52 protein-coding genes (1 of these 52 running past the window's edge) are annotated in these 56,084 nt (G+C 65.9%); 27 read left to right on the top strand and 25 right to left on the bottom strand.

Features of this window, described 5'->3' with window-relative positions; translation table 11 throughout:
* Position 1 precedes the first annotated feature (1 nt).
* From P8X75_03665 to P8X75_03695, 7 genes are all read left to right on the top strand, one after another.
* Complete coding sequence (locus P8X75_03665) at positions 2–1,009, top strand: branched-chain amino acid ABC transporter permease (GenBank protein MEJ1994297.1); 1,008 nt, start codon at positions 2–4, stop codon at positions 1,007–1,009.
* Positions 1,010–1,012: 3 nt separating this feature from the next.
* Entirely contained in the window at positions 1,013–2,197 is a 1,185-nt protein-coding gene (locus P8X75_03670; GenBank protein MEJ1994298.1) for a branched-chain amino acid ABC transporter permease, read from the top strand.
* A gap of 12 nt (positions 2,198–2,209) precedes the next feature.
* On the top strand, positions 2,210–2,965 hold the full coding sequence (locus tag P8X75_03675; GenBank protein MEJ1994299.1) for an ABC transporter ATP-binding protein: 756 nt from the start codon (positions 2,210–2,212) through the stop codon (positions 2,963–2,965).
* On the top strand, positions 2,962–3,747 hold the full coding sequence (locus P8X75_03680; protein MEJ1994300.1) for an ABC transporter ATP-binding protein: 786 nt from the start codon (positions 2,962–2,964) through the stop codon (positions 3,745–3,747). Before P8X75_03675 ends, P8X75_03680 begins: the two co-directional genes overlap by 4 nt.
* 79 nt (positions 3,748–3,826) lie before the next feature.
* A complete protein-coding gene (locus P8X75_03685; protein ID MEJ1994301.1) occupies positions 3,827–5,086 on the top strand; it encodes a glycosyltransferase in 1,260 nt (419 codons plus the stop codon).
* A gap of 63 nt (positions 5,087–5,149) precedes the next feature.
* The gene (locus tag P8X75_03690; protein MEJ1994302.1) at positions 5,150–5,731 is read left to right on the top strand and encodes a carboxymuconolactone decarboxylase family protein; all 582 of its coding nucleotides are present in this window, start codon (positions 5,150–5,152) and stop codon (positions 5,729–5,731) included.
* A 73-nt stretch (positions 5,732–5,804) separates the two neighbouring features.
* Positions 5,805–6,437: a glutathione S-transferase family protein gene (locus P8X75_03695; protein ID MEJ1994303.1), complete on the top strand. Its 633-nt coding sequence runs from the start codon at positions 5,805–5,807 to the stop codon at positions 6,435–6,437.
* 54 nt (positions 6,438–6,491) lie between these two features.
* On the opposite strand, the gene P8X75_03700 is transcribed toward P8X75_03695, so the two are convergent.
* Together P8X75_03700 and P8X75_03705 are read right to left on the bottom strand one after the other, a co-directional pair.
* Positions 6,492–7,133 carry a cation transporter gene (locus P8X75_03700; GenBank protein ID MEJ1994304.1) on the bottom strand — a complete coding sequence of 214 codons (642 nt, stop codon included), beginning with the start codon at positions 7,131–7,133 and terminating at the stop codon, positions 6,492–6,494.
* A 309-nt stretch (positions 7,134–7,442) separates the two neighbouring features.
* Positions 7,443–8,603, bottom strand: coding sequence for a helix-turn-helix transcriptional regulator (locus tag P8X75_03705; GenBank protein ID MEJ1994305.1), 1,161 nt, complete (start codon positions 8,601–8,603; stop codon positions 7,443–7,445).
* Between the two features lie 514 nt (positions 8,604–9,117).
* On the opposite strand from P8X75_03705, the gene P8X75_03710 reads away from it, so the two are divergent.
* The gene (locus P8X75_03710) at positions 9,118–10,326 is read left to right on the top strand and encodes a TauD/TfdA family dioxygenase (protein ID MEJ1994306.1); all 1,209 of its coding nucleotides are present in this window, start codon (positions 9,118–9,120) and stop codon (positions 10,324–10,326) included.
* 2 nt (positions 10,327–10,328) lie between these two features.
* Here the strand turns inward: P8X75_03710 and P8X75_03715 are convergent, their stop codons facing one another.
* Positions 10,329–11,078: a DUF1194 domain-containing protein gene (locus tag P8X75_03715; protein MEJ1994307.1), complete on the bottom strand. Its 750-nt coding sequence runs from the start codon at positions 11,076–11,078 to the stop codon at positions 10,329–10,331.
* Positions 11,079–11,252: 174 nt separating this feature from the next.
* On the opposite strand from P8X75_03715, the gene P8X75_03720 reads away from it, so the two are divergent.
* Positions 11,253–11,723 carry a VOC family protein gene (locus P8X75_03720; GenBank protein ID MEJ1994308.1) on the top strand — a complete coding sequence of 157 codons (471 nt, stop codon included), beginning with the start codon at positions 11,253–11,255 and terminating at the stop codon, positions 11,721–11,723.
* Here P8X75_03720 and P8X75_03725 read toward each other — a convergent pair.
* The 3 genes from P8X75_03725 to P8X75_03735 form a co-directional block, all read right to left on the bottom strand.
* Positions 11,720–12,154 (bottom strand): thermonuclease family protein, encoded by a 435-nt coding sequence (locus P8X75_03725; protein ID MEJ1994309.1) that lies wholly within the window; start codon positions 12,152–12,154, stop codon positions 11,720–11,722. The two genes, P8X75_03720 and P8X75_03725, sit on opposite strands and share 4 nt — an antisense overlap.
* Positions 12,155–12,238: 84 nt before the next feature.
* Complete coding sequence (locus P8X75_03730; protein MEJ1994310.1) at positions 12,239–12,946, bottom strand: ribonuclease activity regulator RraA; 708 nt, start codon at positions 12,944–12,946, stop codon at positions 12,239–12,241.
* 383 nt (positions 12,947–13,329) lie between these two features.
* A complete protein-coding gene (locus P8X75_03735) occupies positions 13,330–14,271 on the bottom strand; it encodes a DMT family transporter (GenBank protein MEJ1994311.1) in 942 nt (313 codons plus the stop codon).
* A 186-nt stretch (positions 14,272–14,457) separates the two neighbouring features.
* Here P8X75_03735 and P8X75_03740 point away from each other — a divergent pair, with 186 nt between their 5' ends.
* A complete protein-coding gene (locus P8X75_03740) occupies positions 14,458–14,634 on the top strand; it encodes a hypothetical protein (GenBank protein ID MEJ1994312.1) in 177 nt (58 codons plus the stop codon).
* A 23-nt stretch (positions 14,635–14,657) separates the two neighbouring features.
* Here P8X75_03740 and P8X75_03745 read toward each other — a convergent pair whose 3' ends face one another.
* From P8X75_03745 to P8X75_03765, 5 genes are all read right to left on the bottom strand, one after another.
* A complete protein-coding gene (locus P8X75_03745; GenBank protein ID MEJ1994313.1) occupies positions 14,658–15,182 on the bottom strand; it encodes a hypothetical protein in 525 nt (174 codons plus the stop codon).
* Positions 15,183–15,286: 104 nt separating this feature from the next.
* Entirely contained in the window at positions 15,287–15,511 is a 225-nt protein-coding gene (locus tag P8X75_03750) for a hypothetical protein (protein ID MEJ1994314.1), read from the bottom strand.
* Between the two features lie 139 nt (positions 15,512–15,650).
* Positions 15,651–16,217: a peptidoglycan-binding domain-containing protein gene (locus P8X75_03755; GenBank protein MEJ1994315.1), complete on the bottom strand. Its 567-nt coding sequence runs from the start codon at positions 16,215–16,217 to the stop codon at positions 15,651–15,653.
* 97 nt (positions 16,218–16,314) lie between these two features.
* Complete coding sequence (locus P8X75_03760; GenBank protein MEJ1994316.1) at positions 16,315–16,941, bottom strand: flavin reductase family protein; 627 nt, start codon at positions 16,939–16,941, stop codon at positions 16,315–16,317.
* A 43-nt stretch (positions 16,942–16,984) separates the two neighbouring features.
* Positions 16,985–17,314: a hypothetical protein gene (locus tag P8X75_03765; GenBank protein MEJ1994317.1), complete on the bottom strand. Its 330-nt coding sequence runs from the start codon at positions 17,312–17,314 to the stop codon at positions 16,985–16,987.
* 159 nt (positions 17,315–17,473) lie between these two features.
* On the opposite strand from P8X75_03765, the gene P8X75_03770 reads away from it, so the two are divergent.
* Both P8X75_03770 and ftsZ read left to right on the top strand, forming a co-directional pair.
* Complete coding sequence (locus tag P8X75_03770) at positions 17,474–21,811, top strand: hypothetical protein (GenBank protein MEJ1994318.1); 4,338 nt, start codon at positions 17,474–17,476, stop codon at positions 21,809–21,811.
* A gap of 160 nt (positions 21,812–21,971) precedes the next feature.
* Positions 21,972–23,990 carry a cell division protein FtsZ gene (ftsZ, locus tag P8X75_03775; GenBank protein ID MEJ1994319.1) on the top strand — a complete coding sequence of 673 codons (2,019 nt, stop codon included), beginning with the start codon at positions 21,972–21,974 and terminating at the stop codon, positions 23,988–23,990.
* A 97-nt stretch (positions 23,991–24,087) separates the two neighbouring features.
* Here ftsZ and P8X75_03780 read toward each other — a convergent pair whose 3' ends face one another.
* From P8X75_03780 to P8X75_03790, 3 genes are all read right to left on the bottom strand, one after another.
* Positions 24,088–24,567, bottom strand: coding sequence for a response regulator (locus tag P8X75_03780; GenBank protein MEJ1994320.1), 480 nt, complete (start codon positions 24,565–24,567; stop codon positions 24,088–24,090).
* 437 nt (positions 24,568–25,004) lie between these two features.
* On the bottom strand, positions 25,005–25,454 hold the full coding sequence (locus P8X75_03785) for a CBS domain-containing protein (protein MEJ1994321.1): 450 nt from the start codon (positions 25,452–25,454) through the stop codon (positions 25,005–25,007).
* 108 nt (positions 25,455–25,562) lie between these two features.
* A complete protein-coding gene (locus P8X75_03790; protein MEJ1994322.1) occupies positions 25,563–26,258 on the bottom strand; it encodes a rhomboid family intramembrane serine protease in 696 nt (231 codons plus the stop codon).
* 190 nt (positions 26,259–26,448) lie between these two features.
* Between P8X75_03790 and ppa the strand changes: the two genes are divergently transcribed.
* The gene (gene ppa / locus P8X75_03795; protein ID MEJ1994323.1) at positions 26,449–26,991 is read left to right on the top strand and encodes an inorganic diphosphatase; all 543 of its coding nucleotides are present in this window, start codon (positions 26,449–26,451) and stop codon (positions 26,989–26,991) included.
* On the opposite strand, the gene znuB is transcribed toward ppa, so the two are convergent.
* Genes znuB through P8X75_03810 form a run of 3 tightly spaced genes read right to left on the bottom strand, consistent with a single transcriptional unit; the run spans position 26,980 to position 29,097 of the window.
* On the bottom strand, positions 26,980–27,780 hold the full coding sequence (gene znuB / locus P8X75_03800) for a zinc ABC transporter permease subunit ZnuB (protein MEJ1994324.1): 801 nt from the start codon (positions 27,778–27,780) through the stop codon (positions 26,980–26,982). The two genes, ppa and znuB, sit on opposite strands and share 12 nt — an antisense overlap.
* On the bottom strand, positions 27,780–28,589 hold the full coding sequence (znuC, locus tag P8X75_03805; GenBank protein MEJ1994325.1) for a zinc ABC transporter ATP-binding protein ZnuC: 810 nt from the start codon (positions 28,587–28,589) through the stop codon (positions 27,780–27,782). Before znuC ends, znuB begins: the two co-directional genes overlap by 1 nt.
* Positions 28,590–28,599: 10 nt before the next feature.
* A complete protein-coding gene (locus P8X75_03810; GenBank protein MEJ1994326.1) occupies positions 28,600–29,097 on the bottom strand; it encodes a Fur family transcriptional regulator in 498 nt (165 codons plus the stop codon).
* Between the two features lie 98 nt (positions 29,098–29,195).
* Here P8X75_03810 and P8X75_03815 point away from each other — a divergent pair, with 98 nt between their 5' ends.
* Entirely contained in the window at positions 29,196–30,182 is a 987-nt protein-coding gene (locus tag P8X75_03815; GenBank protein MEJ1994327.1) for a zinc ABC transporter substrate-binding protein, read from the top strand.
* A gap of 71 nt (positions 30,183–30,253) precedes the next feature.
* On the opposite strand, the gene P8X75_03820 is transcribed toward P8X75_03815, so the two are convergent.
* Together P8X75_03820 and P8X75_03825 are read right to left on the bottom strand one after the other, a co-directional pair.
* On the bottom strand, positions 30,254–32,239 hold the full coding sequence (locus tag P8X75_03820; protein MEJ1994328.1) for a PhoX family phosphatase: 1,986 nt from the start codon (positions 32,237–32,239) through the stop codon (positions 30,254–30,256).
* Between the two features lie 152 nt (positions 32,240–32,391).
* Positions 32,392–33,840 carry a deoxyribodipyrimidine photo-lyase gene (locus P8X75_03825; GenBank protein MEJ1994329.1) on the bottom strand — a complete coding sequence of 483 codons (1,449 nt, stop codon included), beginning with the start codon at positions 33,838–33,840 and terminating at the stop codon, positions 32,392–32,394.
* Between the two features lie 220 nt (positions 33,841–34,060).
* Between P8X75_03825 and P8X75_03830 the strand changes: the two genes are divergently transcribed.
* Entirely contained in the window at positions 34,061–34,573 is a 513-nt protein-coding gene (locus tag P8X75_03830) for a fasciclin domain-containing protein (GenBank protein ID MEJ1994330.1), read from the top strand.
* 63 nt (positions 34,574–34,636) lie between these two features.
* Here P8X75_03830 and pdeM read toward each other — a convergent pair whose 3' ends face one another.
* The 3 genes from pdeM to P8X75_03845 are packed head-to-tail and all read right to left on the bottom strand — an operon-like array spanning position 34,637 to position 38,242.
* Positions 34,637–35,311, bottom strand: a complete 675-nt coding sequence (pdeM, locus tag P8X75_03835; GenBank protein MEJ1994331.1) for a ligase-associated DNA damage response endonuclease PdeM — start codon at positions 35,309–35,311, stop codon at positions 34,637–34,639.
* 11 nt (positions 35,312–35,322) lie between these two features.
* Positions 35,323–37,803, bottom strand: coding sequence for a ligase-associated DNA damage response DEXH box helicase (locus P8X75_03840; protein ID MEJ1994332.1), 2,481 nt, complete (start codon positions 37,801–37,803; stop codon positions 35,323–35,325).
* A gap of 16 nt (positions 37,804–37,819) precedes the next feature.
* Positions 37,820–38,242 carry an HIT family protein gene (locus P8X75_03845; protein ID MEJ1994333.1) on the bottom strand — a complete coding sequence of 141 codons (423 nt, stop codon included), beginning with the start codon at positions 38,240–38,242 and terminating at the stop codon, positions 37,820–37,822.
* A 49-nt stretch (positions 38,243–38,291) separates the two neighbouring features.
* Between P8X75_03845 and P8X75_03850 the strand changes: the two genes are divergently transcribed.
* The 6 genes from P8X75_03850 (at position 38,292) to choV (ending at position 45,567) form a co-directional block, all read left to right on the top strand.
* A complete protein-coding gene (locus tag P8X75_03850; protein MEJ1994334.1) occupies positions 38,292–39,320 on the top strand; it encodes a ligase-associated DNA damage response exonuclease in 1,029 nt (342 codons plus the stop codon).
* Positions 39,317–40,894 carry a cisplatin damage response ATP-dependent DNA ligase gene (locus P8X75_03855; GenBank protein MEJ1994335.1) on the top strand — a complete coding sequence of 526 codons (1,578 nt, stop codon included), beginning with the start codon at positions 39,317–39,319 and terminating at the stop codon, positions 40,892–40,894. The genes P8X75_03850 and P8X75_03855 overlap by 4 nt, the downstream gene beginning before the upstream one ends.
* A gap of 107 nt (positions 40,895–41,001) precedes the next feature.
* Entirely contained in the window at positions 41,002–42,333 is a 1,332-nt protein-coding gene (locus P8X75_03860) for an MFS transporter (protein MEJ1994336.1), read from the top strand.
* Positions 42,334–42,488: 155 nt separating this feature from the next.
* Positions 42,489–43,421 (top strand): choline ABC transporter substrate-binding protein, encoded by a 933-nt coding sequence (choX, locus tag P8X75_03865; GenBank protein ID MEJ1994337.1) that lies wholly within the window; start codon positions 42,489–42,491, stop codon positions 43,419–43,421.
* A gap of 87 nt (positions 43,422–43,508) precedes the next feature.
* A complete protein-coding gene (choW, locus tag P8X75_03870; protein MEJ1994338.1) occupies positions 43,509–44,375 on the top strand; it encodes a choline ABC transporter permease subunit in 867 nt (288 codons plus the stop codon).
* 1 nt (position 44,376) lies between these two features.
* Entirely contained in the window at positions 44,377–45,567 is a 1,191-nt protein-coding gene (gene choV, locus P8X75_03875; GenBank protein ID MEJ1994339.1) for a choline ABC transporter ATP-binding protein, read from the top strand.
* A gap of 22 nt (positions 45,568–45,589) precedes the next feature.
* On the opposite strand, the gene bmt is transcribed toward choV, so the two are convergent.
* Positions 45,590–46,633, bottom strand: a complete 1,044-nt coding sequence (bmt, locus tag P8X75_03880) for a betaine--homocysteine S-methyltransferase (GenBank protein ID MEJ1994340.1) — start codon at positions 46,631–46,633, stop codon at positions 45,590–45,592.
* Between the two features lie 33 nt (positions 46,634–46,666).
* On the bottom strand, positions 46,667–49,087 hold the full coding sequence (locus P8X75_03885; protein ID MEJ1994341.1) for an FAD-dependent oxidoreductase: 2,421 nt from the start codon (positions 49,085–49,087) through the stop codon (positions 46,667–46,669).
* Between the two features lie 180 nt (positions 49,088–49,267).
* Between P8X75_03885 and P8X75_03890 the strand changes: the two genes are divergently transcribed.
* Together P8X75_03890 and P8X75_03895 are read left to right on the top strand one after the other, a co-directional pair.
* Entirely contained in the window at positions 49,268–49,885 is a 618-nt protein-coding gene (locus tag P8X75_03890) for a LysE family translocator (protein ID MEJ1994342.1), read from the top strand.
* 98 nt (positions 49,886–49,983) lie between these two features.
* Positions 49,984–51,531 carry a trimethylamine methyltransferase family protein gene (locus tag P8X75_03895; protein MEJ1994343.1) on the top strand — a complete coding sequence of 516 codons (1,548 nt, stop codon included), beginning with the start codon at positions 49,984–49,986 and terminating at the stop codon, positions 51,529–51,531.
* A gap of 43 nt (positions 51,532–51,574) precedes the next feature.
* Here P8X75_03895 and P8X75_03900 read toward each other — a convergent pair whose 3' ends face one another.
* Entirely contained in the window at positions 51,575–52,540 is a 966-nt protein-coding gene (locus tag P8X75_03900; protein ID MEJ1994344.1) for a fatty acid desaturase, read from the bottom strand.
* 149 nt (positions 52,541–52,689) lie between these two features.
* Between P8X75_03900 and P8X75_03905 the strand changes: the two genes are divergently transcribed.
* From P8X75_03905 to P8X75_03920, 4 genes are all read left to right on the top strand, one after another.
* On the top strand, positions 52,690–53,553 hold the full coding sequence (locus P8X75_03905; GenBank protein MEJ1994345.1) for a helix-turn-helix transcriptional regulator: 864 nt from the start codon (positions 52,690–52,692) through the stop codon (positions 53,551–53,553).
* Complete coding sequence (locus tag P8X75_03910) at positions 53,550–54,359, top strand: PhnD/SsuA/transferrin family substrate-binding protein (GenBank protein MEJ1994346.1); 810 nt, start codon at positions 53,550–53,552, stop codon at positions 54,357–54,359. The genes P8X75_03905 and P8X75_03910 overlap by 4 nt, the downstream gene beginning before the upstream one ends.
* A 97-nt stretch (positions 54,360–54,456) precedes the next feature.
* Complete coding sequence (locus P8X75_03915; protein ID MEJ1994347.1) at positions 54,457–55,818, top strand: amidase family protein; 1,362 nt, start codon at positions 54,457–54,459, stop codon at positions 55,816–55,818.
* A gap of 94 nt (positions 55,819–55,912) precedes the next feature.
* A protein-coding gene (locus P8X75_03920; protein MEJ1994348.1) for a TraR/DksA C4-type zinc finger protein crosses the window boundary here: on the top strand, positions 55,913–56,084 show its 5' portion. The gene runs 197 nt beyond the window's last position; 172 of the gene's 369 nt are visible here — the first part of the coding sequence; the start codon lies at positions 55,913–55,915; its stop codon lies off the right edge, out of view.

The following is a 56,084-nucleotide window of genomic DNA, read 5'->3' on the forward strand; positions in this document are numbered from 1 at the left end:
GATCCTCAATGGTCTGGACAAGGGCAGCGCCTACGCGTTGATCGCGCTTGGCCTGACCCTGATCTTCGGCACGCTGGGCGTGGTGAATTTCGCGCACGGCGCGCTCTTCATGCTGGGCGCGTTCTGCGCTGTTGCGCTCAACAAGCTCTTGTCCCTGCAAAAGGTCGTCCTCAGTGAAACCGAGACCACGGCATGGGGCACGCCGGTCGAGATCCGTACCCCCTACGTGGAAGCTTGGTTCGGTGACCTCGGCAGGCTGCTGGTCGACTACTCGGTCCCGGTCTCCATCCTGGTCGCCATTCCCTTCATGCTGATCGTGGGCGTGGTCATGGAGCGCGGCCTGATCAAGCATTTCTATAAGCGCCCGCACGCCGAACAGATCCTGGTGACCTTCGGGCTCGCCATCGTGCTGCAGGAGATCATCAAGGCCTGGTTCGGGGCCAATCCGATCCCGCAGCCGGCGCCCGAGGATCTTCGTGGAATGGTCGATTTCGGGGTCATCATCGGCATCGATGCAGGCAACGTGGTCTATCCGCTCTGGCGTCTCATCTACTTCCTGTTCGCCGCCGTGATCGTCGGCTCGGTCTTCGCATTCCTCCAGTTCACGACCTTCGGCATGGTGGTGCGCGCGGGCATGGCCGACCGGGAGACGGTCGGGCTCCTTGGCATAGACATCGACAAGCGCTTCACCCTGATGTTCGGATTGGCGGCCGTGGTCGCCGGTCTCGCAGGGGTGATGTACACGCCGATCCTCAGCCCCGATTACCACTTGGGCATGGACTTCCTGGTCTTGAGCTTCGTGGTCGTCGTGGTCGGCGGCATGGGCTCTCTGCCCGGCGCGGTCGCAGCGGGTTTCCTGCTCGGCATTCTGCAGTCCTTCGCCTCCATGAACGAGGTGAAGGAGATTTTCCCCGGCATCGACCAGATCATCATTTACCTGATCGCCGTCGTCATTCTTCTGGCAAGGCCGCGCGGTTTGATGGGCCGCAAGGGCGTGATGGAGACCTAAGTCATGATCGAAAAGTATTCAGCAACCAACGACCGGCTCCTATTGATCGCCTTCATCGTGCTTACGCTGGCCGGGCCGATCATCCTGGCGCCCTTCGGCGCGGGCTATCCCGATCTTCTGCAGAAGTTCGCCATCTACGGCATCTTCGCGATCGGCTTCAACATCCTCTTCGGCCTGACCGGATATCTCTCTTTCGGTCACGCGGCCTTTCTGGGTGTCGGCTCCTATGCGGCGGTCTGGTGTTTCAAGCTTCTGTCGATGAACGTGATCCCGGGCGTGATCTTCGCGGTGATCATGGGCGGGCTCTTCTCCGCCCTGATCGGCTTCATATCGCTGCGCCGTTCGGGCATCTACTTCTCGATCCTGACGCTGGCCTTCGCTCAGATGAGCTATAACCTGGCCTACTCGGTCCTGACACCGATCACCAACGGCGAGACCGGGCTGCAGATCACGCTCGACGACCCGCGCGTGCTCGACGGACAGCTGGGCCAGGGCGAATTGCCGCTTTCCAACATTTTCGGGCTGCCGATGCAGGAGACCTGGGAAACCAGCTTCTTGGGCATGACCTTCCACTTCAACGCGGGCTTCTACTTCTGCGCCCTGATCCTGATCGTCGCCTTCTACATCTCCATGCGGATTTTCCGCTCGCCCTTCGGCATGATGCTGCGCGCGGTCAAGTCCAACCAGAACAGGCTCAGCTACACCGGCTTCAACACGCGTCCCTACACGCTTGCGGCCTTCGTGATATCCGGCATGTACGCCGGTCTCGCCGGCGGCCTGCTGGCGGCGACGGATCCGCTCGCGGGCGCCGAGCGCATGCAGTGGACGGCCTCGGGCGAGGTCGTGCTCATGACCATCCTGGGCGGTGCCGGCACCTTGATCGGGCCGGTTCTGGGCGCGGGCCTCATCAAGTACTTCGAGAACATCTTCTCCTCCTTCAACGATCAGATGCTGGAGGCTTTCTTCGGCTTCCTGCCGGAGTCGGTGACCAGCGCCCTGGTCTGGGTCTCGAGCGCCTTCGTGGGCGAAGGCTGGCATCTGACGCTGGGCGTGATCTTCATGGCCATCGTGATCTTCCTGCCGGGCGGGCTGATGGAAGGAGTGATGAGGATCATGCGCTTGATCCGTTCCAAGGGTTCGGGCTCCGGAGGAGGTTCGTCCTCCACCGCTGAGCAACCGGCCGAGTAAGGGGAGGGGATCATGTCCATTCTCACGGTACGCAACGTCAACAAGAACTTCGGTGGCCTGAAAGCCCTGAACGAGGTCAACCTCGAGGTCCAGGAAGGCAGCGTTCACGCCATCATCGGGCCCAACGGCGCGGGCAAATCGACTCTGCTCAATTGCTTCATCGGGCGGCTCGATCCGGACACGGGCACCGTGGATTTCGACGGCACGTCGCTCCTGGGCTTGAAGCCGCACCAGATCAATCAGGCGGGCGTCAGCCGCGTCTTCCAGACGCCCGAGATCTTCGGCGACCTGACGCTGCTGGAAAACGTGATGATCCCGGCCTTCGCGCGGCGTGACGGTTCCTTCAAGCTCAACGGCTGGAACCCGGTGCGCGATGAAGACGATGTGCGCGACGACGCCATGAGCATGCTGAAGGAATTGGGGCTGGCCAACCTCGCCATGAATACCGCCGGGCAGCTCTCGCGCGGCGACAAGCGGCGTCTGGAATTGGCCATGTGCCTGGTGCAGAAGCCCAAGCTCCTGCTGCTCGACGAGCCGACGGCCGGCATGGCGCGCGCCGACACCAACCGCACCATCGATCTCTTGAAGACCATCGCGGGCCGTGGGATTACCATGGTGGTGATCGAACACGACATGCACGTGGTCTTCTCCCTGGCGGAGCGCATCTCCGTTCTTGCTCAGGGAACCATCATCGCCGAGGACGTGCCCGAGAAGATCAAGGGCAATCCGAAGGTGCAGGAAGCCTATCTGGGAGGAGCGCACCTATGAGCCAGGCAGAAAAGCAAGACAGCGAGGTTCAGCCGCATTCTTCCCGCGTGCCGCCGAAGCGCGCGCAGGGCGGCTCGACCGCCTACGTTTCGGTGTGGGACCTGCACGCCTATTACGGCGAGAGCTACATCGTCCAGGGCGTCTCCTTCGACGTCCGTGAGGGAGAGATCGTGGCGCTGCTGGGCCGTAACGGCGCCGGCAAGACCTCGACGCTGCGCGCGCTGGCGCGGGTCGACGATCCCGCCCTCAAGCACGGTGAGGTGTGGCTCGATCACAAGCCGCTCCATAACATGCGCGCCCATGAAGCGGCGCAGAACGGCATCGGGCTGGTGCCCGAAGACCGCCGCATCATCGCCGGCCTGACGGTCGAGGAGAACCTGCAACTCGCGCAGATCGCACCGCCCAAGGGCTGGTCGATCGATCGCATCTATGAGCTTTTCCCGCGTCTGGCCGAGCGCCGCCGGCAGGAGGGCACCACAATGTCGGGCGGCGAGCAGCAAATGCTGGCCATCGCCCGCGCCCTGGCCCGCGACGTCAAGCTGCTGCTGCTGGACGAGCCCTATGAGGGCCTCGCGCCCGTGATCGTGCAGGAGATCGAGAAGACCTTGGTCAAGATCAAGGAACTCGGCATGACCACCATCATCGTCGAACAGAATGCCATCGCCGCCCTCAACCTCGCCGACCGCGCGATTATTCTGGACATGGGGCAGGTGGTCTACGACGGCACGGCGCAAGAGGTGCTGGACGACGCCGAGCTGCGTCAGGAGTACCTGGCGATCTGATTCCCGGCGGCGGGCTCTCAAGAGGGGCGCAAGACCCTGAAGAGAACCGCCGTTTTCCGGCAAGGGGGTTCACGCCGGAATGCGCATTCTTCTGGCTTGTTGGGGTACCTTTGGCGAGGTGCGTCCGTACCTTTGGTTGTCCCGCGAGCTGATGCAGGCGGGGCACCGGGTCACCGTCGCCGGACCCGCTATCTTCTCAAGGACCTTCGATCAGGTCGCTGAAAACTACCTTCCCCTGCCGCCTGAGCTGGGCGCTCGGTCCCATGACCCTGCGTTCCTGGGCCGTCTCTTCGACGCCCGGCAAGGACTTGAGCAGTTGCTGTCCGAGCTTTTGGACCCGGCGGCCGCCGCGCAGCGCGAAGCCGTCGCCCGGCTGCTGGCCGGTGCGGAGTCCCAGGCGACCCCCTTTGAGCGCGCCTTCGTCAGCTGGACCGCCTGTGGCGCCTTCGTCGCCTGCCGGGAAGCGGGCCTGCCGACGGTTCAGTGCCATCTCTATCCCCAGTCCCTGTTTCCTGCAGAAGACCTGCCGGTCTTCATGCGCTGGCCGCGCCTTACCGGGCGGCTGCAAGGTGGGGGCGCCTCACGGGCATCGGCCTCTCAATTGCGAGCGGCGATCCACCGCTATGCCCAAGCGCTCATGCCCGCGCTGACGGCCCTCCAGGTTTCAGCAGGCTGGCCGCCGGAGAGCCGCGGCCCCTTGCCCTTGGCCGCGCCCTGGCCCCGTCTGGCGCTCTTCCCGGAGAGCTTCCTCAAGCGACCGGAGCCGGGCGTGAGCCATCTCGCCAACCATTGGGCAAGCCGAACCGGAACGCCGCCACCCGCGGTGTCCCGCTTTCTCGACGAGGGACCTCCGCCCGTCGTCGTCAGCCTGGGTTCGGTCTCCGCAGGCGCCCCCAAAGCGCTGCTGGCGGAGCTTGCTCAGGCGCTGGAGCATCTCGGGGAGCGCGCGGTGCTGCTCCTCGGACTGCTTCAGCAGGGGGTGGAGCGTCGTTCCGGATCGCTGTTGCTGGCCGGCGACGTCTGGCCCACCACGGTGCTGCCGCGCGCGAAGGCGGTGGTGCATCACGCTGGCATGGGCAGCCTGCAGGAAGCCTTGGCGCAGGGGCTTCCCGCCTTGGCCTTGCCGCGCGGCTTCGACCAGCTCGACAACGCGCAGCGGTTGGTGCGGCTGGGCCTCGGTCTGCATCTGCCGCCCGCGCTCCAGAGCGGCGCCGTCCTGCGCGACAGCCTGGATGCCTTGCGGTCGGACGAGGCCTTGGCGAGCCGGGCCGAGACCTGGGCTCGCGAGCGTCGTCTGGAACAGGGTGTGACGCCGGAAGAGGCCCTGGCGCTCGTCTAGGCAGTCTGGTCGCCGCCGTGCGAAGCTGTCCGGGTGATTTGGCAAAGCAGGGAGGAAAGCGCCATGGCCCGCCACACCCCCGTCACCCCGGACAGGCTGAGCGAGGCGCAGGCCGCCTTCTGGCGCGAGGTCACCGAGGGCGACCGGAAGCGCGTCAAGAAGCCGGAGGACTTTCTGGACGAGAACGGGAGCCTCAGGGGGCCTTTCGGACCCTGGCTGCACCTGCCCGAAACGGCGCTCTCCGTCCTTCAGGTAAGCAGCGCGCTGCGCTTCAAGGGACGTTTGCCTGCCCGGCAGCGGGAGATCGCCATACTCTGCGTGGCGGCGCACTGGCGCGCCGATTACGTGTGGCGTTCGCACGAGGCCTTCTCGCTGAAAGAGGGGATCGGCCCGGACTCCATCGCAGCGATCAAGGAGGGCCGCCCGCCCGCAGAGCCCGACGAAAGGGTCATATTCGATGTGGCATGGCCGCTGCTCACCCGGGGCCGGGTGCCCGGCGAAGCCTTCGACGCTGCGAAGCAGGCGCTGGGAGAATCTCTTCTGGTGGAGTTGGTGCTGCTGGTCGGCCAGTACAGTCTCGTCGCCATGACTGTCGGGGCCTTCGAGGTTCCCGCCGCACCGGGCGCCGAACCGGTGTTTACTTGATAAACCCTGGAAGCCCGCGTCTATCGGGCTACACTCTTGGCCGGGAGAAACTCTTGAATTCAGGGAGACAGAAATGAGCAAACCCGTCCTTTACGGCTTCGATGGAAGCACCTACGTCCGCACGGTGCGCATGGTCCTGCACGACAAAGGCGCCGACTACGATCAGGTTCCGGTCAACGTGCTGGAGGGCGAGCCCAAGCAGCCCGAGCATCTGGAGCGCAATCCCTTCGGCAAGGTCCCGGTGCTGGATCATGACGGCATGCGGATCCTGGAGACCTGCGCCATCGCGCCCTATCTGGACGAGGTGCTGGAGGGGCCGTCCCTGACACCCGATAACGCCAGGGACCGCGCGCGGATGCGCAGCGCCATGGGCATCATCGATTCCTACGGCTACGGGGCCCTGGTCGGTGTCGCGGGCTATCACCTCTTCCCCGATTTCATCGGCGGCCAGAACGAGGAGATGCGCAAGGACTGCATCGCCAAGTCCAAGCTGGTGCTGACCGAGCTCATGAAGATCCGCGGCGACGATCCCTATATCGCCGGGGTCAATCCCTCGCTCGCCGACTACTACCTGGCCCCGATCTGCTTTTATGTGAGCCTCACGCCCGATGCGGAGGCCGTCTTCGGCGTGCCGGGCTTCGCGGACTGGTGGAACCGGGTGCAGGAGTTGGAGAGCTACAAGCGCACCGAACCCGATCTCGGCTGAGCGGTCCCTCGGTGTGAGCCTTGGAGCTTAGCGTAGAGTTGGGCGGCCGGCGGGTTACTCGCCTGCCGCCGCCTCGGGCTCCCGCAGGTGGCGCATCTCACCCCAGGCTTGGCGCAGGATATGGAAGGCCGACCAGGAAAAGAGCCCGGCCATCAGCCCCGCCACGATCAAGTCGGGCCAGGCCGTGCCGCTGATCCAGACGCCGAGCGCCGCCGCCATCACCGCAAGGTTGCCGATGGCGTCGTTGCGGCTGCAGAGCCAGACCGAGCGCACGTTCGCATCGCCGTCGCGGTGGGGCAGCAGCAGCCAGACGGACCCGAGATTCGCCGCCAAGGCCAGAAAGCCGATTGCACCCATGACCTCGGCGTGCGGCGTTTCCAGCACGAAGACGTCATAGGCTGTCGAGCCGAAGATCCAAAGCCCCATCACCGCCAGACTGACGCCCTTCAAAAGCGCAACCGAGGCGCGTAGGCGAAGGGACTTCCCGATGACAAAAAGGCTGAGGGCGTAGGTCGCCGTGTCTGCGAAAAAGTCCAGGGCGTCGGCCTGCAAGGCGCGCGATCCGGCGAGCGCACCAGCGGACATCTCCACGACGAACATGATGCCGTTGATCGCGATCACGGCGAGCAGTGCGCGACGGTAGGCCTTCGACAGTCCGTCGAAGTTCATCGTCTGTCCACAGCAGTCTCCGCTCATCCCTTTTCCTTTACTAGATCGTTGACGGGGCGATCATACCACTCATGACCTGAGGCCTGCCGGCGGCAGTTGCAAGGGCGAATGCTGCACTTAGCCGCATCCGCCGGCCCTCAGGTTTATCCAGACCATAACCCATCTGGGGAATGCGCCCGACGCCGGGACCTTGCATATTCGAGCATGTACGCTGTGGAGAGATTAGGGGGGCCTTCTTCTCTCCGGACTCCTTGGGGGCCAGGGTGTCAAAAAGCGTCTAGGGGCCGGCAGGCAGCCAAAGAGCGAGCCACCGGCCCCTTACCTTTCTTCAGCGGATCATTTAGCCAGCGGCAACCGTGTTGCCAGCGCCAGGCGGATTACGTCCGAGCGGCTGCGGCAATTGAGCTTGGACAGGACCGACTTGATCTGTCTGCGCACAGTCTCTTCGGCGACCTGCCGCCGCTCCGCGATCTCCTTGGTCGAGGCGCCGCGGACCAGCAGCTGGGTCACCTCGTTCTCTGCCTCCGTCAAAAGGCCCATGGCCGTGATTCCTTCGGCGGTCAGCCCGTCGCTGTCTTCCGGGTCCACAAGGAAGACGAGAGCGCTCCGGAAGTCGGGTTCCAATTCCGCGAGCGGGTCGGCCACCGCGCTTACCGTGACGAGGTAGGCCGGACCTCCACCGCGCCGTTCGACCGTCAGGACGCCCTGGGCGTGGATACCTTCACCCAAAGCGGTCGCGAGCGCGTCCGAGCAGGCTTTGCGCAGCGCCCGGTTGGCCGGCTCCTGGATCGCCGACAGATGATTGCGGCTATCGCGGAAGAGCGAATCCTTGGCCGCCAGGATCTTCGAGGCCTTTGCGTTGGAATGGATGATCTCTGCCTTGCGGTCGACCAGCAGCGCACCGATGCCCAGATGGTCCAGCGCACCCAAGGTGGCGTTGAAGCGTTCCCTCAGCCGGTCGAAGACCCTCATCATGCGGATCGATTGGCTGATGATGGGCGCGGTGAGCGTGATGAGCGCGGAGTCCGCTTCATTGATTTGCGGTTTTTCGTGGGAGGTGTAGAGGATCAGGACCTCGTGACCCGGACCGTAGTCGTTCAGTTTCATGCCGAGACGTTCGGCCATGTCGATCCGCTCTTTCAGAAAGCGCCGCATCCTGCTTTCAGGAAGCGCGCTGCCCCGTGGGATCTTCAGCATCTCCCACTCCGTGAGCAACGTGTGGGCGTTGCTGGCGAGGATCGCCTCGTCGTAGACCGCTTCTTGGTCCAGCACCCCGTCTTCCTGCATCAGCGCGAAGAGGTCCTGCCATTGATCCCGGATCGCGCGGCCCAGTCCAAGACCCTGAGGAACGCCAGTGATGAGGTCGCTGGCTCCGATCGCGGCGCTCTTCAGGCCGAACCCCTCGGTCATGAGGTCGCAGACCTCATGCCATCGCGTTGCATCGGCGGCGGCGTCGAGGGCGCGGGCTACGACTTTCAAGGCGGCGTCTTGAGACATGATTCCTTGGGGCCTCTCCCTTGCATTCGGCGACGCTGTACGGGCGTAACCGCTCTCCATTCGCGTATAACGTCTTGATTTTCTCAAGGTCATGAAACAAGGGCCCAGCGGTGGTTTGCAAGGCATTTGATGAATTCCATGGCAGTCAGCGCCTTGGGAAAGGGAAAGGCATGCTGTCTCAGTTCCTTTTGCCGCGGGGCGCGCTGAGTTCTATTATGGTGCTTAGCTCCTTCTTATTAGGGGAGCGAAAGCTGATCGGCGCCAGGGATGCGACCGAACGACATCAGCGACACTATGGCCTAGGCGGAAAGGAGGTTTAGATGCTTCCGCCCGACCAGAAATAGCCCCGCCAGGGAGGCCCCTTGGCGGGGCTTTTCTTTTTGGCGGCACAGGCGTGGGCCTGCGGCAGATTCCGCTTTACGCGGTTGGCGCGACAGGCGCAGCGTTTGTTTTGAGAAGAGAGTTGGTCCTCGCATGTTGCGTTATTGGACCCTCGGATCGGAGGTTAGGCGCAATGGCATCGTCCCATGAAACTTTGTCCGAGGGCGCGGACGCCGCCGCAACCCGTCCTGCAATGCTGGACCTCGCGGCTTACCCCCCGAATCAGCGCCTGCGGGGCCTTGATGCGACCGCCGATAACGTGACGCTGACCTGGGAGGATGCTGCGGAAGTCACGCTTCCCGCCATCTGGTTCCGGGACAACTGCCCCTGTCCCTCCTGCCGCCATGAACAAACGCTGGAGCGGCGCTACCTGTTTTTGGACGACCAGCCCCCGCGCGTGGAGAAGGCCGCTCTGATTGGGGAGGGGCACCTCCAGCTTCTCTACGCGGACGGTCACGCATCCGAGTTCGACGCCGGTTGGCTGCGCCACCATGCGCTTGATCTGCCGGGGTCTCATGAGAACGATCCGCCGCTCTGGGGCGCCGGGCATGAGATCGCGAGGCTTTCCCACGAGCAGGTGATGGACAGCGAGGCCGGCCTGTCCGAGTGGCTCGGCGTCATCCTGCGCGACGGTCTGGCGATCCTGGAGGGCATGCCGGCCGAACCCGGCGAGATGGTGAAGGTGGTGCGCCGGGTGCAGGAGCCGAAGCCGACCAACTTCGGGCCGACCTTCGAGGTCATGACGCATCCCAAGCCGGTCTCCAGCGCCTACACCGCCATGGGGCTGGAGCCGCATGCCGACCTGATCAACTATGCCGTCCCGCCGGACTTTCAGGTCCTGGCCTGCCTGAAGAACGACGCCAAGGGAGGCGGGTCGATCTTCGTCAACGCCCATGCTGTGGCAAAGGCCCTGAACGAGACCTCGCCCGGCGCTTTCGAGATCCTCTCGCAGACGCCGGTGGAGTTCCGCTTCCACGACGAGAGCTGCGATATCCGCCACCAGGCCCCGGTCATCGAGCTGGACCGGGGCGGGCAGGTGCGCCGCCTTCGCTTCAACAACTGGCTGCGCGGCACGCTGGTGGCGCCCGGTTGGCGGGCCGCAGCCTGGTATGCCGCCTACGCGGAACTCTGGTCGCTGGTGCGCGATCCGCGCTTCCGGGTTACGCCGAGGCTGAAAGCGGGCGAGATGGTGGTCTTCGACAACGTGCGGGTGCTTCATGGGCGCGAGGCCTACGACCCGGCGAGCGGTGGCCGGCATCTTCAGGGCTGCTACATGGACCGCGACTGGGTCCTCAGCCGGCTGCGGCTGTCGGAACGGACGACGGGACGCTCGACGGTCTGACCTCAGCCTTCCGGGCCAGGCGCTTCTTCACCCTGGGCGATCTCAAGGATCAGCTTTCGGACCAGGGCGCTGACGAACTCCTCCGGGCTGTCCACAGAGAGGGCGAAGGAGCCGGTCCCCACGATCACGTCGTTCTCGTAGTGGTCCAGGAGCGGACTGCCGCCGGGTCCCGTGAGCCCGCCGCTTCGGTAGTTGAGAGCGAGCGCGTTGACGACGACGCCGGCGTTCAGAGCCTCTTGCCGCACGGCCGAAAGGGAAAGCCCCCCGCGCTGGCCCGCATCGCCCGAAACGTCGATCACCAGGCGCTCGCCGAAGAACGCGTTCTCCTCCATCCACCTCTGGCAGAAGGCGATGGCGTTGCTGATCGAGTTCCAGCCCACCGCTTTTCGGGGCGCGGCCAGGACCTCCAGCGCAAAGGCCTCGGCGTCCTCGGCCGAGGCGATCCGGGTCCAGCCGACGATCGGGTTCATGGAGTCCGCGCCGCCCCATTCCATCAGCGCGATCGCAATGGAGCCGCGATAGCCCGAGCTTATCAACTCGACCACATCCGGATGGGTAATGGCGGTCGCGTACGCTTGTCTTTGGAAGACGAACTCATCCTCTTCGATCGAGCCCGATCCATCGACGGCGAGGCAAAGCTCGACATCGACCCGTGTAAGCCCGTCCTGAGCGGCGGCAGAGCGCGCCGCCGACAGGAAGACCACGAGCGCGAGGACCGCAAAAGGCCAGCATGGGAATCCGCGAACTGTCATGGCGAAGGGACCTTTCTTCGTCCTAGGCAAGGCGGGCGCCTTCTCGATTAGAAAATGGGTCACTTTTCCGCCGGGTCAAAAGAGAGGCGGGCGAATTCGGACGTCCTTTGCCTGAGCGGTGCGACGCTATAAACTCATGAGAGTATGGAAACCGGCAGGAAACAGGTTCAGACCATGATCAAAGGACTGCATCACGCGGCCTACCGCTGCCGCGACTCAGAGGAGACGCGGCGCTTCTATGAGGACTTCCTGGGTCTTCCCCTGGCGCGCGCCTTTGAGATACGGCAGACCAAGACCGGCCGGGAGACCAAGGTCCTGCATTCCTTCTACCGGATGGGTGACGGCTCCAACATCGCCTTCTTCGAAGCCCCGGGAAGTCCCTTCGACTTCAAGGAGCAGCACGACTTCGACCTGCACATCGCCCTGGAGGTCGACATGCAGACGCTGGAGGCCATGCGCGAGAAGGGTCTGGATGAGGGGCGCCACGTCCGCGGGCCCGCCGATCACGGCTTCATCCGGTCGATCTATTTCCGCGACCCGAATGGCTATGTCGTCGAGCTGACCGCTAAAACCGGCGAGGGCGAGGAAGCCGAAGAGGATGCGCGGGCGGCCCTGGACTCCTGGCAAGCCGATAAGAGCGCCTAGCGAATCCGGCAGTAGCCCGGCAGGGGAAGACGGCGGGAGGCGGCTGTCTCATCCGCTGCGTAGAGACCGCCGGAGTGGCGCGGGCAATCCCGCGCCAGGCCGATCTGGATCAAGCGGCGCGCCAAGTCCTCTTCTCCTGAAAAACACCGCGCAACCACGCGCCTGTGGGAGCGCTCGCCGCTGTCGATGCAGGTGATCTCGCGCCGCTCCGCCAGGGCGCGCAGGGCCGCCGTCGCCTCGGCGCCGCCCGGCTCGTCGCGCTCCGGCGCGCTGACGCCCATCAGCCGGATGCGGCGCCCGTCGGCCAGATCCAGCGTATCGCCGTCGATGACCTTCACGACCTCGCCTGAAAAGCGCGCTTGCTGGCCCCAACCCAGCCCGATGGGCAAAGCGAGCAAGAGAACCAGGACCAGGAGCAAGACGGCACGCATGCCGCCATCTTAAAGCAAGAGAGAAATTAAATAGAGCCCGTATTAAGGGAACTTCTTTCTTTTTCCCTCTGCCCACGCGATCCCCTATTCCTGACCGGCCTTCCAGGCTTCGTAGCGCTTGCGGGTCTCTTCGTTGGGCGGATAGAGGCCGGGCAGGGCGACACCGCGCTCGACCTCGGACAGAAGCCAGCCCTCCAGTCGCTCCTGCTCGACGCCGGCCTCGACCACCGGTCCGACCATCGCCTGGGGTATCACCACGGCACCGTCCGCGTCCGCCACGATCACATCGCCGGGGAAGACCGCGACGCCGCCACAGCCGATCGGCTCCTGCCAGCCGACGAAGGTGAGACCCGCAATGGAGGGCGGGGCGGAGACGCCGCGCGCCCAGACCGGCAGACCGGCCGCCAGCACGCCTTCGCCGTCGCGCATCACGCCGTCGGTGACGAGTCCCGCGACACCCCGTTTTGCCATGCGGCTGACCAGGATGTCGCCGAAGACTCCGGCCTCCTGATTGCCCATGCCGTCGATGACGGCGATGCAGCCCTCAGGCATCTCCTCGATCGCCGCCCGGGTGGAGCGGGGTGAACTCCAGCTTTCCGGCGTCGCCAGATCCTCGCGCATGGGCACGAACCTGAGGGTGAAGGCCTCCCCGACAAGGCGCGCGTCGCCGGCCCGGAGCGGCTTGGGGCCGCGCATCCAGCTGTTGCGCACACCCTTCTTCAAAAGCACCGTGGTGAGGGTCGCCGTGGTGATTTTCCGAAGGGACTCTTTCTGCTCGGCCGTAAGCGTCATAACCTCTCTCCTGCTGCTTGCAAGTTACTGAATAGCGGTCGTTTTCTGCCCTAAAGCGTCATGCCTTTTGTGCATTGCTGCCTTGCCGCGGGACAGCTTGTGCGGGCTGTTCGGCGAGATCATATTCCGGTCAGTCCTCACCGCCGGTGGGATCGGAACCAGCTTACTATGGAGACAAGCCATGCAGGCGCTCAGCAACAACGTGGGTCTCTCCTTCGTTCTGGCCATTGTTATCCTCTGCGCCATTTCTCTCGTGGCCTGAAGCGAAACGATGGATCGGACGATTTAGATGACTTATCGAAATCGCTGAAAGCCCCGCCGAAATGCGGGGCTTTCTTGCGTCTGGGCCTTGAGGTCCGGAATGAACCGCCCCGTCCCGCCTGTCACTTGGCCATGCCCCGCTTGCGCTCCCGCAGCGATATGTAGACACCGCTTCCCGTCACGACGGCAATCCCTATCCAGGTCCAGCTATCGGGGAAATCTCCGAAGAAGAAATAGCCGACAAGGGTCATGGTGACGATCTCGCTATAGCCGAAGGGTGCGAGCAGCGAGGCCTCTCCCCAGTCATAAGCCTTGATGACGCAGAGATGCCCGACCGCTGCGATCAGGCCCATGGAGGCCATCAAGGCCAGGTCCGTCAGGGTGGGCGTCTTCCAGAACCAGGGCAGAAGAAGGGTCATGAGCAGCGCGCCGAGCAATGCGGTGAAGGCGAGGGTGACCAGGGCCGGCGAGGTCCCCGAAAGCCGCCGGGTGGCGAGCAGGTAGAAGGCGAACGTCGTGCCCCCGGCAAGCGCCAGCAGCGCGCCGAGGTCGAAGACGCCCAGACCCGGCCGGATGATGATCAAGACACCCAGGAACCCGACGCCGACGGCGGAAAAGCGCCGCACGCCGACCTGCTCGCCGAGCAGCCAGGGCGAGAGCGCGGTCACGATGAGGGGCGCCACGAAGACCAAGGCAAGGGCGTCTGCCAGCGGCATGCGTGCGATGGCGGCGAAGAAGAGAGCCGTTGATCCTAGAAGCAACCCGCCGCGCACGATCTGCGCCGTCATTCTCGGCGGGGCCAGACCGCGCGGCCCGAAGCGGAGCAACACCAGCGGCGCGATCAGGAAGAAGTGAAAGAAGTAGCGGGCCCAGACGATCTGCACCAGATCGTAGCGCTCGCTGAGCGCCTTGGCGGTCGCGTCCATGAAGGGGACGATCATCATGGCGAGCAGCAGCAGGCCGATGGCGGCGAGGGGCCGGTCTGCCTGGCCGCGCCGTTGGGCCGCATCCGGGCCTGTGCCGGGTGTCGGCGCCAGGCGCGCGTTTGGGGGAGTGGAGGCCATGACGAAGGGGTTTCCTTTGCCGGAGGCGAAGAGGATCAGCGCTCGCGAAGGCGACCTTCATACGTCAGAAACCCCTCCTGGGCAAAGGGGTGTGACGGCTTGGCGTTTCGCGGCCTCGTTCACTCAATGCTAATAAAATACTGCTATCAGCCAAGGTGATACTGAAAGGAGTGGGCCGCAAACGTCATGCGAGACTTCCGTAGTGCCTATGCCGTTGTGTTCGGCATCTGTGTCTTTCTGCTGACAGCCGTCATGTTGCCGGTCCATGCCGGAGTCGATTGGCGTTTTGCTTTGCCGGGCGGCGCCGTCGCCGGTGTCTGCCTGACCGGCCTGTTCCTTCTGCTCGCGCCGAAGAACCGCTAGCCGGGTCTCGCCCCCTTCTTTTCCTAGTTGCTCTCGGCCACCTGCGCTGCGCGGGGCGCTTCCGGCTCGATGCCTTGGGCTTGCGCCTCGGCGTCGCTAATCAGCGGCTGGCCGCTCTTGTAGATCTGCAACATCACGGCATGGAGCGAGCTGGCCCAAGTGGCGACCACTTGACGCTCATCGAGCAGCCCTGTCTGCCCATCCCAGTAGCCGCTGTTGGCGAGCTTGATGAAGGGCTCGGTGAAGACGCCCCGGCGGTCATCGGCTGGGCTATAGATATAGAATGTCTTAAGGGTTTGCGTGACGGGCCCAGCGACCATGGGAAGCATGCCGTTCTGGCCGTTCTCGCGCCAGCCGATCACCGGGATCGCGGTCAGGTACTGGCGCCAGTTTTCACGCGTCCATTCCCGTACGTCCACGAAGTGCGGCTCTTCGTCCGGCCGGGTCTGGCCACTCAGCATCTCCCGTACGAATCCGGTGATCGCGTCCTTGACGCGCAGGGCGACCATCAAGGTATCCGGATTGGCTGGTACGACGATATCGGACATGGAATAGCGACCCCTGGTTTGTTCCTAGTGGGTCTCTTCTACTCCAATAAGATTAAAAAAGGCCATATCTTCTTCAAGTAAGGGATTTGGCGGCTTTTTATGGCCTAATCCGCGGGGCCTGCAGCGGGTTCGATGGAGAGGATATCCCGGAGCCCTTCTTCAGCCGCTATCAAGCTCTTGCTGTTTTCGATAAGGCCAACCGATAGGGCAGCGCCGCCCGCGGCGAGGACGATCACCAAGGCGATCAAGGTCCTGTTCACCGCAACCTCTGACCGCCTGAAACTGCGCCGCAGCGCGCCGACGGGCTGTTGAAGGCGTTCGCTTCGCATGGCCGCCCTCCCTTGGGCCTAAAGCCTTATTAGGCCCAATATATAGTAGGTTTCAGCAAAAGAGGATATTAAATTTTATATATCTCTCATAGAGGGCTAGCAAACCTATCCTTCTGGGAGTCTGGCGGCGGGCCTAAAGCTAGGTCTGGCGTGCGGGACTGAGGCTGCTGTTCGGCTCCTTCAGAGTTTCCGGCGCGCCGCGCAGGCTGTCGAGCAGCGATTGGGAGATGCGCCCGTCCACCGGAAGGCCGGCATCGGACTGGTAGGCGCCGATCGCCGCGCGCGTCGCCGGGCCGACGATTCCGTCCACGGTCGTCTGATAGTAGCCACGCTCGGCCAGTTCGCGCTGCACCTCGACGACCAGCGGATCGCTGCTGGGCTGCTGGGCGTAGGCCTTGGGGCTGGCGAACTTCATATGATCCAGAAGTTCCTTGGAGGCGCGTCCGGTGACCTTGAGGTCCGCAGTCCTTTGGTAGGCGCGGATCGCGGCGCGGGTGCGCGGCCCCATGACGCCGTCGACGGCGCCGGGACGGTAGCCAAGTTCGATGAGCTCTTCCTGGATTCCCACCACGGTGGCCCGCGCCATGCCGGGCGACATCTGTTCAAGGGTCGTCTCCCGCTGGCTTTGGGCCAGGGAAGAGTGCGGCGCCGCCGCCACAGCGGCCAGCGCAAGGACGATCATGAGAGGTAGCAGTCGAGCGCGCATCCGGCTTGCCCTCCTAGGTCAATGACGAGCTTCGCAGTCTATTCGGGTGTTCTACGACGAGATTTGACCGGGTATCCCCGCAAGTTCTCCATGACGATCATGAAGGCCTGTCCATCGAGAAGACCTCGCGCACCACGGCGTAATCCATGTATCCCAGCCGGGCCAGCGGCTGATAGCGGGTGACGTCGACAAGCCCCTTTTCGTTCAGGACGCTTTCGTCGATGTGGAAGGCGACCACCTGGCCCAGCACCATGAAGTTACCCGCCTCGGGGTCGTCGCTCGGCAACTCGATGGTTTCCAGATAGCGGCATTCCATGTGAATGGGCGAGGCCTTGACCCGGGGCGGCGCCACAAGCCTGGAGGGCACCATCTCGAGGTCGGCCAGGGCCGCCTCGTCGACAGCGCGGGCGACCGGGGCGGAGGTCTTGTTCATCGCCTCGCGCAGGTCCCAGGTCGCGAGATTGCAGACGAATTCCCCTGTCGTCTCCGCATTGTGCTGGCTGTCCTTCAGACCGCTGGCCCGTGACCGCCCGTTGGGTGCGAAGAAGACGATGGGCGGGCTGTCGGCCAGCGCGTTGAAAAAGCTGTAGGGTGCCAGGTTCACCACGCCGTCTTCGTCCAGGGTCGTGATCCAGCCGATCGGGCGCGGCGCCACGATGGCCTTGAAGGGATTATGCGGCAGCCCTTGTTCCTTGTGCTGGCCCGGCTCGAAGAACAGCGTCATCGGGTGCATCCTTTTCGGTTGGGAGAGGAATCGGAAGAAAAGACTAGCGCAGTCTGCATTGCGCGGCGGCCTGATATCCACCTTGCAGTTCGCCCGTTTCGTTGAAAAAGCCAACGGCCGAAGCGCCGCCTGTCTGCGGCCAGCGGAACACGACGAAGCCCTTCGCCAGATCAAGCCGGATCACGTAGTGCCCCTTGTCCTGAAGGGTGGCCGCGCGATCGCCAAAAATGGCGAGGCTGCCCGCGATCCTGGTTTCCGCGCCGTCCACGGTCAGGGAAAAGGGCTGACCCACTTTCAGCCAGCTGCACCCAAAGGTCCTGGCTTGAGCCCAGCCGTCCCCCGCCAGCAGCAGTCCCGCGGCGAGCGCCATCATGCCGAACATCCCTCTCATGTCGTCCCTCCCTTTCTCCATTCTCTCTCCTTCGAACACTATAGGGCGCGAGGGGCCGCGGGAAACCCACGCACGATTTAGAGAGTTTTAAGCTAATTGCGCGAAGCTTCCCCGAAACACCTTCGAGGGGAGAACGACCGAATGGCGGCACAGCAGCGGGCTCGCAACGCCAACGCGCGCGGAGACTTCGCGGCGCTTCGCGACCGGGTTTGCGCGCAGCCGGAAGCGGACAGCGTGCTTGAGATCGCGTTGGCGCCGGCTGCGCCCGGCCAACTGCTCGACCATCTCATGGACGACGGCCGCTGTGTCTTCGCAGCGGCGCCAGAGCCCACCTTGCGCGAACTGATCGACTATCACGCCACGACGGAGAACGTGGCCCCTGAAGACGTGCCGCTGGCGGAGTTGAAGCCGCCCCCAGCGGATGTCTGGGCGCGCTACTGCGCGGGACGCGAGAAGGCCGAGGGGGCGCAGGACAGCGGCTGGACCAAGAAGGGCGACTGCCTGGTGCTCCAGAGCCTGGTCTTTCCCCAGACATTCCGGCAGGAGATGCGGGTTCTGGCCGCGATCAGCGAAGATTCCGCTTTGGCCGCCGGGCGCGGGCTCTACCTCGCTTTCGGCGCCTTGAGCGCCGTCGGGGAGGCGGCGGCCGAGCCTTTCCTTCTGCTGCCCGTTGCCCTGGAGCGCCCGAAGGCGAACGAGACGCGGCTTCACTGGCGTGAAACCCCACCCTTCGTCAATCCAAACGTGATCGACCTCTTGGGCGAAGCCGACGCCGCGAAGCTCCCGGCCCTGGGCGACCGTCCGGAGATCGAAGCATTTCTCCAGGCCGCCGACGAGGTGGTCGCCCGCAACCCGGACCTGAAGTTGGAGAAGGGGCTGTCGCTCCGCTGCATGGCGCTGGCGGATGCCTGGTCCTTGCGCGACCTGCGCCGCGCCGCCTGGGAAATGTCCGACGATCTTGGCGGATCAGCCGCTCTTCGCCTGCTTTCCGGTGACGACAAGGAGGCAGGCGGCGAACTCCCGCCTGCCGGGGCGGATGTCTTGGACGAGACGCTTGAGACCCCGCTGCCCTTTGACGCAGGGCAGGGCACCTTGATCGCAGCGGCGATGGCCGGCAGGCCGGTCCTGGCGCTCGGCTCGCCCGAAACCGGTAAGACCCACGCCGCCGCCGCGCTGGCCGCTGCTTTCCTGGGAGACGGGAAGACGGTGCTCTATCTCTCCGGGCAGTCCCGGTCCCGCCAGCTCTTCGCAGAGCGCCTGCGCGAGGCCGCCCTTGGCGGTCACCTTCTGGCGCTCGAACCCGACGGGCTGACCGTTGCCTCTCTGTCGGCTGCCTTGACGGGCCCTGACAAGGCTCCCGAGGGTGAAGACGCAGAGTCGGCTCTGCTGGCGGCGCGTGAGGCTCTGGAGCCCTTGCGAAAGGAACTTCAGAGCCTGCAGGCCGCGAACGAAAGCCCGCTGGGCGCCCTCGCGCTCAAGGTCAACAACATCCTCTTCGAGCTGGGCCGTCTGAAACTCGAGCATCCGCGCCTTCAAAGGGTGCTGCCCGAGGCCCCCGGCTTCGACCCGCTGGCCATTGACGACAAGAAGCGCCGGGCCGCCAAGGAGCGGCTGCTGGCAACGGAGGCGGCGGTCGCGAAGGTTTCCGCCGGGCGCCCGCTGGCACAGCATCCCTGGGCGGGAGTGACGGAACTGAGCCTGGCCGATGAGGAGCCGCGCAAGGCTTTCCTGGAGAAGACGGAGACCTTGCGAGACGCTCTCAAAGCCCTCTCCAAGGCCCTGAACCGCGACGTCGCGGCTCTCGACAAGTCGATCCCATTGAATGACGAGCTGCTCGCCGATCTGCGCAGCCTTGCGCACGACCGCGAAGCGCTGGAAGCGGAGCGTGAGCGGATCCTCGCTGCGGCGGGACTGGCCGGGCGCGTGCTGGACGGTTTGCGCATCAAAGCCAGTAACGAGCCTGCCGCGATCCTGGCGGTGGAGAAAATGGTGGCCTTCGCCAAGGAGCCTCCAGAGGTTCTGGATCAGGTTCCGCGCTCTCTTCTGACCGAGTATGACCTTGACGACCGTCTGGAGGCGATCGAGCCGGACCTGATGCGGCTGGTCGAAGCGGCGGAGCTTCTGTCCAGCAGTTTCGATCTGGAGAAACTAAGGGCGCTGGGCCAGGAGCGGTTGCGCGAGATGGCCCAGGTCTTGCGCAAACGCGGGCTCTTCAAGTCGAGTGATTCACAATGGCGCGCGGCGCGCAGCGACCTCAAGAAGGTGCGCCGCCTGAAGGGCCGGGCGGCCGATGCGCTGATGCCGGACCTTCTGGAGGCGGCCGCGCAGTTCTTCGATGACGAGGCGGCCTTCTTCGAGGAGTCGGAGGCCGGGCATCTGCTGGGTGAGGACTTGGAGAGCGCGGCCTTCTGGCATGCTGCCTTCAAGGAGGGACGGGATTGGGTCACGCGGGTCGAGGAGGCCTTCGACAGCGGCTTTGCCCGTCAGGTGCAGATCGGTCCGGCGCTGATCGCCCTCGAGTTGCCGGAACTGGCGAAGATCGCCGAGACCGAGCAGGACGAAGCCTTCGCCGATCTCCGCTGGACGGCCGGGCAGCTGGCCGCCGCCGATCGGGACTGGGGCTTTGCCAAGGCCTCGGCTTGGAGCGGGTATCTCGGAAGCAGGATTTCGGCGGAGAACGCGAGGCACTTCAGCCGGGTGAAGTGTAAGGAGCCGGTCGACCTCTTGGCCCTGGCCAGCGGGCTCGCCACCGAGCTCGCCAACTACGACGCTGCCTGGGACAGCTTTATCAAGGCCGCGAACCTGCGGCAGTCCTTCTGGCTGCCCGGCGATGAAAAGACCGTCGCCAAACGCCTTCAGCGCGTGGAGCACGCCCTGTCCGATCCCGAGAGTCTGACGGAGTGGGTGGCTCTGATGACGCTGCTCAACAAGGACCGGGAACCGGGCGTGGTTGAGATCATGAAGGCGGTGGTCGCCGGAGCCGTGCCGAAGGCCGGTGCTTGCGACCTCTATGACCTGCTGCTCTTCCAGGGGCTCGCCAAGGCGGCGGAGGAGCAGTTCCCCCAGATCGGGAAGTATGACGCTGAGGCGCGCGAAGCCCTTCTAGCCGACTATCTGGCCGCCGAGGCGGCGCTGCGTGAGGCGCTTGCGAAGGTGACCGCGCAGGCTTGGACGAAGAAGCGCTCAAGTTCCCCGAACGTCCCGGAGGCGCCTTCCGAGGGTTCGCTGGAGGCTTTCTTCGCCAAGCTGCTGGAGGGTGAGGCTAGCGCCGCTTGGCCCTGCATGGCGATGACCCCGGATATGGCGGCCCGTTTGCTGCCGGCCAAGGCGCAGCTGTTCGATCTGGTGATCCTGGACGACGCCGATTGCGTGGGAGAGCGCGCGATGCTGCCGGGACTCTTGCGCGCGAAACAACTCGCCGCCTTTGCCGATCCCCTGCCGCAGGGCGACCCCTATTGGCCGGGCGTGACGGCTCTGCTGCGCGAGGCTCTGCCGAGGGTGGAGTTCTCCCGCCATTACGGCGCCCTGCCGGACGCGCTGGCCTTGCCGATCGCCAAGCTTGCCCCCTTCGATGCGATTGACCTCTCGATCCAGCGCCGGGACCCCGAGAGCGCTCCGGCGCTGTTGCTGCGCAACGAGTGGTGCGAGGGCGCCCGCAACCTGGATCCGCAGCGCGAGGCGAAGGCCGTCGCCGCCGCCGTCGTTGCCTACATGAAGCTCGGTCTACCGGAGAGCCTGGCCGTGGTCACGCTGGACGAGGCGCAGGCACAGCGCATCGAACAGCACCTGGATCTGGCTTTTGAGGAGCAGCCCGATCTGGCCGCGCACCTCGCTGGTCCGAAAGAGGGTGGGGAGCCGCTGGTCATCGCGCCGCTGTCCGAGCTTCCCGCCCTGACCCGGGATGTGATCATCCTGTCGCCCGCCATCGACAAGACGGGTTTGGCCGCTTCGACCTTGGAGCGCCTGCCGGGCCTGCTGCTGAGGCACCGGGGACGGCTGGAGATCTTCTGCGGCCTGGAGCCCAAAGCCGTGGCGGCCGCTGGGGGCAAGGAGCCTCTCGGCGAACTCCTGGCCTTGCTGGTGGCGCGCGGCGCCTCGCTTTCCGGTGGCGATCAGGCCCTGCCGAAGCGCGAGCTCGGCCGCCTGGAGCGTTCGATCGACAGGGCTCTCTCCCTGAAGGGCCTTCAGGTGCGCCCGGACCTCGTCGATCCGAGGGGCTTCTTCCTGATCGAAGAGGGAAAGGCGCCTTTCACGCCTCTGCTGCGCCTGCGTCTGGATAGGGGCGAGGGGCAGAAGCGCGCAAGTCTTCGCGACCGGGAGCTGCCGGTGCAGGCGCGAGAGCGAGCGATTGGCTGGACCTCGGGTTTCCTGACGGCCGGCTGCTGGAGCCGTGACCCCCAAAAGGCCCTCGACCGCCTTGCCGAGCAGGTTCTTGAGGTCGCCCGGCAATCCCGGGTCGGCGAGAAGCGCCAGGCTTGAGGAAAGCGGCATGCGAGAGGCGCTTTTCCCAAGGGGTCGGGAAGTAGTTGAAGAGCATTTTCATTAAACCGTTCTTAACCTCCCCCGTGCGAGAGTTGGGACAAGCGGAACAAGTGAGGCCCGAGAATCGGGCCCGTAAGAGGAAAAGGGGTGTCTGCAAATGTCGCAGCACGATTACGAGCAAAAACCGAATATCACCGTCGTCGGTGTCGGCGGCGCGGGTGGGAACGCGGTCAACAACATGATCGAATCCAACCTTGAGGGTGTGGATTTCGTGGTCGCCAATACCGATGCCCAGGCGCTGAAACACTCGCTCTGTCAAAATCGCGTTCAGCTCGGCAGCGGGCTCGGCGCGGGTGCTGTGGCCGACGTCGGACGTCAGGCCGCCGAAGACTCCGCTGAGGACATCCGCAAATGCCTTGAAGGCGCGAACATGGCCTTCATCACCGCCGGCATGGGTGGCGGTACCGGCACCGGGGCTGCGCCGGTCGTCGCGCGCATCGCCAAGGAGATGGGCATCCTGACCATCGGCGTGGTGACCAAGCCGTTCCACTTCGAGGGCAGCCACCGCATGCGCTCCGCCGAAAAGGGCATTGAGACCCTGGAAGGCAACGTCGACACCATGATCATGATCCCGAACCAGAACCTGTTCCGGGTCTGCGATGCCAACACGACCTTCGCCGACGCCTTCAAGATGGCCGACGGCGTGCTGCACTCCGGCGTGCGCAGCGTCACCGATCTGATCGTGATGCCCGGCCTCATCAACCTCGACTTCGCCGATATCCGCTCGGTCATGCACAACATGGGTAAGGCCATGATGGGCATGGGCGAGGGCAGCGGCGAGGAGCGCGCCACCAAGGCCGCGCAGGCCGCCATCACCAACCCCTTGCTCGACGACGTGTCCATGCAGGGCGCCCAGGGTGTGCTGATCAACATCACCGGCGGCATGGACATGACCCTCTTCGAGGTCGACGAGGTCGCCAACCGCATTCGCGAAGAGGTGGACCCCGAGGCTCAGATCATCTTCGGCTCCGCCTTCGACGAGACGATGGAAGGCTCCCTGCGCGTCTCCGTGGTCGCGACCGGGTTCGACCGCGAGGCGCACCTGCGCCGCCAGAAGGCGATGGAGGAAGAGGCCGCAAAACGCAAAGAGGCCGGCAGCAGCCGACCCTTCACCGTGGTCGCGGGCGATAAGAAGGAAGAAGAGAGCCTTGCCGCTCCTGAAACGGCGGCCGCTGAAGGCGACGCCGCTCCCGATTGGCTGAAGCCGGTTTCCGACGACGAGACCCCTGGCAACGCTCTCGCGAATCTCGACACGCCGGAGCCCGAGGCTGACGCCGAGGAGCACGACGTCCCAGAGCCGGAGAACGCGGAGCGCGAGGCTTCACACTCTGCCGACGAAGAGCCCGGCGATAGCGAGCCCGCGGAAGAAGAAGACGCGCTCGCCGAGCCCGTGGCCGCTGAGGCCGCGCCCGCTGAGCCCGAACAGGCATCGGACGAGGACCAGGGGTCGGATGGCGTCGAGCCTGAGAGCGAGCCGGTCGTCGCCGCCGCCTCCGGCGAGATCGACAAAGACCTGGTCGAGGATGTCACCAACTGGATCACCAAGGCCTACATCGAAGACGATGCCTCGGCTCCTGACGCTTCGAGCGAGCAGGTCTCCGCAGAGGCGGCCGACGCCGGGTCCGATGATGTCGCGGCGAGCCTTTCCAAGATCTGGAATGAGACCGGCGCTTCGAAGAAAAGCGAGACCAAGGCGGTCAACGGTCACAATGGCCACAACGGCTCCTCCAACGGTGTCGATGTCTCCAGCATCTTCCTGGACGGCTCCGCCGATGGTGGCGATCAGGCCGAAGCCGAGGCCGACGGCCACACCGGCGACGGCCACGCGGATGACCACCAGGCGGACGACGATCTGGAGAAGGATGAAGTCGCCGCCCGGTCCAGCCAGCGCGATGACGACGACCAGCATCCTGGTGGATCGGACAGCCTGAATGACAGCGACGACGTCTCGATCGAGGAGGACGAAGAAGAGGAGGCCGAGGTGCCTCAGCGCGCTTCGGGGTTCTTCAGCGGGCTGCGCCGCGGCTTCAATAAGCCGACCCGTGACGAGCAGACCGGCAAGGCCGTGCTCGAACGGCTGCGCGGCTGCCAGCGCGTGAACACCGGGGAGGCTTAAGTCCGCCCCGCCGACCGCTCCTGATGATAGGGAAAAGGCCCCGGAAACCGGGGCCTTTTTCTTGTTCCTGTCCTGGGAGAAAGCGTTGGAGCCTCACCTAGCGCGGCTTCAGCGCGCTGCGCACCTCGTCGATGAAGACATCGAGACTGAAGGGCTTGGCGAGGAACTTGACGCGGCCATCCTTCATCAGGTCGCCAGCCGCCTTTTCGTCGAAATACCCGGACATCAGGATGATGCGCATGTGAGGGCGGAGGAGGCGGATCCGGTGCGCCAGGCTCGCGCCGTCGAGGGACGGCATGGAGATGTCGGAGACCAGTAGGTCGAAGCTGCCTGGCGCCTTGGAGAAGGCCTGCCAAGCCTCTTCGCCGCTCTCGGTGCTGACGACATAGTATCCGGCCTGCTCGAGAGTGAGGCGCACGGAGTTGCGCATCATCGGATCGTCGTCCGCCAGCAGCACCCGTTTTCCGGACTCAGCCTTCTTGATTCCTTCCGCGGCTCCGCCTTCGGGTTCGACGGCGGCGGGTTTGGGCATGAGGCGGCGCAGGATATGGGCCGAAGCTTCCGCTTCGCGCCTCAAGCTGTCGCGCGAAGGGGCATCGCCCCCTGAGGGCTTCTGGTCCTGTTTTTGTGGAGATGGAGAGGCGCCTGAGGGAGCTGATTTGCCTGAAGCTGGCACAGCTCTATCCGATCCGACGGCATGCAAAAAGCGGCCGGTAGTGCTTTTCTCGTCGGTTGAGCGGACTTGCCCCGGACGCTTCTTGCCGGGTTCTTCCTCGTCGCTCATGCCGGGAACCGCACCTTGAAACGGCACATTTACCCCCTCCGTAGACCCATCGACAGGATCGGCTAGCAGGGATTAACAAAGTCTTAACGGATAACAATGATACGCCTGTTCAGCGTGAATAACTATGACCTAACAACGAACAGGCAGGGCGAATATTTGACGGTCGCCCCTTTGGCGGTTCCATCCCGAAATATTCTCAAAAGAAGGAAGCAGGAGAGTCTTGGGCGCCCTCAGCCGACGCCGTATCCGGTGTCGAAGATCAACTGGTCGCGCTGCCGTACGTCTTCTTCCAGCTCCGACAGCACCGCGCCGTAGAGATCCCGAATCGATACGATCCCCACGATCTCGCCCTCCGCAGTCACAACCGGCAGATGGCGGAAACCCTTCTCGGTCATGATCTGAAGGGCGGCGAGGGCCGGCGCGTCCGGCTGGACGCACATGGGGTCAGCGGTCATGACATCGCGCAGCGGCGTATTGACCAGGTCCTTCTTGGCCTTCACCAGCCGGTGCAGCACGTCGCGCTCGGTGAAGATGCCGGCGAGGCGGCCTTCCTCGGCAATCAGTACCGCGCCGATCTTACGGTCCGTCATCAGGTCGATGGCGCTGCTAACTCTGTCGTCAGGCTTCAGGAAGCTGATATCTTGGTCGCTGACGATGTCCGGCACGATGCGTCTTTGCATGGTTGCGACTCCCAGGGTCGTTCCAAATTCCCGCTTTTCTTGTTCTTGGCGTTAAGTGTCACGTCCAAGAGACGGCAGGTCAAGAAGTCAGACTCAAGGTGCTTGGGCTCAACTCCGGCCCTGACGCCGGGCGCGCCGTGTCCAGGCCCGCAGCGGCCAGAAGGCCAGAAAGCCCAGCGCGAAGCCGCCGATGTGGGCCTGCCAGGCGATCTGCGCGCCCCCGAGGAATTCCCCGAAGCCCGCGATTCCCGTGGCCAGATTGAGCGCCAGCAGGACGACGGCGAGCAGCAGACCGCGCTGCGCCACCAGCGACTTGCCCGAGGCCAGCATCAACTGCACCACCACGCCCATCATGGCGTAGACCGCCGCCGACGCGCCGACCATGGCGATGGGGCTGTCGCCTTCCGCGAGGCTCTGCAGGACAGCGCCGGAAACCGCGCCCAGGGCAAAAACCCCAAGCATCGCCTTCAATCCGAAGATCCGCTCCACCAAGGCCCCAAAGGCCAGCAGCATTCCGCTGTTGATGAAAAGGTGCATCCAGTCGCCGTGCAGGAAGGCATGGGTCAAGAGGGTAAAGCCCGACCAGGGCGAGACGCTGTATTGCCCGCTGCCGATCAGCGACCAGAAGTAGACGGGGCTGAAGGCGAAGCGGCGGAAAAACCACTGCTCGATATCGCCGCCGAGGAGGCTGCTCGCCGCATGAACCAGAACGAGGAAGACGCAGAGCCATATGATGCCCGGCGGCGCATTGAAGATGGGTTCGCGGGGCGCTGGCCCGGGAGAACTGGGGTCAGGAGTACTCATGGGGTGGAGTTGTAGGGACTTCCAACCGCGCTTTCCAGGCGGGCTTGTGCAAAAATGGGGAATTCACTGCACGGACCGCATTTTTCTTGCAGGCCATGTTGCAGTGCAGCATTATCGCGCCGCAGGCTGAAGGGCGCTCGCGTCGCAAGCAGGATCGCCCGCGACAACAGGCTTTAGGGAAGAGACGGACATGAATATCGACAAAATTGCGGTGGGGGAGAACCCTCCCTGGGACATCAACGTCATCATCGAGGTGCCGATCGGCGCTGCTCCGGTGAAGTACGAGATGGATAAGGATTCCGGCGCGCTTTACGTCGACCGTTTTCTGCATACGGCCATGTTCTATCCCTGCAACTACGGTTTCGTGCCTCACACCCTGGCCGACGACGGCGATCCGGTGGATGTGCTGGTGGCGGGGCCGGTGCCGGTGATCCCTGGCGCGGTGTTGCGCGCGCGCCCGGTCGGCGTCCTGGTGATGGAGGATGAAAAGGGGCTGGACGAGAAGATCCTCGCCGTGCCGGTCGACGAGCTGCACCCCTGGTATTCCGATGTCAGTTCCTACCGCAACCTGCCGCAGATCGTGCTCGACCAGATCAGCCACTTCTTCGCTCACTACAAGGACCTGGAGAGCGGAAAGTGGGTCAAGATCAAACGCTGGGGCGAAGCCGAGGAGGCCTCGCGCTTCATCGAGCAGGCGATGGCCGCGGAGAAGAAGGCCAAGCTAGGCAGCTGACCGCCTGAAGCTCCCCCCGATCATGGCCATGACGAAGAGCAGGGCCGCCGCCACCACGACCGAGGGGCCGCTGGGCGTATCGAACTGGTAGGACCCGGCCAGGCCGGCCACCACGGCCAAAGCCGCCAGCAGGGTCGCGCCTCCGGCCATCTGTTCGGGCGTCGTCGCCAGGCGGCGCGCGGCCGCCGCCGGAATGATCAGCAGCGAGGTGATCAGTAGGACTCCAACCACCTTCATGGCGACGGCGATCGTGATGGCCGTCAGCAGGATCAGGGTCAGGCGGAGCCTCAGCACCGGTAGCCCTTCGGCCGCCGCCAGTTCCTCATGCAGCGTGATCAGGATCAGCCGCCGCCAGGTGAGCCAGAGGGTCAGGAGCACCAGCGCCGCGACGCCGAAGATGTAGACGATGTCGAGCGGCCTGACGGCGAGCAAATCGCCGAAGAGATAGGCGAAGAGATCCACGCGCACGTCCCGCATGAAGCTGAGCACCACGAGCCCGAGGGCGAGGCCCGAATGGGCCAGGATGCCGAGCAGCGTGTCGCTGGCCAGCAGCTTCTGCCGCTGGAGCATGACCAGCAGCAGCGCCAGCGAGATGCTGGCGAAGGCCACGCCCAAGGTGGGATCTATCCCGAGCAGCAGGCCCAGCGCAACGCCGAGCAGCGCGTTGTGCGCCAGGCTGTCGCCGAAGTAGGCCATGCGCCGCCAGACCACGAAGCAGCCGAGCGGCCCGGCCATGGCCGCCACGCCCAGTCCGGCGAGCAGCGCGCGCAGCAGGAAGTCGTCCAGCATCAGTTCTTTCCTCCCGCTTCGTGGGAGTGGCCCTCGTGGCCCTCGCCGTGGTGGTGATGATGCTCGACCACATCGCCGGAGAGATCATGGTGGTGGTCGTGTTCGTGGCTGTAGACCGCCATGACGCGGGCCGCGCGGGCGCCGAAGAGTTGCAGGTATTCCGGATGGCGGCTCACGGCTTCAGGTTCCCCGGAACAGCAGATGTGTTGGTTGAGGCAGACCACGCGGTCGGTGGCGGCCATCACCACGTGCAGGTCGTGAGAGATCATCAGGATGCCGCAGCCGTGGGTCTTGCGGAGCTCGGCGATGCGCTCGAACAGCTCCAACTGGCCGGAGAAGTCCACCTGCTGGGTCGGCTCGTCGAGCACCAGCAGATCGGGGTCGCGCAGGAGCGCGCGGGCCAGCAGCACGCGCTGGAACTGTCCACCGGAAAGCGCATGGATGGGCCTCTCCAGGACGCCGGGCGCGCCGACCTGCTCCAGCGCCTCAAGCATCCTGTCCTCGCTCGCCCTCTTGGGAAGGGAGAGGAAGCGCGCCACCGAAAGCGGCAGGATCGGATCGACCGAGAAACGCTGCGGCAGGTAGCCGATCGTGATCCCCGGCGCGCGGGCGATGCTGCCTTCCTCGGGCGAGAGGAGGCCGAGCACGAGACGCGCAAGCGTGGACTTCCCCGCGCCGTTCGGCCCGATCACCGTGACAATCTCGCCGCGGTGAATGTCGAGCGTCAGGTCGCTCAGCACCCGCTGCCCGCCAAGCGAGACGGCGGCCTTCTTTAGACTGACGAGGGGAGGGATGTCCGCTTCGGTCATGGCCGGCGCCTCAGGCGGCGTCGCGGCAGCGCGGGCAAAGGCCCTTGATCTCCACCACGCTCTTCTCCGCCTCGAAATCCAGGTTGGAGAGCGCAGCCCCGATGGCGGCCTCGATGCGCGGATCGCTGAGTTCGGCGGCCGCGCCGCAGTCGCGGCAGATCAGGAACTGACCGCTGTGGTCCTGCGCGGGGACGGGGCAGCCGACGTAGGCGTTGAGGCTTTCAATCCGGTGGATCAAGCCCTGATCCAGAAGAAACTCCAAGGCCCGGTAGACGGTTGGCGGGGCAACGCGTCCGCGCTTGGCCGACAGCGCGGCCAGTATGTCGTAGGCGCCGACCGGGGCGTGCCGTTCCCAAACCAGCGCCAGGACCTCGCGCCGGATCTCGGTGAGGCGCTGCCCGCGCTTTTCGCAGAGCGCGGCAGCCTCCCCCAAAGCGCCGCTGCGGCAGCGCTCATGATCGTGGGTCTGCTTGCCGAACGCCGCCGCCGAAGTGTTGAAGCTCGCCACCGCATCCATCCTTTCGCCGCTCGGGCTGACTCTTATGGCTTGATCTATATATGTTATATCATAACATGCCAACCGATCGATCACCAAGGAGCAAGACGATGTCCGGAGCAGGGGTGGCAAGACGGCTTTCAGCGGCGTTCGCGCTGCTTCTGGGTGTCTTTCTAGTACCGTTACCGCAGGCCTTTGCGCAGGCGCCGAAGGTGGTGGCTTCGCTCTTGCCCGTCCACAGCCTGGCCGCCCAGATCATGGAGGGGGCGGGCGAGCCGGTGCTTCTGGTCGAAGGGAGCGCTTCACCGCACAACTATCAGCTTCGCCCCTCGGATGCCGCCTTGCTTCAGGGTGCCGACCTGATTGTCTGGGTCGGCCCGGTCATGGAGGGCTTCCTGGTTCGCCCGCTCGACGCGCTCAGCCAACCCGGAAAGCAGCTTGAGCTGCTGTCGCTGGACGGGCTGCTGCTGACGGAAGCAGACCACCAGCACGCGCATGAGGATGCGCATGAACATGAGCATGCGCAGGAGCACGAACATGAGCAGGAGCACGAACATGCGGGCGCCGACGATCCAGAGCATCTTGAGGTCGATGGGCACATCTGGCTCGCGCCGGAGAACGCCGCCGTCATTCTGAAGGGCATCGCCGCGCGCCTGATCGAGCTGGACCCCGCCAGAGAGGGTCTCTACCGGGACAACCTGGCGGCTTCGCTGGCGCGCTTGAGCGCGCTGGATCACGAGCTCGCCGCGCGCCTGGAGGGACTGAACCAGCCCTTCGTGGTCTTCCATGACGCCTATGGCGGCTTCGTTCAGCATTATGGCCTTGCGCAAGTGGGGGTCGTCACGCTGTCGCCCGACCGTGCGCCGGGCGCGGGCCATCTTTCCGAACTGCGCGCCCTGATCGAGGCGCGGGAGGTCGCTTGCCTCTTCGCCGAACCGCAGTTCAGCCCGGCCATCCTGGAGAGCTTGCGCCAGGATCTGGAGGTAAGGGTCGGGGCTCTCGACCCGCTCGGCGCGGGGCTGCAGCCGGGACCCGAGGCCCACGCAGCACTGCTCGAAGCTTTGGCGGCTTCGCTGCTGGACTGCCTTTCCAGCTAGGCGTCGAAACGAAGGGGGCGCTGTCCCGCGACAGGACAGCGCCCCCGGTTCTGCTTCCCGAAGGATCCGGATCAGCCGATCTCGCCGCCGTCCTCGCGGGTCACCACCAGCACCGAGGGGCGCGGGGGCATGCCTTCCTGGAAGTCCGGCCAGCGGGTGGCCGGGTCGTCGAAGGTGGAGGCGCGGCCGAAGGGCTCCCAGTTCTTCACGCCCGCATCGCCCGGATGCTGCACGGCCAGGAACAGGGTCTTGCCGTCGGGTGTGAACTTCGGTCCGCACATCTCAGCGCCGATCGGGCAGCGGAAGAAGTTGAAGGAGGAGCCGCGCAGCTCGCCCTCGGTCTCCATCGCCCAGAGGCCGTCGTTGCGGTTGGAGCCGCCGGCCTTGTTGCCGTCGGTCGAGACCCAGAGCCGGCCCTTGGGGTCCACAGCGCAGTTGTCCGGCGCCACGAACCAACCGTTCCGGCTGGTCGCCTTGCCCCACATGGCGCTGGCATCCTCGACGGGATCGCCGCAGAGAACCAGGATGTCCCAGGTCGCTTCCGTGGCGGCGTGGTCCATGTCGGGCGTGGTGATCTCGATGATGTGCCCGGGGCTCTTCGCGCGCGGGTTTGCGGCGTTGACGTCGCCTTCCTCGCGCTTGGAGTTGTTGGTCAGCATCACGTAGACCTTGCCGGTGAGCGGGTTGGGCTCGACGTCCTCCGGCCGGTCCATCGGCGTCGCCCCCAGGAGATCGGCGGCCCGCCGGGTCTCGATCAGGACATCGGCCTGACTCTCGAAGCCGTTGGAGGGGGTCAGCGGCCCTTCGCCGAAAGTGAGCGGCATCCAGACCACCTTGCCGCCCTCTTCGAACTTGGCGACGTAGAGCACGCCGTCATCCAACAGATCGCGGTTTGCTTCCCGGTCGTCCAGGTTCACGCGGCCGTTGGAGACGAACTTGTAGGTGTAGTCGAAGCGCTGGTCGTCGCCCATGTAGACGACGACGCGGCCGTCCTTGTTGACAAGGGTCTCCGCGCCCTCGTGCTTGAAGCGGCCCATGGCGGTGCGCTTGACCGGCGTGGAGGAGGGGTCGAGGGGATCGACCTCGACCACCCAGCCGAAGCGATTGGGCTCGTTCGGCTCCTTGGAGACGTCGAAGCGGTCGTAGTACTTCGACCAGGAGTACCAGCCGCCCGGCACGCCGTAGCGCTTGTGGTTCGCGGCCTCCGCGTGGCCTTCGGGAAGTTCGCCGCCGAAGTAGCCGTGGAAGTTCTCTTCCGCCATCAGGTAGGTGCCCCAGGGCGTGACGCCGCCCGCGCAGTTGTTCCAGGTGCCCAGCACCCGCTTGCCGCTGGCATCCGACGAGGTCTTGACGCGGGGATGCCCGGCTACGGGCCCGGAAAGCATCATCTCCGTGCCGTTCGCGGTGATGCGCCGGGCGTACTTGGAGCCCTCGATCACCCTCCAGGCGCCATTATCCTTCTTCACCTCGATGATGGAGCCGCCGTGGGCCGCCATCTCGATGTCGGCCAGTTCCTTGGTCGCGTTGGTGAAGTCCTCGTCGTACTCGCCGACGCCGGGGAACATCAGCTCGCCGTTGGTGTACTCCTGATTCACGACCAGCAGGCCGTGGTCGGAGGCGTTGGAGCCGTAAGGCAGCGGAATGTAGCCGATGTAGTCGTTGTTGTAGCCGAACTGCTTGGCCTGGGCCGCCGCGCTCTGGTTCATGGGATCGAAGTCCGGGGCGTCGGCCAGGACCTTGTCGCCCCAGCGGATCAGGACGTCGGCCCGATAGCCCGGCGCGACCGCGTGGGTCTCGCTCAGCATCGCCTTGATCTCTTCGAAGTCGAAGCTGCCCTTCATGGAGGCCTTGGCTTCCTCGGCCAGGAGGGCGGCCGCGGGACCGGCCACGGCGCTGATCGCCGTCATGGCCAGGGCGCCGCGCATCACCTCGCGGCGGCCATAGCGGCGGTTGATCACGTCGCCCAGGGTCGGGGTCGTGGAGGGGTTGGAGGGGATATCCTCCGACTCTTCATAGGTCATGCTGTCGCGCTGATGGCGGCCTTCGCTCTGGCTCATAGAAATCTCCCTTGCCTTACAGCTCTGGTGAAACGGCGTGTCGTAGCGAAGCGGCGCTTCGCCCACGCATCACCCGGCTTATAGGAAGAGGGCGTTACCGTTGCATGTCGCGCGGGTTGCAAGACAGTGATCGCGCGAAGGCTAATGCACGATCAAGCGCTTTTCTTGATCTTCTCGTAGCCTTCCAGGGCGCGGCGCCGGGCCTGGGCGTGATCGACGATCGGCCGGGGATAGCTGTCGTCCAGAACGACTCCGGCTTTCTCGAGCACGGCCTCATCGGCCTCCCAGGGTCTGTGGATCACCTCGTCCGGCAGGTCCTTCAGCTCCGGCACCCAGCGGCGCACGTAATCGCCCTTGGGGTCGAACTTCTCGCCCTGGGAGATGGGGTTGAAAATGCGGAAGTAGGGCGCTGCGTCGGCCCCGGACCCGGCAACCCACTGCCAGCTCGCGGCGTTGTTCGCCAGATCGGCGTCGACCAGCGTGTCCCAGAACCAGCGTTCGCCCTCGCGCCAGTGGATCAGCAGGTCCTTGATCAGGAAGGAGGCGACGATCATGCGCACCCGATTGTGGACATAGCCGCTCGACCAGAGCTCGCGCATCCCGGCGTCGACGATGGGATAGCCGGTGCGCCCGCGCTGCCAGGCGCGCAGCCCCGCCTCGTTCTCGGCCCAGGGAAAGCCGTCGAAGTTCTCCTTCCAGTTCTCGTCCGGCAGGCTCGGCCAGTTGAACAGCAGGTTGTAGGAGAAGTCTCGCCAGCCGACCTCGCGCAGGAAGGACCAGGCCGAGGACTCGGTGCGCTTGTCGCCGTTGCGCTCGGCTGCGAGCCGCGTTGCGTGCCAGACCTGGCGCGGCGAAAGCTCGCCCCAGTGCAGGTGAGGGGAGATGCGCGAGACGAAGGGCTTGTCGGGCCGGTTCCGGCCGTCCTTGTAGTCTGCCAAGGCTTCGTCCAGGAAATCCGCAAGCCGCGCTTGCGCCCCGGCTTCGCCGGGCGTCCAGGCCTCCCGCAGGCCGCCGGCCCAATCGGGCTTATCAGGAAGCAGCTTCCAGTCCTCCAGCCGGTCGGAGCGGGGCAGCGTCTCCGGCGCCGTGATCTGCGTCGGCGCCTTCAGCGGCGCTTGATCCCGGTACTGCGCGGAGAGCGCCTTCCAGAAAGGCGTGAAGACCTTGTAGGGCTCGCCTGCACCTGTCTTCAACTCCCAGGGTTCGACCAGCAGAGAGCCGTTGAAGGACTCCACCTCCAAGCCCTTCGCCTTCAAGTCGCTCTTGATCGCCTTGTCGCGGGCGATGGCGAAGGGCTCGTAGCAGCGATTCCAGAAGGCCGCTCCCGCTCCGGCTTCCTCGGCCACTTCCGGCAGGATCTTCTCGGCACACCCCTTCCTCAGGATCAAGCGTCCGCCGAGTCCCTCGATCGATTTGGAGAGAGCGGCCAGCGAATGGTGCAGCCACCAGCGGCTCGCCCCGCCCCAAGCCCATTCGCCGGCGGTTTCGTCGTCGAGGATGAAGAGCGCCACAAGACCCTCTCGCCGGGCCAGCGCCGCTGTCAGCGCGGGATTGTCGGTGAGCCGGAGGTCCTGACGGAACCAGAGGAGGCTTGGGGCCATGAATGTCAATTCCCATTCTTTTAGAGGTTGTTTATTTAGGTAAAACGCAATCAAAAAGGGCTTTAATTACGTATGATATCGGCGTTTGGATCACTCTGCCTTCGATCACAATTTATTTATTTTTCAATAGCTTGTCTCTCCTCGTCTGACGTCTAGCTCTTGAGCGAAGCCGCGCGGAGGTCCGCGCCGCTGCAGACGTTGAGATAAAGGGAGAGTTTCCATGATCAAGTTCGTTTCCCGCACGCTTGCCGTGCTCGCCACGGTCGGCATCGTTTCCGCCGTTCAGCCGGCCGCTGCGAGCGGCCCCGCCAAGCCCGGCCGCGACATCGTCGAAACCGCGGTCCAGGCCGATGACTTCAACACCCTGGTCGCCGCCGTCCAGGCCGCCGGTCTGGTCGAGACGCTTCAGGGCGAAGGCCCCTTCACCGTTTTCGCCCCGACCGATGCCGCCTTCGCCGCGCTGCCCGCAGGGACGGTCGAGAACCTGCTGAAGCCCGAGAACAAGGACCAGCTCGTCGCCATCCTGACCTACCACGTGGTCGCCGGTGAGGTGCCGTCCTCGGCCGTGGCCAACAAGCAGACCGAGGCCAAGACCGTTGAAGGCTCCATGATCAAGGTGAACGGTCTGGGGTCCGGCGTGATGATCAACGACGCCAACGTCGTGCGCGCCGACATCATCACCGACAACGGCCTGATCCACGTGATCGACAAGGTCCTGATCCCGGGCATGTAAGTCCGCATCCCTTCGGATCGGTCAAAGGGCCGGCGGCGCTGAAAGGCTCCGCCGGCCTTTTCTTTACGCCAGAGCCTCCAGTGGCAGACTCGCCACCCTCTTTCGCCCCAGCAGGTGCGCGCGCAGCCCCTGCGGGAACAGGGGGGCGAAGGCGGGATCGCCGGCGTCCAACCCGCCGGTCAGACTGCCGAAGGCGGGCAGGATCATGCGCCGCCCGTCCTCCAGAAAGGCACGGAAGCTCATGCGCCGTCCGCGCACGCGGATCGCCGCCTTGGGGTGATAGTGCCCGGACACCTCGCCGTCGCAGAGCCGCGCTTCTGCCTCGTGCCGGAAAACGAGAGGGCCCAGCACCAGCTCCTCCAGGACCCTGCCGCCCCAGGGGCCGCTCGGATCCGGGTCGTGGTTGCCCGCGATCCAGGTCCAGTCGTAGCGCGCGGTGAAGTCGGCCAGCCGGGCGGCGCTCTCCGGGTCGAGCCGCGCTGCCGCCTGCCGGTCATGGAAGGAGTCTCCCAGGCAGATCACGCGCTCGACCTTCACCCCGGCCAGGACGGCGTCCAGGCGTTCGAGGGTGGCGCGGCTGTCGTAGGGCGGAAGGAACTGGCCCTTGCGGGCGAAGCTGCTCGCCTTTTCCAGGTGCAGATCGGCCACGGCGAGCAGGGCGCGCTCCGGCCACAGCAGCGCGCCCGAGGGCAGCAGCTCCAGTGCGGCGCCGTTTAGCTTGAGGCCTGTGCTCTCCATCGGTTCCGTCATCAAAGCGGCAGGCCGGCTTGGTCCTCGCCTTCGGTGGCTTCGCGGATCAGTGACTGGACGCCCTCGTCCAGCAGCTCGTCGAGCGCCGAACCATAGACCTGCTCGCGGCCGATCTCCAGCAGCACCGGCACGGCGAGCGGCGATATCTTCTCCAGCCGCCGGTGACGGATCCGTCCCTTGATGCGCGCCAGCATGTCGGAGAGGCGGCGGATGTCGGTCAGGCCGCCCGCCGCGTCCGCCCAGGTCGCCCGCAGCAAGACGTGATCCGGCTGGTACTTGCGCAGCACGTCGTAGATCAGGTCGGAGTTGACGGTCAGTTGCCGCCCGCTCTTCTCCTGGCCCGGCGCCTTGCGCTCGATCAGCCCGGCAATCACGCCGACGTTGCGGAAGGTCCGGCGCAGCATGGAGGAGTCGGCCATCCATTCCTCGAGATCGTCGCCCAGCATGTCCTGATCGAAGAGCGCGTCCAGGTCCTTGGCGGGCTTCAGGCTCCAGACCGCGATCACGTAATCGGTGGCGACGAAGCCGAGGGGGGAGAGGCCGAAGCGCTCCATGCGCTTGGTCAAAAGCATGCCGAGCGTCTGGTGCGCGTTGCGGCCCTCGAAGCTGTAGGCGACCAGGAACTCCTTGTCGGCGCGCGGAAAGCTCTCCACCAGCAGGCCGTCCCGGTCGGGCAGGAGGGAGCGCCAGCGCTGAAGCCTCAGCCACTCCTGCACCGTCGCCGGCAGGTCCCCCCAACTGCCGGGGTCCTGAAGGATCGCCCGCACCCGGTCGGCGAGGTAGGTGGAGAGCGGCAGCCTGCCGCCCGCGTAGGCCGGCACCTTGGGCTCGCCCGTGCCGCCGCGCGCGACCTCCGCGACCGTCTCGCGCACGCCGAGGAAGCGCAGCAACTGTCCGGCGAAGACGAAGGTGTCGCCGGGCTGGAGGCCCTGCACGAAGTACTCCTCGATCTCCCCCAGGACCTTGCCGCGATGCAGGCGCACCTTCATCAGGGGTTGCTCGACGATGGTGCCGACATTCATGCGGAAGCGTTGGGCGTGGCGCGCGTTGGTCAGGCGCCAGAGCCCATCCGGTCCCTGGCGCAGCCGTTGGAAGCGGTCGTAGGACTTGAGCGCGTAGCCGCCGGTCGCCACGAAGTCGAGGACCGCGTCGAAGTCCGCCCGGCTGAGCGCGCGGTAGGGCGCGGCGGTCACCACCTCGGCATAGAGCGCGGCGGCGTCGAGCGGCTGGGCGCAAGCGGCGCCCCAAATGTGCTGGGCCAGAACGTCGAGGCCGCCCGTCTTGGGCGGATCGCCGTCCAGTTCGTGGCGGCGCACGCCCTCCAGCGCCGCGCGGCACTCCAGCACCTCGAAGCGGTTGCCGGGCACCAGCAACGCCTTGGAGGGGGCGTCCAGGCGGTGGTTGGCCCGGCCGATCCGTTGCAGCAGCCGCGAGACCCCCTTGGGCGCGCCGACCTGGATCACCAGGTCGATCGCGCCCCAGTCGATGCCGAGATCGAGGGAGGAGGTGGCGACCACGGCGTCCAGGCTGCCCCGCGCCATGGCCGCTTCCACCTTGCGGCGCTGCTCGGCGGCGAGGCTGCCGTGGTGCAGCGCGATGGCCAGCTTCGCCTCGTTCCTGCGCCAGAGTTCCTGGAACACCAGTTCGGCCTGGGCGCGGGTGTTGACGAAGATCAGCGTGGTGCCCTCACTCTTCTGCTGGGCGCAGAGCCGTTCGTAGACTTCGCCGAGGGCGTGGAGCGCCATGTGGCCGGACCAGGGCAGATACTCGCGGGTCGCCAGGATCTCGATCTCGGGCTCGGCGCCCGGCTCCCCCTCGATCCGGGAGACGCGGGGGTCGGCGGGATCGCCGCTGGGCGAGACCCAGGCGGTGAGCGCTTCCGGATCGTGCACCGTCGCCGAAAGCCCGACGCGGCGGAGCGCGGGATTGATCGCCTGCAGCCGCGAGAGGCAGAGCGCCAGTTGGTCGCCGCGCTTGCTTCCCGCGAGCGCGTGCAGCTCGTCCAGCACCACGCAGCGCAGGGTCCCGAAGAGCTCTTCGGCGTCGTGATAGGACAGCAGGAGGGCGAGGGACTCCGGCGTGGTCAGAAGAATGTTGGGCGGCCGGCGGCGCTGGCGCTGGCGCTTGGCCTGGGGCGTGTCTCCAGTGCGGGTCTCGCAGGCGATCTCAAGGCCCATCTCCTCGATCGGCGTCAGCAGGTTGCGGTGGATGTCGACCGCCAGCGCCTTCAAGGGTGAAAGGTAGAGCGTGTGCAGCCCGGGCCGGGGCGCGGCGCTGAGCTCGACCAGGGAGGGCAGGAAGCCCGCCAGGGTCTTGCCGCCGCCGGTGGGGGCGACCAGCAGCGCCGACTGCCCGGTCTTGGCCGCCTCCACCATCGCCAGCTGATGGCGGCGCGGCGCCCAGCCGCGCGCCTCGAACCAGCGCTCGAAGACCTCCGGCAGCCCGGGGCTGCTTTGCGGATCGAAGGAAAGGGCGGTCATGTCACGGGATATGGCGTCAGGCGACAACGCTATCCAGCGCGCGGCGCAGACTTGAGACGCGCGCCTCCAGCGCCTCGCCCTCATAGGACTCCGGCGGTTGGACGCCCCAGACCGGACCGGGCCAGGCGGGGTCATCCTCGAAGCGCGCTATGACGTGAATGTGGAGTTGCGGCACCATGTTGCCGAGGGCGGCGACGTTCATCTTCGTAGGTTTAAAAATCTCTTTCATCACCTTGGAAAGACTCTGTATTTCCCGTGCGACCTCTTGAAGGCTGGGCGGCGTCAGGTCATCCAGGTCGCGCAGGCCGGGCAGGCGCGGGACAAGGATCAGCCAGGGGTAGGTCGCGTCGTTCATCAGCAAGACCCGCGACAGCGGCCAATCGGTGACGAGGGCGCAGTCGGCGGCGAGCTTTTCGTGCAGGATGAATTCTTGGCTCATGGTTCCGAGAGCCTAGCCCAGGGAGCGCTCAAGCGCCATATTGCGGGGCATGACGACGCGCGCCCCTCATCCCGAGACATGGTTGGAAGTCCGGCCCCAGGGACTCTACTGCAAGCCGGGCGGCTTCTACGTCGATCCGGCCCGCCCGGTCGAGCGGGCCGTCGTGACCCACGGCCATGCCGACCACGCCCGGCCCAACAACGCCAAGGTGCTGGCGACGCCGGAGACCCTCGCCATCATGAAGGCCCGCTACCGGGATGCGGCGGGCAAGAGTCTCCAGCCGCTTGCCTATGGCGAGGTCCAGAAGGTCGGAGAGGTCGATGTCGCCTTCGCGCCAGCCGGGCACGTGCTGGGCAGCGCCCAGGCCGTGCTGAGCTACAAGGGCGCGCGCTGCGTCGTCTCCGGCGACTACAAGCGCCGGGCGGACCCGACCTGCGCGGCCTTCGAGCCGGTTGCCTGCGATGTCTTCATCACCGAGGCGACCTTCGGCCTGCCGGTCTTCCGGCACCCGGATGATAAGGAAGAAATATCGAAGATTTTCAAATCTTTGGAGCTGTTTCCTGAGAGAGCGCATCTGGTGGGGGCCTATGGGCTCGGCAAGGCCCAGAGGGTGATCGCGCTGTTGCGGCAGGCCGGATACCAGCGCCCCATCTACCTGCACGGCGCGCTTCAGGCGCTCTGCGAACTCTATCAGGCCGAGGGCGTGGCGCTGGGCCAACTTGAACCGGTCGCCGGACGCGAGGCGGTGGAGCTGGCGGGGGCGATCGTCATGGCCCCGCCCTCCGCCCTGGCCGACCGCTGGTCGCGGCGTCTGCCGGATGCGGTCACGGCCATGGCCTCGGGCTGGATGCGGGTACGCCAGCGGGCGCGTCAGCGCGGCGTGGAACTGCCGCTGATCATCTCGGACCATGCCGACTGGGATGAACTGACCGCGACGCTGGAGGAGGTGGCTGCGCCGGAGGTCTGGGTCACCCACGGCAACGAGGAGGCGCTGGTCCACTGGGCCTCACAGAAGGGCTTCCGGGCGCGCGCCCTCTCCCTGATCGGACGCGGAGAAGAGGAGCAGGAGAGCGAATGAGGAACTTCGCGCAACTGCTTGAAAGATTGGTCTTTACGCCCTCGCGCAATGCGAAGCTGGCGCTTCTTGAGGATTACTTCGCCCGCGTGCCGGACCCGGACCGGGGCTACGGTCTCGCGGCGCTGACCGGCGGGCTCGGCTTCAAGAACGCGAAGGCCGGCGCCATCCGGAGCCTGGTGGAGGAACGGGTCGATCCCGTGCTCTTCGGCTGGTCCTACGATTACGTCGGCGACCTTGCCGAGACGGCGGCCCTGATCTGGCCGGCCAAGGGCCGCGCGAACCGGACCCCCGCCCTGAGCGAACTGGTCGAAGCCCTGGACAGCGCCAAGCGCAGCGAGGTGCCCGCCCTGCTTGAGCGCTGGCTCGACAGTTTGGCCGCCGAGGAGCGTTTTGCGCTTCTGAAGCTCATCACCGGCGGCCTGCGGGTCGGCGTCTCGGAACGGCTGGCCAAGACGGCCTTGGCCCGGCTGGGTGGGCGCGACGTTGCGGAGGTGGAGGAGGTCTGGCACGGGCTGAGCGCGCCCTACGAAAGTCTCTTTGCCTGGCTGGAGGGCAAGGGCCCGCGCCCCGAGATCGACCCGCGCGCGGCCTTCCGCCCCATGATGCTGGCCAATCCGGCGGAGGAGGCCGACTTCGCCAAGCTGGAGCCGCGGGACTACCGGGCGGAGTGGAAGTGGGATGGCATCCGTGTTCAGCTCTCCGCCGGACCCAAGGGCGTGCATCTCTTCTCTCGGACAGGCGAGGAGATCGGTCCGGCCTTCCCGGACATCCTGGACTCAGCGCAGGGTTTGGATGCGGTTCTGGACGGGGAGCTGCTGGTGCTGCGGGAAGAGGAGGGGGAGGTGGCCCCCTTCAACGACCTGCAACAGCGGCTGAACCGCAAGTCGGTGACCCGCAAGCTCCTGGAGGCGCATCCGGCGCACATCCGGGCCTACGACATCCTGATCGAGGGGGAGGAAGACCTGCGCGCGCTCAGCTTCGATCAGCGCCGGGGTCGGCTGGAAAAGTGGTTCCAGCGCCACCGGCCTCAGCGCCTCGACCTCTCGCCCCTGATCGCCTTCGACAGTTGGGAGACCCTGGCGGAGTTGCGCGAGGGCGCGCGCGACAACGCCATCGAAGGGCTGATGCTCAAACGCGGCGACAGCGGCTATGTGGCGGGGCGGCCCAAGGGCCCCTGGTTCAAGTGGAAGCGTGATCCCCTGACCGCCGACGCCGTGCTGCTCTACGCCCAGCGCGGGCACGGCAAGCGCTCTTCCTTCTATTCCGACTACACCTTCGGGGTCTGGCGCGGGGAGGACCTGGTGCCGGTTGGCAAGGCCTACTTCGGTTTCACCGATGCGGAGCTGAAGCGGATCGACAAGTGGGTCCGGGACAACACCGTGGAGCGCTATGGGCCGGTGCGCGCGGTCAAGCCGGGTCTGGTGCTGGAGGTGGCCTTCGACGCGCTGCACCGCTCGACCCGCCACAAGTCGGGCGTCGCCATGCGCTTTCCCAGGGTGCACCGCATCCGCTGGGACAAACCCGTGGCCGAAGCCGACCGCCTGGAGACCCTGGAAAAGCTCATTCAGGAGTAGGGGGCGAGATTTTCCGTCGCGGGTCCCTGACGCGCGGGCACAAGTTTTGCTAGCATCGGGCCAAAGGCAATGCCGCCCATCCTTCCAACGACCCCGCGCGAGGTCCGATGCTCAGTGTCATAAGGCCGGTTGCTACCCTGATGCTGGGCGTCCTGCTGTTGCTCGTCGGGCACTCGCTGATGGGCGTCGCCGTGCCGCTGCGGCTGGAAGCGGCGGGCTTTTCCACCCTCACCAACGGTCTGGTCGCCTCCTCCTACTTCGCCGGACTGCTGGCCGGGGCCTACTACGGGCAGAGGATCATCGTAAAGGTCGGGCACATCCGGTCCTTTGCGGGTTTCGCCGCCGTCATGACCGCAACGGTTTTGGCCCTGCCGCTCCTGTTCCATCCGGTCGCCTGGGTGCTGCTGCGCTTTGCCACCGGCGTGTGTCTGGCCGGGCTGTTCTCCACGGCCGAGAGCTGGCTCAACGAGCGCTCCGAGAACAGGACCCGCGGCCAGATGATGGCCTTCTACACCACGGTCTCCTACCTCGCGATGATCGGCGGCCAGCAGTTGATCAACATATATCCGCTCGACGGGTTGGAGGTGTTCCTGGTGGCGGGTGTCCTGACCACGCTCTGCGTGGCGCCCACCGCGCTGACGCGCGTCGCCGCGCCGAACCTGGAGGCGGTGCAGCCCATGTCCGTGGTGGAGCTTTACCGCGCTTCGCCCTTGAGCGTCATCGGCTCGGCTTCATCAGGTTTGATGCAGGGCGGCATCTGGGGCCTGGCGGCGGTCTATGCGCGGCGCGTCGGCTTCGACACGCTTGAGGTCTCCCTCTTCATTGGCGCCGTGACGCTGGGCGGGCTGCTGCTGCAGTGGCCCATAGGGCGCTATTCGGACCGCTACGACCGCCGCAGCATTCTGGTCATCGTGCTGATCTTGGTGGTGATCGCCTGCAGCGCCGGGGTTGGACTGGCGTTCCTCGGCGACTATCTGCCGCCCACCACGGTGCTGCTGGTGGCCGCCATGATGGGTGGCGGCACGGCGGCGATCTATCCGCTCTCCGTCGCGCAGGCCTTCGACTACCTGCCGCGCGAGAAGTACGTGGCGGGCTCCTCGGCCCTGCTGCTGTCATACTCGGCGGGGGCGACGGTGGGGCCGATCCTGACGGCGCTCCTGATGGATTTCATCGGGGACGAGACCTACTTCGGCAACGTCGCCGTCTTGGCGCTCCTGCTGGCGCTCTTCGTGCGCCATCGCATGAAGGTGCGTGAGGCCCTGCCGGTGGTCGAGCAGGGGGCCATGGTGGCGACGCCGCCGCTCGCCCCGGTGGTCCCGGAACTGGACCCGCGCGTCGATCCGGTGGAAAGGGACGAGGCGCCTGCAGCCATGCCTCCGGACAGCGGTCAGCAGAACGGCGAAGCCGGGGTCGAGGCGCGCGGTCAGGGGCCGTCCTGACGCCCCTGCTGACCGGCCTGCCGACGCCCCTCTTCGCCGCCCTTGCGTTTTTGCTGGAATGCCCCGGTGCGGCTGCTATCGTTGAGCCCGCATTCAAGCGGAAGGAGCCGCCCCGTCCGAGGGCGGCCAAGCACAACAACGGGAGCTTCATGACCATGCTTCGTAAGACGACATTCTCCGCCGTTCTGGCCGCGGCCTTCGCCGCCAGCGGCGCGCAAGCGGCCGTGCCGGAATCCTGCCAGACCGTCCGCTTCTCGGACGTCGGCTGGACCGACATCACCGCCACCACCGCCGCCACCTCCGTGGTGCTGGAGGGGCTGGGCTATACGCCGCAGACCGAGTTGCTCTCGGTTCCGGTCACCTACGCCAGCCTCAAGAACGGCGACATCGATATCTTCCTGGGCAACTGGATGCCCTCCATGGCCGCCGACGTTCAGCCGTTCCTGGACGACGGCTCGGTCGAGAGCATCGGCATCAACCTGGAAGGGGCGGGCTACGGCCTCGTCGTGCCGCAGTACGTGGCCGACGCCGGCGTCACCTCGCTCGAGCAGCTCGGCGATCACCCCGACAAGTTCGAGGAAAAGATCTACGGCATCGAGCCCGGCAACGACGGCAACCGCATCGTGCTGGAAATGATCGAAGACCCCGCCAACAATCTGGACGGCTTCGAGCTGGTCGAGTCGAGCGAGCAGGGCATGCTGGCCCAGGCCGAGCGCGCCATGCGCAACGAGGAGTGGATCGCCTTCCTCGGCTGGACTCCGCACCCCATCATGGGCCGCATGGAGCTGCACTACCTGGGCGGCATGGGCGATACCGGTTTCGGCCCGGCGACGGTCCACACCAACGTGCGCGCTGGTTACACCAGTGAATGCGAAAACGTCGGTAAGCTTTTGAATAATCTGACGTTCACCCTGCCCATGGAAGGCGCGATCATGGACGCCATCCTGACCGACGGGAAGAACGAGATCGTCGCCGCCACCGAGTGGCTGAAGGCCAATCCCGGCGTGCTGGACGGCTGGCTGGAAGGCGTCACCACGGTCGACGGTGAGCCCGGACTGCCCGCAGTGAAGGCGCACTTGGGCCTCTGAACGAGGTCCCACGACAGGCTTATCAGATAGGAGACGTGCGGCGGCGGCGAAGCCCTTCGGGTTTGGCCGCCGTCCGCCGTGGAGCGCATGGAAGAATGGCTGACCGAGAACAAGCTGCCGATCGGTAAAGGGATCGACAGCGCAATCCGTTTCATTCAGGACCACGCGGCCTGGGCCTTCGACATCTTCACCGAGGGCCTTGAGGTGGTGATCGAGGGCTTGATCGACGCCTTGACCTGGGTGCCGCCGCTGCTGTTGGTGGCGCTCCTGGCCGGTGGCGCCTTTGCTCTCCATCGCTCCTGGAAGTTGACGGCGGTGATCGTCGGATCGCTGCTGCTGGTCATCAACCTCGGCTACTGGGAAGCCACCATCGAGACCCTGGCGCTGATCATCTTCGCCACCGGGGTTTGCATGCTGGTGGGCGTGCCGCTCGGCATCGCCGCGGCCCACCGGCCTTGGCTCTTCACCCTGCTGCGGCCGGTCCTCGACCTCATGCAGACGATTCCGACCTTCGTCTATCTGATCCCGACCTTGATCCTTTTCGGGCTGGGGGTCGTGCCGGGCCTGATCTCCACGGTGATCTTCGCCATCCCGGCGCCGATCCGCCTGACCCATCTCGGCATCTCTTCGGTGCCCAAGCAACTGGTGGAGGCGGGCGAGTCCTTTGGCGCGACCAAGTCGCAGCTGCTCTGGAAGGTCGAACTGCCCCATGCCCTGCCGACCATCATGGCGGGGCTCACCCAGTGCATCATGCTGTCGCTTTCCATGGTGGTGATCGCCGCCCTCGTCGGGGCCGACGGTCTGGGCAAGCCGGTGGTGCGCGCGCTGAACACCGTCAACATCGCCCAGGGTTTCGAGGCCGGGCTCGCCATCGTGATCCTGGCGATCCTGCTGGACCGCGTCTGCAAGCAGCCCGGCGAACGCCGCGCGCCGGCGAAGAAGAAGGAGGGCTGAGATCATGAGCGCCGTTTCCTTCGAAAAGGTCGACATCATCTTTGGGGACAGCCCCAAGACGGCTCTGCCCCTGCTCGACGAGGGCAAGACACGCGACGAGATCCTGGCCGCCACCGGTCAGGTGCTGGGCGTGGCCGACGCGACGCTGGAGGTCGAGGAGGGCTCGATCTGCGTCCTCATGGGCCTCTCCGGCTCCGGCAAGTCGACGCTGCTGCGCGCCGTCAACGGCCTCAACAAGGTGACGCGCGGCCGGGTCGTGGTCCGCGCGCGCGGTCAAAAGGAAGTGGATGTCGCCAACTGTTCCGGCTCGGCCCTGCGGCAACTGCGCATGAACTCGGTCGCCATGGTGTTTCAGCAGTTCGCCCTGCTGCCCTGGCGCACGGTGGAGGAGAACGTGGGCCTGGGCCTGGAGCTGCGCGGCCTCGGCAAGGCCGAACGCCAGAGGGTCGTCAAGGACAAGCTCGAGCTGGTCGGCTTGGGGCAGTGGGCCACCAAGTACGCCCATGAGCTTTCCGGCGGCATGCAGCAGCGCGTGGGCCTCGCCCGCGCCTTTGCGACCGACGCCGACATCCTGCTGATGGACGAGCCTTTCTCCGCTTTGGACCCGCTGATCCGCGACCACCTGCAGGATGAGCTTCTTGAACTGCAAGAGCGGCTCAACAAGACCATCGTCTTCGTGTCCCACGACCTGGACGAAGCGCTGAAGCTCGGCAACAAGATCGCCATCATGGAGGGCGGGCGCATCGTGCAGGCCGGGGAGGCGGAGGAGATCGTGCTCAATCCCGCCAGCGACTACGTGGCCGAGTTCGTCGCGCACATGAACCCCTTGAAGGTGCTGCGCGGCGGCACCCTGATGCGCGAGCTGGCCGACCTGCCGCGTGAGGGGGAGAGCCTGCTGCTTTCGTCTGAGAGCGGGCTCAAGGTGACGCTGTCCGCCGAAGGGCGTCCGGCATCCGCTGAGAAGTCAGGCGTGCCGGTCGAGATCCTGGCCGAAGGTGCGCGGGCGGGCTGCCTGCCCTGCATCTCTCCCGAGGTGCCCATGTCCGAGATCATCGCGCTGCGCCACAGCTGCGGCCTGCCGGTTCTGATGGTCGAGGATGGGAAGCTCGTCGGCGTCTGCGATGACGAGGCGATCTACGGCGGCATCATGCGCCAGTCCCAGGGCAGCGCCCAGAAGACCGACGCGGCCTAGGCTCTTACCTGCAAAACCGGGTCTAACCTCTTCGCCGGCGCCCGCGCTGGCCGCGGTCGCGCGTTGGACGCTCGCCCAGAGGCTGGCCGCTGCCGAGTGCCGCGCTGCCCGCCGATACCTCGCCGAGTTTGGCAACGATCGTCTCAAGGGTCGGCTTCGCGCCTTTTGCGTGGCTCTCCAAAGCGCTCTTCATCGCCCTCAGGTGGTCAGCCGTGGTGCCGCAGCATCCGCCGATGATCCTGGCGCCGGCATCCAACGCCAGGCAGGCATAGGCGGCCATTAGCTCGGGCGTGCCGCTATAGACGATCTTGCCGCCTTCATAGCGCGGGATGCCGCAGTTGCTCTTTGCGATCAGGATGTCGTCCTCGCCGGCGGCGTCGCTCATCGAAAGCAGGGCCGTCACCAGTTCGGCGGCGCCCGTGCCGCAGTTGGCGCCATAGGCGGCGGGCCTGGCGTCAAGATTGTGCATGAGGTGAGCCACCGCCGCTGGCGTCACGCCCATCATGGTGCAGCCGTTGGTGTCGAAGGAGAGGGTGGAAACCACGGGCAGTCCGCTCTCCGCAGCGCCCGCGACAGCGGCTCTCAGTTCCTCGACGGAGGAGATGGTCTCGATCCAGATCAGGTCCGCTCCGCCAGCCGCCAGCGCCTTTGCCTGCTCGGCGAAAGCGCTCCTCGCATCGGCTTCGGAGAGCGTGCCGACCGGCTCCAGAATCTCGCCCGTGGGCCCGAGCGAACCTGCGACCAGGACGGGGCGGTCCACGCTGTCGGCGGCGCGGCGCGCTATGGCGGCGGCGGCTTCGTTCAATTCGGCGACCCGGCCCTCGGCCTTGTGCAGCTTCAGGCGGTAGCGGTTGCCGCCGAAGGAGTTGGTCAGAATGATATCCGACCCGGCATCGACGAAGGATTTGTTGAGAGCGTAGACGCGCTCGGAGAATTCCGGGTCGGTGTTCCAGAGTTCCGGAGCGTCGCCGCTTTCAAGTCCGGCGGCAAAAAGGTTTGTGCCCGTCGCACCGTCGGCGAGCAGCCAGGGGCGGGTGGAAAGCAGCTCGGTCAGCTTGTCAGTCATGACGCATTCAATAACGCCGCCCAGCGGAAAAGGCTAGCTCCTCATCCGTTGATTTTCGGGATCGAACAATGTCCGCGTAAAGAGTGTCGCTGGGCGACGCTCGCCCAGGATTTCGATCTCCACTTTCCGGCCCTCTTCGATGAGCCCGACGGGCAGGAACCCGAGCGCGACCGAGGTCGCGGCATGATGCGCGTAGCCGCCGGAGGTCACGAAGCCTACGACCTCACCATCTACCCAAATCGGCTCGTATCCGGCAACGTCGGCGTCCGACGCCTCCACCCGGAAGCTGCAGATGCGCCGCGCCGGGCCCTTGGCCCGCTCCTCCAGCGCGGCGGCCTTGCCGATGAAGTCGGCTGGCTTGTCGTAGGCGACGAAACGGTCGATGCCGGTTTCCGCCGGCAGGTAGTCCGGCTTGAACTCGGCCATCCAGGACCCGAAGGACTTCTCCAGGCGCAGCGACATCATGGCCCGCATGCCAAAGGGCTTCAGGCCCAGGTCCGCACCCGCCCGCGTCAGCGCCTCGTAAAGGGCGAGCTGCTGTTCGGCGGGCACGTAGATCTCATAGCCGAGATCGCCGGTGTAGGTGACCCGCTGAACCAGGGCGTCGCAGAGCCCGACCTCCAAGTGCCGCGCCGCCATGAAGGGCAGGGCTGCATGGGAGACATCGGCGCGCGCCACGCGGGACAGCAGATCGCGCGCTTTCGGTCCGGCGATCTGAAAGCCGATCCGCTTCAAGGAGACGTTATCGATGGTCACCGATCCGTCTGCCGGCAGGTTCATCTGGAACCAGCGCGAATGGAACGCCTGGGCGCTGTAGGACGCGGTCAGCTGGAAGGCTTCAGGGGCCAGGCGGGTCACGGTGAAGTCCCCGATGATCTTGCCCTTGGGGCTCAGCATGGGGGTCAGCGTGATGCGGCCCAGCTTGGGCATCCGGCCCGCCATGATCCGGTCGAGCCAGGCCTCGGCGCCGGGGCCGGAGACAAGATACTTGCCGAAGTTATGGATCTCGTTGATGCCCACGGCCTCGCGCACGGCCCGGCACTCAGCGGCCACGGTCTTAAAGGCGTTGGAGCGGCGGAAGGAGGGGACCTCGTAGGGCTCTTCTCCTTCCGGTGCGAAGTAGTTGACGTGTTCCAGGCCATAGCCCTGCCCGAAGACCGCGTTCTGAGCCTTCCAGAGCGGATAGACCGGCGTGGTGTCGAGCGGGCGCCCGGCGGGAAGCTCTTCGTTCGGGTAGGAGACGGAAAAGCGCCGCTGATAGTTCTCGATCACCTTGTTGCGGGTATAGGCGCGCGTCACCCAGTCGCCGAAGCGTGCCACGTCCATGGCGTAGACATCGCGCGAGGCTTCGCCCTCCACCATCCATTCGGCCAGGGTCAGGCCCACGCCGCCGCCCTGGCTGAAGCCCGCCATGACGCCGCAGGCCGACCAGTAGTTCCGAAGCCCCGGCACCGGGCCGACCAGAGGGTTGCCGTCGGGCGCGAAGGTGAAGGGTCCGTTGATGATCCGCTTGATGCCCGCGCGCCCGAGACAGGGGTAGCGTTTGAAGGCGTATTCCAGGGGCTCGGCGATCCGGTCCAACTGGTCCGGCAGCAACTCGTGCCCGAAGTCCCAGGGGGTGCCGTCCACCGCCCAGGGGTCGCAGGCCTGCTCATAGATGCCGATCACCAGCCCGCGGCCCTCCTGGCGCAGATAGCTCTCGCCCGCCGGGTCCATGACATGCGGCAGCTCGCTGCCGTGGTTGTAGACCTCCGGGATGTCCTCGGTGACCAGATACTGGTGCTCCATGGGATGCAGCGGCAGGAAGACGCCGGCCATGGCGCCCAGTTCACGCGCCCAAAGGCCGCCGGCGTTGACCACGTGCTCGGCTATCACCGTGCCCGCTTCGGTCACCACCTGCCAGGAGCCGTCGCTCTGCGGATTGAGTTCCAGCACCCGGTTTCGCAGGACGATCTCGGCGCCCTGGAGGCGGGCGGCGCGGGCGTAGGCGTGGGTCGTGCCGGAAGGATCCAGGTGGCCGTCGAGCGGATCGTAGAGCGCGCCGATCACACCCTCGGTGTTGGTGATGGGGGAGAGCTTGGCGATCTCCTCCGGTCCGACGAGCTCGGTCTCCAGGCCCATGTAGCGGTGCTTGGCGCGCTCCTGCTTCAGGAAGTCCATGCGCTCGGGCGTGGTGGCCAGCGTCAGGCCGCCGACATGGTGCAGGCCGCAGGATTGGCCGGAAATCTCCTCAAGCTCCTTATAGAGCCGGATGGTGTAGCCCTGGAGCGCGGCCATGTTGGTATCGGCGTTGAGGGTGTGGAAGCCGCCGGCCGCGTGCCAGGTGGACCCGCTGGTCAACTCGGAGCGCTCGATCAGCTGGACATCCTTCCAGCCGAGCTTGGTCAGGTGATAGAGCACCGAGCAACCGACCACTCCGCCGCCGATCACGGCAACCCTTACGTGAGACTTCACCGCCGCTCCTCCTCATCACAGGCTGCGTGCTTTTAGGATCGGCAGAGTGCACGCAGCTGCTTTGTTTCGTCCAGCCTCGCGTTCGCTCCGCCCTGGTGTCTCTGCGGCGGGACTGGCGCCGGGGGCGAAAGTTTGGCTAGCTAAGCTCTCCAAGCTGCTTTTCAGCAAAGGTCAAGGACCATGCCGCTCGATCTCTATCTCGCCTTCGTGGTCGCCGCGTTCGTGGTGATCATCGTGCCCGGGCCGGTGGTGTCCCTGGTGATCGCCAATGCCCTGCGCCACGGCAGCGGCTATGCGCTGGTGAGTCTCGCAGGCACGCAGAGCGGCACCGCCCTGCTGCTGGCCGCCGTGGGCCTCGGCCTCTCCTTCCTGATCGGGGTCATGGCCGAGTGGTTCGACTGGGTGCGCTGGATCGGTGCTGCCTATCTCATCTGGCTGGGCGTGCAGCGGCTGCGCGAGGGCGGGCGGCTGGAGGGTGTCGAGCCCGAACCGCGCCTGCCCTTCGGGAAGCTGTTCCTGCAAGGTTTTCTGATCTCGCTCTCCAATCCCAAGTCCATGGCCTTCCTGGCGGTCTTCCTGCCGCAGTTCATCGATCCCGGCGAAGCGGCGGGGCCGCAGATGGCGCTGCTCTGCGTCACCTTCTGGGTGATCGCGTTGCTGGGCGACGGTCTCTACGCGCTGGCGGCGGGCGGCGCGCGGCGCTGGTTTTCGAAGCCCGGGCGGCTACGCTGGATCAACCGCGTGACAGGGTCGGTCCTGATCGCCGGGGGCGCCTGGCTGGCCCTGGCGAGACGGTGATAGTTTCCGTCGCAGCTAGCCTATTGGAGAAACCGCAAAGGCGGTGCACTCTCCTTCCTTGAAACATCCGACAACCCCTTTTTCTTGGGAAGGTCAGCATGGCCGACGAGGAACGGCGCGGCAGGCGGCGGGGCAGCCGCCGGGAGAGCAGCGGATCGCGGCGCGGTTTTCACCAGCTCCCCTGGCGGCGCGTGGAGAACCGCTTCCCGCCCATCGAAGTCCTGAGCGCCGATGAGTTGCAGGCCATTCAGGAGGCGTCGCTCACCATCCTCGAGGAAATCGGCATGGATTTCCTCCATCCCGATGCGATCGAGTACCTGAAGCAGGCGGGCGCCGAGACCGCGGCGGGCAGTCAGCGCGTGCGCTTCGACCGTGCGCTGGTCCTGGAGCTGGTGGGCAAGGCGCCTGAGCGCTTCACCTTTCACGCCCGCAACCCGGAGAAGCATCTTGAGATCGGCGGACGCTGCATGGTCTTCGGCTCGGTGGGGAGCGCACCCAACGTGTCCGACCTGGACGGCGGCCGGCGTGTCGGCAACTTCAAGGACTACTGCAATCTGGTCCGCCTTTGCCAGAGCCTCAACATCATCCATCTGGTCTCGGGCTATCCGGTGGAGCCGGTCGATCTCGATCCCTCGACCCGTCACCTCGACGCGGTGGCGGCCTGCGTCACGCTGACCGACAAATGCTTTCACGGCTACGCGCTGGGCCGCGAGCGGATGCTGGACGCGATCGAGATCGCGCGCATCGGACGCGGTCTGGACGAGGAGGGGCTGCTGCGCGAGCCCTCCCTCTACACCATCGTCAACACCTCCTCGCCGCTGAGGCTGGACGGCCCGATGATCGAGGGCCTGATCGAGATGGCGCGGCGCAATCAGATCGTGGCGATCACGCCCTTCACGCTCTCGGGCGCGATGGCCCCGGCGACCATCGCGGGCGCGTTGGCCCAGCAGAATGCCGAGGCGCTGGCGGGGCTGGCGCTGGTGCAGGCGGTGCGGCCCGGCGCGCCGGTGATCTATGGCGGTTTCACCTCCAACGTGGACATGAAGAGCGGCGCCCCGGCCTTCGGTACGCCGGAGTACGTGCGCGCCGCCTTCGCGGGCGGGCAGCTCGCGCGGCTGAACCGCCTTCCCTACCGCTCCTCCAACGTCAATGCCTCCAACGCGGTCGACGCCCAGGCAGCCTATGAATCGCAGATGTCGATCTGGGGCGCCGTGATGGGACACGTGAACCTGATGATGCACGCCGCTGGATGGATGGAGGGGGGCCTCACGGCCTCCTACGAGAAGGTCATTCTCGACGCGGAGATGCTTCAGGGCATGGCCGAGGTGCTGCAACCCCTCGACGTCAGCGAGGAGGCGCTGGGCCTCGACGCCATTCGCGAAGTGGGCCCCGGCGGGCATTACTTCGGCGCGGCCCATACGCTGAAGCGCTATGAGACGGCCTTCTACAGTCCCTTCCTCTCGGACTGGCGGAACTACGAGACCTGGAGCGAGGGCGGCGCACTCGACGCGACCCAGCGCGCGAACCTGATCTACAAGGACTTGCTTGAGAGCTACGAGCAGCCCGATCTGGATCCAGCCATCGCCGAAGAGCTTGAGAGCTTCGTGGAGCGGCGCAAGCGCGAAGGCGGCGTCAAGGCCGCCTGAGGCGGCGTTTCAGGACTGGCGGAGTTTCAAGATTGGCCGCGTGTCAGGACTGGCTGCCGGGCCGGGTGCCGGTCGCCGTGGCGTAAGCGGGTTCGCGCCGCTCGGCGGGATGCAGCGGGTGCTCCTTCACGCGCAGCAGATAGCGGGCGAGGAGACTTCGGTAACCGTCGATGCTCTCGCCTGCGCCCGGGGACTCTTCCGGCCGGGTGGCGCGCCAGGCGGCCGGAATGCGATACCAGGGAAGACCCGGCTGCGCGTGGTGGACGGAGTGAAGGTTGTTGTTGAGGAACAGCAGCGCGAGAGGAGCCTCGGCCTTGAGGGTCGCGGTGCGCTCGGTCACGCCGGTCGCCGCCCGGTGCTCGGCGAAGGAGCGCAGCGAGGTCAGCGAAAGTCCGGGATAGACGAAGAACAGCAGATAGGCCCAAAGGCTCATGCCGGCCACCGAGAGCACCCAATAGAGCACCAGTGCGGCGCCGAGAAGGTGCAGGGCCCAGGCCGCGAGCAGCTTGCCATCGCCGCGCAGCAGCCCGCCCGCCAATTCCGCCAGGCTCTTGGCCGTGATCACGACAGGGGCCAGAAGCAGCCTGCCGAGAAGACTGTTGTAGGCCCGCAGGAAGCCGCGCCCCGGCGCGCCGATCCGCTGCCAGGTCGCCGCGGTCACGTAGTAGCTCTCCGGATCCTCCAAGGGGTCCGTCAGCCATTCGTTGCGGTGATGCCGCAGGTGGCTCTCGCGATAGAGATCGAAGGGCAAGATCAGCCAGGGGCTGGGCAGAACCAGCAGGCGGTTGACCAGAGGCCAGGGAGTCGGGTGCCCGTGCACCACCTCGTGCTGAAGCGAGCCGTGCCAGGCGACGAAGTACCCGCCGAGAAGCAGAAGCAGAGGCCAGGGAACGAGGCTGTGGAAGAGGGTCAGGAGCGCCAGGCCGCCGTAAATTGCAATCGCCAGCGCAAGCGTCGGATACTCGACTTTGCGAAGGGAGATGGCCAATGTGGCTGGCGCGGCGGTCATGCGGCCTCCTGGACAGTTTTAAAGAACGACGACGCAGGGTGTTGCGAAGAGTGGGTGTTGCGAATCGCAGATGTTGTACAAACACCACGGCTGTGGTGAATAATCACCATAAGTGACTAAAGCAGTCAAGCAGGAGTTCTGAGCCGGGCATGGATAGATCCGAGACGGTCGAGCGGTTTCGCCAGCGCTTGACGCAGGTGCTGGAGGAGAGCGGGCGCACCCGCTCGGCCTTTGCCGACGATGTCGGGCTCGACCGCTCGACGCTTTCCCAGTTGCTGTCGCCGGGCAACGAGAGGCTGCCGCGCGCCGAGACGATCCTCGCGATCGCGCGTCAGGCGCAGGTTTCGCTCGACTGGCTGCTGGGATTGAGCGAAAGCGGCACGCCGGGCAACGAGCTGGTGTCCAACGAGCCGGAGTTCGAAGCAGGGGCCAACGTGCCCCTCGATGAGCGTCTGGTGCGCTGGCACGCCGAAGTCTTGGGCAGCAAGATCCGTTACATCCCCACCAGCCTGCCGGACCTGTTGAAGGACCCGAAGGTGATTCGCTACGAGTTCGCGCCCCACGGCGACCGGGTGGAAGAGGCGCGGCTGGAACAGGCGGAGATGCGTCTTGAGTACTCCCGCCGACCGGAAACCGACATGGAGGTCTGCAGCCCGACCCAGATGCTGCGCGAGTTCGCCCTGGGCCAGGGCATCTGGGAAGGACTGCCCAAGGCCGTGCGGCGCCAGCAACTGGAGAACATCGTGGAGCGGCTGGAAGAACTCTATCCGACCTTCCGCTGGTTCCTGTTCGACGGGTTGGCGCACTTCTCGGCCCCCTACACCATCTTCGGGGCCAAGCGCGCGGCGATTTACGTCGGCAACATGTATCTGATGCTGAACGGCACCGAACAGATCCGCGCCATGACGCGCCACTTCGACGGCTTGATCCGCGCCGCCGTGGTTCAGCCGCCGGATGTCGCGGGCCACGTCCAGGGTCTGCTCGAAGAAATGAGCAAGGGCCGGCGCGCGTGACCCTGGCGGGCCTTCCCATGTACGACCTGCCGGAGCTGCGCGCGGCGCATGACGCCTGGTGGCTCGGGCTGCGCGGGCATCTGCGGGCGGCGGGCTTCGCAGAGCTGCCCGAGGCGCTGGACCGAAGCTTGCCTGCCCCTGCGCTCTGGCGCGATCCCGGTCTTCTGCTGGCGCAGTGTTGCGGCTACGACCTTCGGCTCGGCGATCCGCCTCCGCCCCGCTATCTCGCGACTCCGCACTACGACCTTACGGGATGCGAGGGGCCGCTCTACTGCTCCTTTCTGGTGGTGAGGTTGGAGGAGGAGGCTGAAGGTCTTGCCGACCTGCGCGGCCGCCGCGCGGCGGTCAACATGGCGGGATCGCACTCCGGTCAGAACGTCTTGCGCTACATGGTGAGCCAACTGGGGGCTGCAGGGCCCTTCTTCGGCCAGGTCCTGGAGAGCGGCGGGCATCGCGCCTCCCTGGCTGCGGTCCGGGAAGGGCGGGCGGACCTGGCCGCCATCGACTGCGTGACCTTCGGGCTGATCGCGCGCACCGCGCCGGGGGAGGTGGCGGCGCTCCGGGTGCTTGAGCGCTCTCCCGCCGTTCCGGGCCTGCCCTATGTGACCGCGCCGGGCGCGGAGGCCGCGAAGGTCGCCGCCTTGCAGTCCGCGCTTCTCGCCGCCGTGGAAGACCCCGCCCTGGCCGAGGCGCGCGCCGCCCTTGCGCTCTCGGGCTTTTCACTTCTGTCCGCGGGAGACTACGATCCCCTGGTCGAGATGGCCGGGCGCGCGGAAGCCCTCGGCCAAGCGCCTCTCCTACCCTGATCCTTCAATAAGGGAGCCTAGTTGCAGCATGTCCGAGCCCTGGGAACTGTCGGCCATAGAAGCCAGGCGCAGAATTGGAGAGGGGACTCTTTCCCCCGTGGAACTCTGGACCTCCTGCCTCAGCCGGATCAAAGCCTGCAACGAGACGGTCAACGCCGTCGTCACCCTGGACGAGGAGGCCGGTCTCGCCGCCGCCAAGCGCGCGGAGGAGGCCGTTTCTAGAGGGGAGCCGCTCGGCCTGCTGCACGGCTTGCCGGCGGGCGTGAAGGACCTGAATGAGACGGCCGGGCTTCGCACCACCTTCGGGTCCGAGCTCTACGCCGACTACGTTCCGGCGGAGGATGAACTGCTGGCCGCTCGGCTGCGCGGCGCGGGGGCGGTGATCGCCGCCAAGACCAACACCCCGGAGTTCGGCGCAGGCGCCAATACCTGGAACCGGGTCTTCGGGGCGACGGGCAATCCCTATGACCCGGCGCTCACCTGCGGCGGCTCTTCGGGCGGATCGGCGGTCGCCTTGGCCTGCGGGATGATGCCCCTGGCCAGCGGGTCCGATCTGGGCGGATCCTTGCGTACGCCAGCGGGTTACTGCGGCGTCTATGGCCTGCGCCCGACGCCCCGGCTGGTGCCGGACGACGCGCCGGGCCGGGTCTTCAACCCCTTGTCCGTCGACGGCCCCATGGCGCGCAGCGTCGAGGACATTCACCTGATGCTGCGCGCGATGGCCTGCCACGACCCGCGCGACCCCTGGAGCCTGCCCGGCGCACAGACCCTGGTCGGCGACAGTCTGGCGCCAACCGATCCCCGCAGCCTCAAGGTGGCGTTCTCCGCCGACTTGGGCTTCGCCCCGGTGAGCCGGGAGGTGCGGTCGCTCTTCGCAAAGCGCATGGAGGCCCTGGCGCCCTTGTTCGGCAGTCTGGAGCCGGCCGACCCGCCGCTGGCCGAATCGGAAAGGGTGTTTCAGGCCTTGCGCGGCGTAGGCTTCGTCGCCGCCCACCTTGAGAGACTGCGCAAGGCGCCGGAGAAGGTCGGTCCGAACGTGACGGCGAACGTCGAGTTGGGGCTGGGGCTCAGCGCGGAGGAGATCGCGAGAGCCGAGGCGGACTGGGGCCTGCTCTACCGCCGCTTCCTGGCCTTCCGGGCAGGCTACGATCTGCTGATCGCGCCGGTCGCCGCCGTCCAGCCCTTCCCGAAGACCCAGAACGCGCCCGAGGAGATCGACGGCCTGACGCTCGACAACTATGTCTCCTGGCTCGGGCTCAGTTTTGGGATCACCTTGACGATCCACCCCTCGCTCGCCTTCCCCTGTGGCCGCGACGAGAAGGGGGTCCCCTTCGGCATCCAATTGATCGGAACCCGCTTTGGCGACAAGCAGTTGTTGGAGATGGCGCTTGGTCTGGAAAAGGAGCTGGAAGGGGACCTTTCCCTGGGCCGACCTTCTCCATTCCTCGGCGCGACTTAACCGGATTCGCGTCGCGCTGGCCAGCCCCGGACCTTTCCGCCATACTGATTTTCCGAAGTCCTCAAGTCGCCTTGCAATCAACGAAGGACGGGCCATGAGCGAGTCGCTCGGCGCCCAGTTGCAGAAACTGGTCAATCGCCTGAAGGAACGCCAGATCGAGTTGAAGCAGCTCGACGCCGGAAGCGTTGAGGCGCGCGCGCCCGTGGAACTCGATCAGAGCCGCCAGGGGCGCCTTTCCCGGATGGATGCGATGCAGTCCCAGGCGA

The organism is Limibacillus sp. (assembly GCA_037379885.1).
Taxonomy (GTDB): domain Bacteria; phylum Pseudomonadota; class Alphaproteobacteria; order Kiloniellales; family CECT-8803; genus JARRJC01.

Bases quoted from the DNA above. Each gene is read 5' to 3' on its own strand.
- P8X75_03670 (MEJ1994298.1), top strand. From the start codon at position 1,013: ATGATCGAAAAGTATTCAGCAACCAACGACCGGCTCCTATTGATCGCC.
- P8X75_03675 (MEJ1994299.1), top strand. From the start codon at position 2,210: ATGTCCATTCTCACGGTACGCAACGTCAACAAGAACTTCGGTGGCCTG.
- P8X75_03680 (MEJ1994300.1), top strand. From the start codon at position 2,962: ATGAGCCAGGCAGAAAAGCAAGACAGCGAGGTTCAGCCGCATTCTTCC.
- P8X75_03685 (MEJ1994301.1), top strand. From the start codon at position 3,827: ATGCGCATTCTTCTGGCTTGTTGGGGTACCTTTGGCGAGGTGCGTCCG.
- P8X75_03690 (MEJ1994302.1), top strand. From the start codon at position 5,150: ATGGCCCGCCACACCCCCGTCACCCCGGACAGGCTGAGCGAGGCGCAG.
- P8X75_03695 (MEJ1994303.1), top strand. From the start codon at position 5,805: ATGAGCAAACCCGTCCTTTACGGCTTCGATGGAAGCACCTACGTCCGC.
- P8X75_03700 (MEJ1994304.1), bottom strand. From the start codon at position 7,133: ATGAGCGGAGACTGCTGTGGACAGACGATGAACTTCGACGGACTGTCG.
- P8X75_03705 (MEJ1994305.1), bottom strand. From the start codon at position 8,603: ATGTCTCAAGACGCCGCCTTGAAAGTCGTAGCCCGCGCCCTCGACGCC.
- P8X75_03710 (MEJ1994306.1), top strand. From the start codon at position 9,118: ATGGCATCGTCCCATGAAACTTTGTCCGAGGGCGCGGACGCCGCCGCA.
- P8X75_03715 (MEJ1994307.1), bottom strand. From the start codon at position 11,078: ATGACAGTTCGCGGATTCCCATGCTGGCCTTTTGCGGTCCTCGCGCTC.
- P8X75_03720 (MEJ1994308.1), top strand. From the start codon at position 11,253: ATGATCAAAGGACTGCATCACGCGGCCTACCGCTGCCGCGACTCAGAG.
- P8X75_03725 (MEJ1994309.1), bottom strand. From the start codon at position 12,154: ATGCGTGCCGTCTTGCTCCTGGTCCTGGTTCTCTTGCTCGCTTTGCCC.
- P8X75_03730 (MEJ1994310.1), bottom strand. From the start codon at position 12,946: ATGACGCTTACGGCCGAGCAGAAAGAGTCCCTTCGGAAAATCACCACG.
- P8X75_03735 (MEJ1994311.1), bottom strand. From the start codon at position 14,271: ATGGCCTCCACTCCCCCAAACGCGCGCCTGGCGCCGACACCCGGCACA.
- P8X75_03740 (MEJ1994312.1), top strand. From the start codon at position 14,458: ATGCGAGACTTCCGTAGTGCCTATGCCGTTGTGTTCGGCATCTGTGTC.
- P8X75_03745 (MEJ1994313.1), bottom strand. From the start codon at position 15,182: ATGTCCGATATCGTCGTACCAGCCAATCCGGATACCTTGATGGTCGCC.
- P8X75_03750 (MEJ1994314.1), bottom strand. From the start codon at position 15,511: ATGCGAAGCGAACGCCTTCAACAGCCCGTCGGCGCGCTGCGGCGCAGT.
- P8X75_03755 (MEJ1994315.1), bottom strand. From the start codon at position 16,217: ATGCGCGCTCGACTGCTACCTCTCATGATCGTCCTTGCGCTGGCCGCT.
- P8X75_03760 (MEJ1994316.1), bottom strand. From the start codon at position 16,941: ATGACGCTGTTCTTCGAGCCGGGCCAGCACAAGGAACAAGGGCTGCCG.
- P8X75_03765 (MEJ1994317.1), bottom strand. From the start codon at position 17,314: ATGATGGCGCTCGCCGCGGGACTGCTGCTGGCGGGGGACGGCTGGGCT.
- P8X75_03770 (MEJ1994318.1), top strand. From the start codon at position 17,474: ATGGCGGCACAGCAGCGGGCTCGCAACGCCAACGCGCGCGGAGACTTC.
- ftsZ (MEJ1994319.1), top strand. From the start codon at position 21,972: ATGTCGCAGCACGATTACGAGCAAAAACCGAATATCACCGTCGTCGGT.
- P8X75_03785 (MEJ1994321.1), bottom strand. From the start codon at position 25,454: ATGCAAAGACGCATCGTGCCGGACATCGTCAGCGACCAAGATATCAGC.
- P8X75_03790 (MEJ1994322.1), bottom strand. From the start codon at position 26,258: ATGAGTACTCCTGACCCCAGTTCTCCCGGGCCAGCGCCCCGCGAACCC.
- ppa (MEJ1994323.1), top strand. From the start codon at position 26,449: ATGAATATCGACAAAATTGCGGTGGGGGAGAACCCTCCCTGGGACATC.
- znuB (MEJ1994324.1), bottom strand. From the start codon at position 27,780: ATGCTGGACGACTTCCTGCTGCGCGCGCTGCTCGCCGGACTGGGCGTG.
- znuC (MEJ1994325.1), bottom strand. From the start codon at position 28,589: ATGACCGAAGCGGACATCCCTCCCCTCGTCAGTCTAAAGAAGGCCGCC.
- P8X75_03815 (MEJ1994327.1), top strand. From the start codon at position 29,196: ATGTCCGGAGCAGGGGTGGCAAGACGGCTTTCAGCGGCGTTCGCGCTG.
- P8X75_03820 (MEJ1994328.1), bottom strand. From the start codon at position 32,239: ATGAGCCAGAGCGAAGGCCGCCATCAGCGCGACAGCATGACCTATGAA.
- P8X75_03825 (MEJ1994329.1), bottom strand. From the start codon at position 33,840: ATGGCCCCAAGCCTCCTCTGGTTCCGTCAGGACCTCCGGCTCACCGAC.
- P8X75_03830 (MEJ1994330.1), top strand. From the start codon at position 34,061: ATGATCAAGTTCGTTTCCCGCACGCTTGCCGTGCTCGCCACGGTCGGC.
- pdeM (MEJ1994331.1), bottom strand. From the start codon at position 35,311: ATGGAGAGCACAGGCCTCAAGCTAAACGGCGCCGCACTGGAGCTGCTG.
- P8X75_03840 (MEJ1994332.1), bottom strand. From the start codon at position 37,803: ATGACCGCCCTTTCCTTCGATCCGCAAAGCAGCCCCGGGCTGCCGGAG.
- P8X75_03845 (MEJ1994333.1), bottom strand. From the start codon at position 38,242: ATGAGCCAAGAATTCATCCTGCACGAAAAGCTCGCCGCCGACTGCGCC.
- P8X75_03850 (MEJ1994334.1), top strand. From the start codon at position 38,292: ATGACGACGCGCGCCCCTCATCCCGAGACATGGTTGGAAGTCCGGCCC.
- P8X75_03855 (MEJ1994335.1), top strand. From the start codon at position 39,317: ATGAGGAACTTCGCGCAACTGCTTGAAAGATTGGTCTTTACGCCCTCG.
- P8X75_03860 (MEJ1994336.1), top strand. From the start codon at position 41,002: ATGCTCAGTGTCATAAGGCCGGTTGCTACCCTGATGCTGGGCGTCCTG.
- choX (MEJ1994337.1), top strand. From the start codon at position 42,489: ATGCTTCGTAAGACGACATTCTCCGCCGTTCTGGCCGCGGCCTTCGCC.
- choW (MEJ1994338.1), top strand. From the start codon at position 43,509: ATGGAAGAATGGCTGACCGAGAACAAGCTGCCGATCGGTAAAGGGATC.
- bmt (MEJ1994340.1), bottom strand. From the start codon at position 46,633: ATGACTGACAAGCTGACCGAGCTGCTTTCCACCCGCCCCTGGCTGCTC.
- P8X75_03890 (MEJ1994342.1), top strand. From the start codon at position 49,268: ATGCCGCTCGATCTCTATCTCGCCTTCGTGGTCGCCGCGTTCGTGGTG.
- P8X75_03895 (MEJ1994343.1), top strand. From the start codon at position 49,984: ATGGCCGACGAGGAACGGCGCGGCAGGCGGCGGGGCAGCCGCCGGGAG.
- P8X75_03900 (MEJ1994344.1), bottom strand. From the start codon at position 52,540: ATGACCGCCGCGCCAGCCACATTGGCCATCTCCCTTCGCAAAGTCGAG.
- P8X75_03905 (MEJ1994345.1), top strand. From the start codon at position 52,690: ATGGATAGATCCGAGACGGTCGAGCGGTTTCGCCAGCGCTTGACGCAG.